This window comes from Bacillus ectoiniformans (assembly GCF_016908875.1).
GTDB classification, from domain to species: Bacteria; Bacillota; Bacilli; order Bacillales; family Domibacillaceae; genus Bacillus_BX; species Bacillus_BX ectoiniformans.
Genome location: NZ_JAFBES010000006.1, coordinates 115,343 through 173,013, shown reverse-complemented (window position 1 = coordinate 173,013; position 57,671 = coordinate 115,343). Strand labels below are relative to the sequence as shown.

The window sequence follows — 57,671 nt, the reverse complement described above, 5'->3', positions numbered from 1 at the left end:
CTAAAACTGTTAGTTGAAGAACAGTATCGCTTATCTCAGCTTACATCAGTTGTCCTTCCTGAAGGGGTTGACGATGGAAAAGTGCGCAGCCAATTATTGAAAAAGTATAACTTAGAGATTGGCGGAGGTTTAGGAGATCTGAAAGGGAAAATTTGGCGTATCGGTTTGATGGGCTATAACGCTCGCCAGGAAAATGTGACGTATATGCTGGCAGCTCTAGAAGATGTTCTTAGAGAAGAAGGGTTTGCATTTGAAGAAGGCGCTGCCATGAAAGCAGCAAGTCAACTGATCAATGTATAATTAGAATTTACAAGTCCCTTACATTATCGAGTGGTTTAACCGAAAGTATCGACCGATAATGGAGGGGCTTTGTATTTTAATCATCTTTTTGTTTACAAAATCGATTGAAGCTGATACCTTAGTAAAAGTCAAAGTTCTATCATAAAAAAAGGGGTCTTAAGCATGGCGATCGTAACGGATAACGAATCATTTGAATTGGATTGTACAGTGACAGATCAAGAGTATCTGTGGAAGAAGAACTGCATTAAGGCCGAGAATAATTATTTAGTCAGTAAAGGCCTAATCACGAATGTACGCATACCAATCAAACATATTGATACAGTTGTTTATTCTATGAATCCTAAAAAACCTGCTATAGTGCCAGTGTTAAAGATTATTGGCCAAGGCACGGTGCTCGCTGAGATGGATATTCCAGCTATATATATAGAATCTGTTCAAGACTGGCTCTTGCAAGTCATTGAACAAAAGTAATTTAAACCCGCTGATTAGCGGGTTTTCATATATTACTTCTGGAACGATTTTCTACATAATTACAGAGAAATGGGTTAGTAAGAGGTGAAGTTAATTTGAATGCAAAATCTCCATATGTACTGTTAATATTGGCAACAATTATTTGGGGCGGGAATTTTGTTGTTGGACGAGCGGTGGCCTCTGATATTCCTCCAGTCACTTTATCCTTATTAAGGTGGTGCACAGCCTTTGTGTTTTTTTACCCCTTTGTCCGAAAAAGGCTGAAAGCGGATTGGCCGCTAGTAAAAAAACATTGGAAGATTGTATTTGTGATGGCCGCAACGGGTGTTGCAGGCTTTAACACACTTGTATACATTGCCTTGCATTATACGACTTCTATCAATGCGTCGCTTGTCAATTCATCTACCCCAATCATTATTTTTATGCTCTCATTTCTATTTTTAAAAGAAGAGCTTCATCAAAATCAGCTGATCGGCGCGATTATTTCTATTTGTGGAGTATTCTTCATTTTAACGCAAGGATCATGGACGATATTAACTTCACTTGCCTTTAATGCAGGCGATTTAATGGTCGTGGCCGCTGTGGTTTTATGGAGTGTTTATTCAATTCTAGTAAAGAATTATTCTAAGCAGCTGCCAGGCTATAGTGTATTATGGGCAGCCATGCTGATTGGAATTTGCTTTTTGCTTCCTTTGTCTTTAGGGGAATTGTTTGTTTATGGCGAAGACATTCACTGGTCTATTTCATCTATTGGCGCAATCGGCTATGTCGGCATTTTTGCCTCTGTCGTTGCTTTTACTTCTTGGAATAAAGCGGTAGCCGAAATTGGCCCGAATAAGGCAGGAATTTTCCTTAATTTTATTCCTTTGTTTGCTTCTATTTTTGCCATGATTTTTGTCGGAGAGCATTTGGCTTGGTACCAGGCAGCGGGTGGTATATTTGTTGTTTTAGGAGTTTATCTATCGACCAAATCTCCCCAAGCAGCAAGCGCTTCTTTAGAAATTTCTGAAAAATCTTAAAAGAGCATTTCTTTGTCTCCATTCTATGTCTTGTTAGCTGGACTATGGGGGAGACGAGGTAAATGCTCTTTTTTTGTGTGTAATAAGAACGCTTGTTTGTTATAATGGTAAAAGTTGATAAGAAAGGAAGGATGACAATGAAGGGATCGTCCCATTTAACGATCGGAGCAGCTGCAGGGCTTGGGGCTGCTGTTTATTTACATACCGATCCATTTTCAACTGTATCGTTAGTGGGGCTCGGAGCGCTTTCTGGCTTAGCGCCAGACTTAGATGTTAACGGTAAGCTCTCCAATCGAATTACAGTATCTAAAAAGTGGCTGATTACCTTTTTTTCAGCAGCAGGCATTTTATTAAGTATTTACAGCTATTTAGAAAAGAGCGGATTTATGCAGTCTGCTGGAATTGCCATTGGACTTTGTTTACTATTGCTGCCGCGTTTATTTATCAAACAAAGAACGATGCTTTTCTTAACAGGTGTGTTTCTCTTTTATATCGGCTGGCAGACGAATGTGGTATGGGTCATGCTTCTGAGTGTATTTATAGCGGTTTCATCCTTTTTATCACACAGAACGTTAACCCATTCGATCATCGGAGTGGCCTGTTTTGGTTTCATTGGATGGCACTTTGAACAATCCGTTCACTTAGAAGGAAGCTTTATTACGGCGGTTGCTGGATATGCCAGTCACTTAGTTGCCGACATGAAAGTGTGGCCTGTCAATAAAAGAGGGGTTAAATGGTTCTTGCCTTTCTTTCAAAAAGAATTTTAAAATCGCTGTTTCATAAGAACACTTATGAAACAGCTTATTTTTTAAATACAATATGTGCAAAATTCAAGATATAATTTTTTTAATTGCAGTTAAAATAGGGTCAAAAAGAAAGATTAATTAGTAAAAATGAAGGGAATGGAAAACATAACATTAGATTGCGACTGGAAGGATGACTTATATGTGGAAGGATTTTTTATCAAGTATCGGAATTGGCAGTGTGAAAGTAGACACGATTATACCTAAGTCTGAAGTGAAACCGGGAGAATTAATTGAAGGGGAGGTAGTGATCAACGGAGGCCAGGCTGAAGAGCCGATCAGCAAGGTGACACTGCAGCTTTTGCTTCGATATGAAGAAGTGCGGGAAGACAGCGACTTCTCTTATCATGACAAAGAAATTAAAGAGGTTGTACTTGATGTTCATCGAAATATCGAGGTGGACGAAGAAAAGAGACTTCCTTTTCAAATGGAGCTACCGAAAGACCACCCTCTTACAGATGAGGAGAACCAAACGTTTCTGCGGACGATCGTCGATATAAAGCAATCCGTAGACCCTACAGATGAAGATGAAATTGTTGTGAGATAAATAAGGGCAGCTGAATAAGGCTGCTCTATTTGTTTGTCAGCGATCTTTACGAAAAGACAAATTATTTGTTGTTATACGAAAATAATAGTAAATTAATAAGTGGAAAATAGAGGAGGTTTTTTTGATGGCAGCGCATTTACAAGATCAAACGAAATTATCTAACGGAGTTGGCATGCCTTGGCTTGGACTTGGAGTTTGGCAAGCAAAAGATGGAGAAGAGGTCGTCAACTCTGTCAAATGGGCGCTTCAATCAGGCTATCGCAGCATTGACACAGCGGCGGTTTACGACAATGAAGAAGGTGTCGGACAAGGAATAAAAGAATCTGGAGTATCTCGTGAAGAGATCTTTTTAACTTCAAAAGTGTGGAATAGCGATCAAGGATATGAATCGACATTGCAGGCATTTGAAACAAGCCTGAAAAAATTAGATACTGATTACCTGGATTTATATTTAATCCATTGGGCGGTCAAAGATAAATATAAAGAAACGTGGAGAGCGCTAGAAACGCTTTATAAAGAAGGCAAAGTGCGGGCAATTGGCGTATGCAATTTCCAAACTCATCATTTAGATGATCTGATGGCAGACTGTGAAATCAAGCCAATGGTCAACCAAGTGGAATTACATCCGAAATTATCACAAAAAGAGCTGAGAGAGTATTGCAGAGAGAACAATATCCAAATAGAAGCATGGTCTCCGCTTGGCCAAGGGAAGCTGCTGCAGCTGCCTTTATTAAATGAAATGGCTGATAAATATGGCAAAACAGCAGCACAAGTGATCTTACGCTGGGATCTGCAAAATGGAATTGTGACGATACCGAAGTCTGTTCATCAAGACAGAATTGTACAAAATGCAGATGTGTTTGATTTTTCTTTGACTGATGAAGAAATGGCTGCAATTGAAGGATTGAATGAAGACGATCGCATCGGTCCAGATCCTGATCATTTTGATTTCTAAAATAAAGTCTGGCTTGATAGAAAAGAAGGATTGCATTCGTAGATTTCTTTTACTATAATGAGTGAGACACAATATTTAGTGTGTTATGACAATTAAACATCTATATTTAGTAAACCGGTTAAAAGGTGCTATGGAAGCTTAAAAGGGAATTTGGTGAAAATCCAAAACTGTTCCCGCAACTGTAAATGCTGACAACCTGGGCATATCCACTGTCTTAATGACGGGAAGGGTCCAAGGGAGGGTGAAGCATAAGTCAGGAGACCTGCCTTTTTTCATGCGTTTAATCTTCTTCGGGAGTTGGGAAGATAGCGTGAGGGAAACAATTGATTAATAATAACCTTGATTATGCAGAAATATAGATTCTGTAAAGTAGGTTATTTTAAATGATAATTGATCTTCTTCGCCATCTTTCCGCTTTCATACGGATCGATGGCTTTTTTTGTGTTCAAACCGAAATGAATCATGAATGAGCAGATCTAGTAAACTGTTATTTTAAAAAAAGAAAGTAATAAGGGGGATTCAAATTGTTGAACACTATCCATCAACTGGCTGAAACAGCTATTCAGCAATTAAAACGAGAGGATTTAAACATAAGCACACAAATGTGGAAAGAGAAAGTAGAGCGCATTCTAGCCTCAAAACAAGATTGGACCGAAGAAGAGCTCCATCAGCTGTTCCTTCAATCAGCTGTAGAACAAATATCGGCTGAAGAACCGGACTGGACGTATGTAGCCGCTCAATTGTATTTAAATTCTTTATATGACAAGGCTTCAGCTGTAAGAAATCAAGCAAATGGATATGGCCATTTCTTTAACTTGATTCAGCTCTTGACAGAAGCAGGAATCTATAGCAGCAAATTATTGGAATCATACTCACCTGAAGAAATTTCATTGCTTGAATCAGAGATGTGTCCTGAAAGGGATCAGTTGTTTACCTATATCGGAATCATTACGTTAAACGAACGGTATTTAGCTAAAACTTATGAGAAGCAGACAGTTGAATTGCCACAGGAACGCTGGATGATTATTGCGATGACATTAATGATGGACGAGCCGTCTTCTAAACGCATGGAATATGTGAAAGAGGCATATTGGGCATTGTCTAATCTGTATATGACGGTGGCGACTCCGACACTTGCGAATGCAGGAAAATCCTATGGCCAGTTATCCAGCTGCTTCATTGATACAGTAGAAGACAGCTTGCGAGGGATATTTGACGCGAATACAGACGCCGCGAATTTGAGCAAAAATGGCGGGGGAATCGGCATGTATCTTGGGAAAATCCGCAGCCAGGGAAGCAGTATTAAAGGGTTTAAAGGCAAAAGTTCGGGTGTCATTCCGTGGATGAAACAATTGAATAATACAGCTGTTTCTGTCGATCAGCTCGGTCAGCGGCAAGGTGCCATTGCGGTATATCTGGACGTGTGGCATAAAGATATCTTTTCGTTTTTAGAAACAAGACTGAACAATGGGGATGAAAGAAGGCGCACGCATGATTTATTTACAGGCGTATCAGTGCCCGATTTATTCATGGAAGCCGTTGAAGCTAGGGAAGACTGGCATTTGTTTGATCCTCATGAAGTAAGAGAGACAATGGGCTTTTCCTTAGAGGATTTCTTTGATGAAAAAAGGGGAGAAGGGACGTTTAGAGAAAACTATCAAGCCTGCGTCAATCACCCTTCTTTAAGCAGAAGAAGGGTGCCGGCGATCGATATTATGAAAGCCATAATGATCTCACAGCTTGAAACGGGAACCCCTTATATGTTTTACAGAGATACAGTGAATCGGCAAAATCCCAACCATCATAAAGGAATTATTTATGCAAGCAATCTATGTACGGAAATTGCCCAGAATATGAGTGCAACTTCTGTGCAGGAAGAAATTATTAATGACGGACAAATCATCACAACGAAAATTCCTGGTGATTATGTCGTGTGCAACTTGTCATCTATTTCATTGGCTAGAGCGGTAAGTGACGGGGTTTTGGAAAGGCTGATCCCCATTCAAGTCCGGATGCTTGATAATGTCATAGAAAAAAATGACATTCCAGTGAAACAAGCAGAGGTGACAAATAAGAAATACCGCGGGATTGGTTTAGGCACGTTCGGGTGGCAGCACTTGCTGGCGTTAAAGAAAATCGGCTGGGAGACGGAAGAAGCGGTGCAATACTGTGATGAATTATACGAACAAATCGCCTATTTAACGATCCAGTCCAGCATGGAACTTGCGAAAGAAAAAGGTGCCTACCCTGTATTTACAGGCTCAGCATGGGAAACAGGAGAATATTTTAACGAAAGGCAATATGATTCGGATCAATGGCAGCAGCTAAAGGCTGAGGTGAAAAGAAACGGGATGAGAAATGGCTACCTAATGGCAGTTGCGCCAAACTCGTCGACCTCACTGATCGCAGGGTCTACCGCGAGCATTGATCCGATCTTCCGCAAAGAGTACATGGAGGAAAAACGAGATTACAAGATTCCTGTGACAGCTCCGGATTTAAATTCAGCTACTCATTGGTACTATAAGCAGGTATTTTTGATTGACCAGCATTGGAGCATTCAGCAAAACAGCAAGCGTCAGCGCCATATTGATCAGTCGATTTCTTTTAACTTGTATGTGAAAAATGATATAAAAGCCAAGGATTTATTAGCTTTGCATATGGATGCTTGGATCTCAGGGCTTAAAACCACGTATTACGTCAGATCCACTTCAGGATCAGAAATTGATGATTGTGAAAGCTGTCATTCATAAGAAGGAGTGAAAAAGATGGAATTAATGAAAAGAAAGCTAGTGGATATTACAGCACCGAACCGGTCGACGGGAATTGTGAATGGGGAAAGTTCAAACATTTTAAACTGGGATGATGTCAGGTTTAAATGGGCGTATCCCACTTATAAGAGGATGCTCGGAAATTTTTGGACCCCATTTGAAATCAATATGTCAAAGGACCGCCAGCAATTTACGGAATTGAATTCTTTAGAGAAGGAATCCTTTTTAAAGATTATTGGACTGCTGGCGCTTTTAGACAGCATTCAAACGGATTATGCTTCGAGAGCGGCCGACTACTTAACTGACTCTAGCCTGCAGGCGCTGATGATTATTCTTGCTCAGCAGGAGGTGATTCATAATCATTCCTATAGTTATGTGCTGTCTAGTGTCACCGATAAAGCTGTTCAAGATGAGGTGTTCAATTACTGGAGGCATGATCCCATTTTACAGAAGAGAAATGCCTTTGTGACAGAAGGGTATACTTCTTTTGCAAAAGAATCAACTGTTCAAAACTTCCTGCAATCGATCATTTACGACGTGATTTTAGAAGGATTGTTCTTCTATTCGGGCTTTGCTTTCTTCTATCATCTCGCAAGAAACCAAAAGATGGTGGCGACAAGTACGATGATTAATTACATCAATCGAGATGAACAAATTCATGTAGGGATTTTTGAAAAAATATTTAAAGAAGTTTTAGCCGAAAATCCCGAGTATGATACAGAAGAATTAAAGTCGTTTGGGACAGAGGCATTTCGAGAAGCGGCTGAACTTGAAATGGAGTGGGGAGAGTCTATTATTGGGAATAAAATTGAAGGGTTGCATATGAATGAGTTGAGTGACTATATTCGATTTATGGCGAATAAACGCGCGGAGCAGATGGGATTTAAAGCACCATATGAAGGCTTTCGCACAAACCCGATGCGCTGGATTATTGCTTATCAAGAAGTGGACCTTGGCAAGACAGACTTCTTTGAACAAAAGTCTCGGGCGTATACAAAAACGAGCGAAGCCAATGGGTTTGATGATTTGTGAAGCACAAATTGACTCTTTTTAGAAAAAATTGAATAATAAAGTATCCTCTTGACAGGCAGAGTGAACCGTATATGATAAATAGGTATAAACTTAAACGGCAAACTGCCGCTAGTTGCAGCAAGAGGATTGCACTATAGAGGAGTGTGGAAGATGTCGAGTGAGAGAAAATATAAAGAGAAATTAGTAAGCGCAGAAGTTGCGGCTGCCAAAATTGAAGCAGGGGATGATATTATTGTCCCTTTGATTCCAGGAGAACCGCCGGCATTATTGGAAGCGCTTGAAAATAGAAATGACTTGCAGGATAACCGCTTATATCAAATGCTGACAGCAAGGCCGTTTATTAAAAAAGATCCATCTCAGCTTAAAGTGGTTTCCATGTTTTTAGCGAAAGGCGATCGTCAAGCATTTCATGATGGGGAAGTAGATCTGCTTCCGAACCACTTTTCAGACTTGGCTACACTGCTTCCTGAAATAACGAAGCAGCGGGTGATTATGGCTACCGTTTCACCGATGGATGAGAATGGATTCTTCTCTTTAGGAACGAATTGCGATTATACGTCTGGATTGATCAAATCAGCTAAAACCGTACTGCTCGAAGTCAATCAGCATATGCCGAGGACATTCGGAATGAATCAAATTCATATTTCAGAAGTGGATGCGCTAATTGAAAATCACCAGCCCTTACTAGAGGCGCCTACACCGGTTATAACAGAAAAAGATCAAAAAATCGGCCAGTATATCGCGGATCTGATTAAAGACGGAGACAGTCTCCAAATTGGATTCGGCTCCATCCCGAACGCAGTAATGAACTCGTTAGGAAATCACAGAGACTTAAACATTTTTACAGAAATGATTCCGGATAAATTAGTTGATCTTTATAAAAGCGGAGCGGTTTCTAATCTTGGACGCTCAGATTACCCTGGCAAAACGACAGCCACTTTCGCATTCGGCACACAAAGGTTGTATGATTTTCTCCACCAGAATGAAGATGTGTTTATGCTGCCAGTGAGCCAGACGAATGATATATGCCGAATTTCTCAAATTAAGCAAATGGTAACGATTAATGCCACAGTGGAAGTGGATTTCCTCGGTCAGTGCAACTCTGAAAAAGTAGGTCCTCTCTATTGGTCTTCTTCAGGCGGACAAGCGGAATTTGGCATTTCTGCAAGAATGTCAGAAGGAGGACGGGGGATCATCTGTCTTCACTCGACAGCTAAACAAGATCAAATCTCTAAGATTGTTCCGGTTTTAGCGCAAGGTGCGCCGGTCACTACGTCTAAAAATGATGTGGACTATGTGGTCACGGAAAATGGGGTGGCTAAACTTCGCGGAAAAACAATCCGTGAGCGTACAAAAGCTTTAATTGAAATTGCCCATCCAAAGTTTCGTGAAGAACTTGCGCATGAAGCGAAGAAAATAGGCTATATGTAAAGAATGAAAATAATCGGATCGTACTGCAAAACTTCATCTTAACTAACAAACCCAGGAATGTTTCGTAAATTATTTGGAACATTTCTGGGTTTTTATTTAACTTAAGGGAAGTATAAGATGAATCCCGTTGATAGGAAAGGTGCGAGACTCCTGGGGTATTACCGCACGTATCGCAGAAAGCGAAGCATCCTGCTGTGAAAATCAGCTGTAAGTTTTTAAAATGTACAGAGCCGTCAGACTTCATCTATCTATCGCCAAAAAAATCTGAAAATTCCCATGAATCTTGGGCAGAAGTATTGACAGAATATTTCTTCTGTTATATATTATTAACAAGAAACAATAATTGTTATATAACAGGGAGGGAAACAAAATGGGAATGTATCGAGAAGCTTATGAATATTATACGGAAACTTGTGAAAGTCTTGGCATCGAATCAATCAACTTTTATCACTTTATTAATCATTTAACAGAAGAACAGCTAGAAGAATACTATAAAAAAGCCAATTAAATAAAAGGACGTGATCATTACGGATTTACAAGCAGAAGTCAATCAGTAACCCCGCCAAGTCAGCATACAGCAGATGGCGGGGTATTTATATGATTATTCTTCTTCTGGTAAAGCAGCGTACACACTTTTGCAATATTCTTCTACTGCAGTAATTTCATCTTCTTCAAGTTCAAAATCCAACACTTCATCTGTGGCTCGATCGTGTAGAAAATAGTTAATAATTTTCTCTTCTCCATTTTCCACTAAATAGAGCACACGGATATAAAATCCAGATTCCGTATATAACTCGTCCTCTTCATCCACTTCCGCGTAAAGGCGCAGCTCAAAGCGATCCCCAGTCAAAAGCTCAAATGGATCTTCAATTACTTCAATCGTATGGCGGTTAATATTCATTTTTTTTAATCCATCCTTTAAAATAATAGTGTGTTTCAATGCTCTATGCTTTAATGAACGTTCCTATTTTAACATACCCATCTTCAAAGTGATAAGAACTGATTTCAATGTCTGAAAAACGCATGTAGCGATACCAAAAACAAAAAAATGAAACCTTTTACTGATACTTATCGTATATAAACAATAGGCAAATGTCCTGCCTATGAAAAAAATCTATTTTTTTTGGAGGAACGAAATTTAATGGTAAAAAAATTTTTAGCCGCATTTTTAACACTTGCATTGGTGCTTACGCCTGCTGGAGGATTGCTTCTTCAAGATCAGCATGAAACGGCAAGTGCCAAGAAGTATAAGTCAGGAACGAAAAGTTTCAACAGCAACAACTCGTCAACTAATCAAAACAACAACTCACAAATCAATTCCGGTGACAAAAAATCGACTTCGAAAGACACCGTTAAAAATAATTCAGCTGCCAGCAAAAAAGGCGGTCTAATGAAAGGGATTTTATTTGGGGGACTAGCTGGACTGCTCCTAGGCAGTTTATTAGGAAACTTGGGAGCCCTTGGAGCGATTCTTGGTTTTATGATTAATGCTCTGGCCGTTATTGCTCTGATCGTTGTGATTCGAAAGGTGTTTACATTGCTGAAAAAACGCAAAGAAGATGAGGAAGCCAATCCATGGAGAAGCTAACAGCATCTGAACAGGATTTAGTCAATGCCATTTGTCTCTATACAGCTGATCAAAAGAAAATATCACCGGAAGAAGTAGAGGTTGAACTCATATATGATGATGAGGAAAGAGATCCTTTTTCGGCTGAAGTGATGATCCATGGACGAAAGATAGAATATAATACGAGAAATATCATTGAAGCCGTGCGTTTTTGGCTGCAGTCAGAAATGAATCGAGATCCTTATTCCGGAATCGAACTCATTCTTGATGACGAAGAAGGCATCATCGCTTCTATTAATTAATGAGAGCATTCCCTTTAACGAGGGAATGTTTTTATTTATATGAGGTATTTTTATCGCCAAAAGAGTTAAAAATGTGGATAAATAGCTGGTAAATTAAGGTGCGAATAATTTACCTAAAGTGATTTAGTAGCAAAGGAGAAGGAAATGAAAATCTTAAAAATATTCATCTTTTTACTGATCTCTGCTGCTGTCGGAGTCTCTGGCTGGCTGTATTATCCCACATATCAAATTGAGAAAATGAAAAATAAGTCTCTCCCTGTCTCGACCGAGCAGTCATTTTCGTATATTGATTATTTTACTAGCTTAAACAAAAGTCAGCTGAATCATTTGGCGATCGGTGATTCCATTATTTCAGGAATGGGTTCAGAAGATAATGAAAGTTTTGTCTACCAATTCTCAAACGAACTGGAGCGGCAGACAGATAAGCAGGTTTTTGTTTACAACGAAGGAATCCTCGGGGTGACAAGCACTGAATTAAACCGGCTGGTGCAAAGAGGGGAATTCGATACGCAAATTGAACAAGCGGATTTAATTACAATCAATGTCGGGGGAAATGACGTGCTTGAGGCGGTTAAAGACACAGAGCCTAAAGAAGTGATTAATATCTATGAAAACATGCAAACGACATTTGTGGAGAATTTAACAAATACCACATCGAGAATTCGAGAATTGAATCCAAATGCAACCATCGTGTTATTGGAACTATATAATCCATTGAAACAAAAAAATGAGCTATATACACTTGCTAACCAGCTGCTGCCTAAGTGGAATGTGAACATTTATGAAGTCGCTGAAAAACTGGATATGGCCATTGTGGTAGAGACGACCAAAGTGATTAACAGTGAGCATTTGCAGTATCTATCGTCAGATGGCGTACATCCCAACGCGATGGGATATGAAGCTATTTCGAAACAAATTTTAAATCAGCTGAAGAAAAAACCATATGCAAGATCAGCTTAACGCAGGATTAGCTGAACAGCCGGCCATTAATTGACCGGCTGTTTTTTTATATATGAACTGCTAAATAATGAGGATTTAAAGGGTGAGGCACATTTAATCAGTAAAAAATATTATTTTATAAATATTCTAACTTTTTATTTGGTAATATAGAAAGAAAGGGGGAATCGGTTTGCATTGGAAAAAATATTTCTTGCTTTTGCCGCTGGCGTTCTTTGCTATTATTGCTATTATGATCTATGTTCCGCAAGTTCCATTTTTATGGCTGGTGCCCATTGTGATTTTCTGGGTAGGGTACTATGGATGGGTGTTTGCTGATGAGAAGAAGAAAGGAAAGGCTGAAAAAATAGAGAAATAAACCGTTAGGTGAAAGTCGAAGCACTGATTTTTAATAATGAAGAAAACAGAGAATAAAAATAACAAAAAAACAGACTCTGCAATAGAGTCTGTTTTATATATGTCGGTTAATATTATGCTTTTTGAACGTTAGTAGCTTGAAGTCCGCGTTGACCTTGCTCAACTTCGAAAGTTACTTCTTGGCCTTCGTCAAGAGACTTGAAGCCTTCGCTTTGGATAGCTGAGAAATGTACGAATACATCGTCTCCACCTTCGCGCTCGATGAATCCAAAACCTTTTTCTGCATTAAACCATTTTACTTTACCTTGTTCCATTTGTGTTTCCTCCTCGTGTGCTTTGCACACATTGTATTACTATCCTTGCTCAATTCTTGCCGAACAAAAATAATCTTTCTTTAATATATCAGACATGGTGACGGATTGCAAGGAAAGAACAAAATTAATTATTCATCTCAGTTCCATTCAGTAATGACTCGTTGGCATCTACTGTAACTTCAGCGGCCGATTCATTCAGAAAATCACCATCATGTACGAGACGCAGTCCGTGATCCTCCCATATATGTTCCGGCACTTTCTCGATGGCATCATTCCAGCTAAATGTTTCATAAGTGCCTTTTTCATCTGCTAAATACTTTTGAATGGCGTTTCTTAATGCTGATTCATGGTCAGATGCCACTGATACAAAGAAGTTTGTCCAAGAAGTGTCAGCTTCTGAATCTTTTTGAATAAGTACGATTACTTCTCCCATAATAATTCCTCCTCCATTTGCTTCATGTGTATCTTATTACCCTTATTTCAAAGGAAAAGTCCTGTATAGTCACATGAGAAATTTAGCGTTAAACATTGCATTTTCTTGTTTAATTTCCCTGAAAAAAGTGAATTAACGTACTAAGCTAGAAAAGGTGGAGTATTTATCTTCAGTATATTAATTATGCTTCGAAAGTATAAAAACCGCCCCTTTTTTTCAAAATAATGTGGAGGTGAGTCATTTGAATAGTGGATTAATTATTTCATTATCAAGTATCGGAATCGCTCAGGCTTTAAAGATTCCTTTACACTATAGAAATGCAGGAGAATGGAAGCCAGATTTATTGTTGGCAACGGGAGGAATGCCGAGCTCCCACTCGGCAGGGGTATCCTCTTTAGCTACGTATGTAGCTATGAAGAGGGGCGTCTCGACCATTGACTTTGCTCTTTCAGTGGTCTTTGGCTTGATTGTCATGTATGATGCCCAAGGAATTCGCAGGCAAACGGGAGAACTCACATTAAAAGTAAACGATTTAGATGAATTAATTGATAAGATTCATGAAGATGATCCCATTCAATTTGAAGAAAAATCTCCTGATCCTCTCAAAGAAGTTCTCGGCCATAAACCGGCTGAAGTACTCGGAGGCGCTATACTTGGAACATTATTAGGAGCAGCAGGGTATTATTTATCCAAGCGGTAGCCTTTTATTGCAGCTATCTTCATGGTTTATTTTCGTCTCATGCCGGGCATTCTGCGGTGAAAACGCTGGTCATACTTTAGCGTAAACTAAAAACCCAAGGATCACTGCGCGTTTGTGCAATGATCCTTGGGTTTTTATATAAAGTTCTTTTATTTCATCACTCATATCTCTTATTGCTAATCTTCTCTATTAAAGCATGCAGATCATCCGGCTTATGAAATTCCACAGGTGAAGCGCCTTTTTCAAACAGAATAGATTCAGCTTCGACCACCGCTACATATCGTCCATTCACTTTTGCTAAGTGAATGTTTTCCCCGAAATCAGCAAGCAGCCCTTTAATCTGTGTTTCTCCAAGCTTCATTTTAAAATCCGCATCTGGTGTATGCTCCACAATATGAGCAGCGGCTTCCATGACTTGATGAGTTTCAAGCCGTTCCTGAAGTTCTCGTTTATCACTGGCTGCCCACTGTTCAATCTCTGTCTCAAATTCTTCGATCTCTAAACTTTCTGCTTCATACGCCTCGCTGACATGTTCTCTTACCATATCCATGACTTGTGTTTTCACAACTTCCGGCATTGACGGCTCGTACCCGACATACTTTAAGAAATCTTCGAAATAGCGGGCGTGGGAAGCCTGGTGAATTTTTAATTCAGAGTCTTCGACCATTCCTTCTTCAGGCATATGAGGGTATTGAATCGATTTCATGTTTTTCGTTGTAATGGCCATTTCTACATGGCGAATGAGCGAGTTGTCATCTGAAAGAGAAGCAACTTTCGGTTCGAAATCACACTTCAGCAAAAAGACAAATGAATCATCAAAGTATTTTCTTGGCTGAGCTTTCGCCACAATAAACACGCCGCCCCGAACAGCACTCGTTTCGGAATAAAGGGAGGCGAATTGTTCACTTGCCTCCTGAAACTCCAGCACAGTATACGCCTGCCGAGCTTTCGCGAACAAGTTATAGTTTGGGTTAGATGTTAAATCGTGCCCGGGTTCAGCTGTGAAATAGCCGATCTTTGTTGGGACTTGCTCGGCCCGTGGATGGCGGTCTGCTTTCCTTTTCGCGATCTTGGCAAACTCTCCATCCAGGAAATCTTTTAGCGGACTTTCTTCGTATTCTTCCTCTTTCATGGTTTGATAATGTTTGGCGCGCTTATAGGCTTCTTCGCCTTTGCCATCCACATGAATCACAAAAAATGAAAGATAATGTATTTTAAAATCCATTCCATCACCTTCTATATAAGAGCAGCTTTAAAGACTGTCTAAAATAATCTGTTTTAATTTCTTGATGCCTGTTTCAAAGTCCTCCATCGAAGCATAGCCGTATGATAATCGAATCGCTTGCACCGCTTCATTCGTATAGATGCTTCCGGGATTAAGGAGAATTCCTGCATGATAAGCTTTGGCGTGAATATCTTTTACTCTTCGATTCGCTTTTAATCTGAGCCATATTAAAAAACCTCCTGAAGGAATATCCCATTCTGCGAGATCCCCTAAATGAGTTTGAAGCATGCTAATTGCCGCCGTTCGTCTCTTTTTAAGCTGCTGCCTAACAAAAGATAAATGTTCCTCGTAAAGTCCGCTTGCCATCCATTCTGCAGCCACCCGCTGCGATAACGAGCTTGATCCGTAATCTGTTTGCCTCTTTATTTCTGCTAGCCGCTCGATGACTGGTTCTGCTCCTGCAATCCATCCAATTCTAAGTCCGGGACTCAATGTTTTAGATAAGCTTCCAACATATAAGACATCTCCATTTTCGTCTAAAGAGGCAAGAGGCGGAGGAGGGGGAGCATCTATCCACAATTCCCTGTAAATATCGTCTTCAATGATAGGGAGTCTCATACTCGCACACAAATCAAGCAATTCTTTTCGCCGTTTTTCAGTCATCAGCACGCCAGTTGGGTTATGAAAACTAGGGATTGTATAAACAATAGCAGGAACAGAAGGATCAATATGTTTAGGGATGCTTGACGGGATCAGCCCATCTTCATCCATCGGCAAGCCTTTGAGCGTCATCCCAGCAGATTGAAATACGTGCATGGAAAATAGGTAAGAGGGCTTTTCCAAGAGAAGAGAAGAGCCTCTGGTCAATAAGCCTGCCGAAATAAGCTGGATGCCTTGCAAAGCGCCAGAAACAATCAGAATTGATTCAGCGGACACTTCTTTTCCTTGCCGTTTCATATACGCGCTAATCGCTTCTCTTAGAGGCAAGTACCCTTTAGGTTCTTCATAGCCGAAGGCGCCTAAGCTGCCAGCGAGCCTCATCATAACTTGCTGCATATTATCAACAGGAAAGATATCTTCAGCGAGTTCGCCCTTGCTTAATTGAATGAAGTCTTCCGCTGTGTCCGGTTCGAATGCTTCTGCTTCGTCTGATTGGTTCAGTTTAAGCAAGGAAGGTTTGGGCTTTTCGTTTGTTTCCGGCTGCGGCATGGCAGCAAGCAACGTCCATGTATTATTAATAACAATCGTTCCTTTACCCATGACTCCTTTTAAAAGCCCATCCTCCTTCAGCTGCTCAAGGGCTGCGACGACTGTGCTCCGATTCACGCCTAATTCTTCGGCAAGCTTCCTTTGGCTCGCAATCTTATGTCCAATCGGCCATTCTCCCTCTGAAATTTTATTTTTTATGTAATGGATCACTTTTTCGCTTTTCGATTGATGATGTTCTTTTGGCATTTAATAATCACCCTGCACTTCATGCTTAGTAGTAATTTCTATTCCGGTCGGCGTTTGCCTAAATGGTCTTTCTATTATAAACGATAACGAAGATGAGATCATTTAAAATACGAAATCTTTCATTTAAAGAAGGCAGCGGATGATAGTTGCTAAATAAAGGAAGGTTTTTAACGTTGAAGGAGAGGATGCGGAAGCAGTAAAAATAATATCAAGTAATCTGCATAAATAAAAGGAAATAAATAGTATCTATTGTTATTTTTATAGTAAAATAGAATGAACTGAAAAAGATTATAAGGAGAGAGGAGACCATGATAGAAAAAAACTCCATACGTTCAGGCAATATATTTATGGTAAAGATCTTATGGGTGCTATTATTTACGGTCTCTATCATCAATGGGTATATATGGGGAGGACCTGACACCCTATTCATATTTTTTCTTTCCTTTCCGCTCATTTTGATTATTACCATGCTGATCATTTTGAAGAAGTCAGAATCGTTTACCATGTATGCGATTACGCTTTTCTCCTTGATGGCTATTTCCTTGATTAATTTCTTTTCGCCTGAATTTGTGAATTTATTCGCTCTTCCAATGCCGGTCGTTTTTAGTTTAGTCTATCGCGAGTGGAAAAATACATTATTGGCGCTGTCAGGCAGTGCGATGATCTTTTCGTTCTTCTTTATCAAACAGGGAGAGCTTTATTTTACTGCCTATGAATCAGCTGATCTGCTATTTTTCATGATTTACAGCTTAATCTTTGCAGTGATCGTGCTAACTGAAATGAAGACTAATAATAGAATAAGCCGCAGCTTAAGGCGAGAATTAAAAAAGAGCCAGCAATTGCAAAAGGATTTAAAAAACAGCGAATTAAAATACCGTTCCATGGTCAAGCAGTCTACGGAAGGGATCTGTGCCTTTCATCCCGAAACAAAACAATTCCTTGAAGCGAGCGAAAGGTTCTGCCAGATCTTCGGATACAGTGAAGAAGAAATGAGAAGGATTTCTTTGTATGATTTAGCCACAGATGCTGATTCAATTATTGATCAAAAAGTCTTAGAAATCATGGACAGCTCTGAATACTACATTAGAAACAGCCAGTATATTCACAAAAGCGGAGCTGTCATTGATGTCAAAGTCAGAGCGACTAAGATTATATTGAATAAGGAAACAGCGATCCTTGCTGCGTTTACCGATGTCACTGATTCAAATAGGAGAAAAAGAGAATTAAGGCGTGCAAAAAGTGTCGTGGATCATATGCGCGATGGTGTGCTTGTCACGGATCTTAATGGAAATATTGAATATGTTAACCCGATGTTTGAACAGATTACAGGATACCGCGAGCAAGAGGTGTTGGGACGCTCAGTTGAATTGTTAAGGTCGGATCAGCATGAACCTGAGTTTCATAAAAGGTTATGGGATCATATCCAAAGCAATCAGGTATGGGAAGGCGAAATATGCAACCGTCGCAAAGACGGAAGGCTGTTTATTCAAAAAACACAAATCTGCACCGTTTATAATGAAGAAAATCAGCCAGTGCAATATACCTCTGTATTTCGAGATATCACAGAACAAAAACAGCTCGAAGAAAAACTTGAAGAGAATGAAATGAAATACAGAACTCTTTTTAACCATAATCAAGGGATCAGTTTTTCATTTGATAAACAAGGTTTAATTACGGATGTCAATGAACGAACAGGAATAATAGTGGGGTATAGACCAGATCAGCTCATTGGTTTACAGTATACTACGTTTATTCAAAAAAGTGATTTAGTGAAAATGAAAGAGCTATCTAGCGAATTGAAAAAAGGAGAGGCGGTTTCATTTGAAGTTGGCTTTATCCATCAGTCGGGAGCCATCGTTGAATTAAGCGTGATGACTGCTCCTATTATGGCTAATGGAAGTTTCGCAGGAGCGGTTGGAGTGGCTCAAGATATTACTGAACAAAAACAGGCTGAAAAAGAATTGATGGCGAGCGAAGAGAGATATCGTAAATTAATTGAGCTTTATCCAGAAGTCGTTTTCGTGCATAACCGGAAGCATATTGTTTTTGTTAATGAACGTGCAGCAGAATTTATTGGAGTGATGAATACAGAAGAAATTCTCGGGAAATCTGCTTTTGATTATATTCATGAAAAAGATAAAATCAAAGCGGCTCATCAGCTTTTAAGAAATTTCGAAGGATCTCAAGGAACCATTAGCACGAACCAATACCGATTTATAAAGAATGATGGCAGCGTCATTTTAACAGAAGTGAACACGTCGATTATTGACTATAACGGGGAGGTAGCTGTCCTTGGTGTAATCAGGGATATCACCCTGCAAAAAAAGGCGGAGGAACAGCTGAAACAAGCGAATAAAATGCTGCACAACATATCCATGTCTGATGGTTTAACGGGTATTAATAACCGGCGCTCATATGATCTTAAGCTCGCAGAATCATGGAATCAAGCACTAGTTAATCAGACACCAATCAGTTTAATCTTATTTGATATTGATCACTTTAAACAGTTCAATGACAGTTACGGGCATCATCAGGGAGATCAATGCTTAAAAAAGATTGCGCAAGTCTTATCCGCATTAGTCAAGTCACCGGCACACACAGCCGCTAGGTATGGAGGAGAAGAATTCGCCTGGATCCTGCCTGGGGCAACTGAGGCAGAGGCCTATCAGGCTGCGGAAGAATTAAGAATGAACATTCAGCATTTAAACATTCCGCATAAAGGTTCTTCAGTTAATCAGTTCGTGACGGTAAGTATCGGGGTGGCTACATGCGTTCCTGACTCAAATGATACAGGCGAAGATCTATTTGAACGGGCAGACAGAGCGCTGTATGCATCGAAAACGTCGGGTAAAAACCAAGTGAATTGCTGTTCGAAAATCCGTTCATAAGAAAAAATACCCTGGAGCTTGGATCGTCCGGGGTATTTTTTCTTATGACTGCCAGTGTTTGGCAATAAACTGGTCACGGCCTGATTGATTGCGGTCTGCCATATAGGCATCAGGATTCTTTTTGTAGAAATCTTGATGTTTTTCTTCTGCTGGGTAAAAGGCTGAAGCTGGCAATATTTTCGTCACAATCGGCTTGTTGAATTTCCCGCTCTCTGCCAGCCGCTGTTTAGATTCTTCTGCGAGCTTTTTTTGTTCTGGGCTGTGATAGAAGATGGCTGTTTTATAAGAACTGCCACGATCCTGAAACTGGCCTTCATCATCAGTAGGATCAATTTGCTGCCAATATATTTCTAATAATTCTTTATAGGAAAAAAGCTCGGGCACATAAGTTATTTCAACAGCTTCTAAATGGCCGGAATGACCTGATTTAACCATTTCATAGGTGGGATTTTCCACATGGCCGCCCGTATATCCTGACATTACTTTTTCAATGCCTTCCCATTGATCGAAGGGTTTGACCATACACCAGAAACATCCGCCAGCAAATGTTGCTTTTTCTGTATTTTGTTTCATTATATACACACCTCTTTCGTTTGATATTTACCAAGTATGTACAGCAATTGCTTTTCTTCAAAAAGTTTTTATCTAATCTTACCATCCTTTTGGATAATTAGAAAAGGAATATTATTTTCTGAAAAAAACTTTCTTATATGATCATAAAAATTTGTCTATTATGAAAAATTTAGTTTATTATTATAAATAAGAACAGATAGTAATTTACGAGGAGCATGGGAAAATAATGATTAAGAAATGGATTCTTGTGGCCGCGGTTTTAATCGCAGCTATCTATACGATCCCATATACCTTGCCAATTGTTTTTGCCTTGCTCACAGCTATTATGCTAGAAAATGCTGTGAAATGGTTTATGGTAAGGTTTAAATGGGTTCGGTTTAGAGCAGTATTAGTTACATTTTTGCTCTATTTATTATTTATTGCCTTATTGATCTGGTTTTTTGTCAATTTAGTCATCAATCAGATTGTCACATTAGCTGAGAAAGGACCTTCATTTGCCAACGACTTTTATGAATCTTTTCTGAAGCATTTCGTGAAAACATTCGAACAGTATTTTAAAACTTTGCCGCCAGATGTTGTCAAATCTTTTGAGCAAACCTTAGAAAACACATTGCAATCTGTAACGAATATGTTTCAGTCCCTTTTAGAAGGACTGTTCGGCTTAGCAACATCTATTCCTGTGTTCCTGATTGAGTTTCTCGTATACTCTATTGCTGTATTTTTATTCAGTCTCGAACTTTCAAGGCTGAAATATAAGGCGGAACGGCACTTAAAAGAGTCAACGAAAGAAAAGCTGTATTTAATAACCGGTCAATTAAACAAAGCTGGAGTTGGATTTATCAAGGCGCAAATTTTCTTAAGCATCGTCACTTTCTTAATGGCTTTTGTCGGGTTATTAATTCTTAATGTGCCTTATGCCGTCCTATTATCTATTGTTATCGTATTTGTTGATATTCTGCCGATCTTAGGAACAGGCTCCATTTTAGTTCCTTGGGCGGTTGTGAGTTTCTTTCAAGGGAATCAATTTCTCGGATTTGGACTGATCGTCTTATTCATTATTATTACCGTCGTGCGCCGAATCTTGGAGCCTAAAGTATTCTCAACGAATATGGGAATCTCGCCGCTTGCGGCATTGGTCAGCTTATTTATAGGGTTTAAGCTATTAGGCTTTATCGGTTTTTTCCTAGGACCAGCAGTGGTTATTGTGTACGATACGTTAAGAGAAGCCGGTATTATAAAAAGCAAATGGAAGATCTAATCTTTCAATTAAAGAAAACAACGCCTCTAAAATTTAGACACAGTTTAAATTTTAGAGGCGTTTTTCTTATTTCTTTTTAAATACTTGACACAAGTGGCGGTCTGCTTTATTTTTTGTGTAAGGGAAACTTTTATAGCAAGCAGAAAGTTTTCAACTATTCTAACTCATTGCATATATTAACATTACAATCAGTCTTAAAAATTTTTAGACTAAAAGTTGGTCTTAGGAAACTTATTGGCTGCAGGTTAAAAAGGAGGATGTTTCGATGAAAAGAATGATTACAATTTTTTTAGCAGTTATTTTAGCAACTGGATTGGCAGGATGTACATCATCAGAAGATAACAAGAAAAAGGAGGAACAGCTTGTTGTTGCCACGACGATCGCTCAAATCGCCGATATTGTGAAAAATGTGGGGGGAGAGCATGTAAAGGTGGAAGCCTTAATGGGGCCGGGCACCGATCCGCATCTTTACCAGGCAGCTCAAGGAGATATTAAAAAATTAACGGAAGCAGATGTGATTTTTTATAACGGGCTGCACCTTGAAGGTAAAATGAATGAAATTTTTAAAAAGGTCAATGAACAAAAACCAACGTATGCAGTCGCTGAAAGTATTCCAAAAGAGAAATTGAAGAAAAGCGGTGACAAGCTTCATGACCCACACGTCTGGTTTGATATTAGTTTATGGATTTATGCGGTTGAAAAGGTCGAAGAGGGCTTGGCAACAGCTGACCCTGCTCATAAAGAAGAATTTAAAGCAAACAGCCAGCAATATATTGAAAGACTCAAGAAGCTAGATGAATACGGTAAAAAGCAAATGGCTCAGATTCCAAAAGAGAGTCGGGTACTTGTGACGGCACATGATGCGTTTGGCTATTTCGGAGACGCTTATGGATTAGAAGTAATGGGTCTGCAAGGGTTAAGCACCGATTCAGAATATGGAGTGAAAGATGTTCAGTCATTAGTGAAAACTCTCGCCGATCGTAATATTAAAGCGATCTTTATTGAAAGCAGCATTTCTGACCGTTCCATCAACGCTGTCGTTCAGGGGTCAGAGAATCGAGGACATGAAGTGAAAGTGGGCGGAGAACTGTATTCAGATGCAATGGGTGAAGAAGGCACAGAGACTGGCACATATGAAGGAATGTTTAAACACAATATTGATACCATCGTGAACGCTTTAAAATAAACAATGGGAGGGCGCTTTATGAAACCGTTAGAAGTAAATAATTTAACTGTTGCCTATCAGAAGAAGCCTGTTTTGCAAGATATAAGCTTTACTGTTCCAGAAGGAAAGCTAATGGGAATTATCGGACCGAATGGAGCAGGCAAGTCAACGCTGATTAAAGCCATTCTAGGCTTGATTCCAACTGCTTCTGGTGACGTGAGTATTTATGGAAAGTCCTATAAAGCACAAAGGAAGCTCATCGGTTATGTTCCGCAGCGAGGTTCGGTTGACTGGGATTTCCCTACGAATGCGCTTGATGTTGTGTTAATGGGAAGGTATGGACATATCGGGTGGTTAAAGCGTCCGAAAAAAGAAGATATTCAGTACGCGATGGATTGTTTGGAGAAGGTCGGCATGAAAGATTATGCCGACCGGCAAATCAGCCAGCTTTCAGGCGGTCAGCAGCAGCGGGTATTCTTAGCGCGGGCACTTGCTCAGGATGCCACAGTGTACTTTATGGATGAACCATTCGTTGGAGTGGATGCGGCAACAGAAAAAGCGATTATTTCTTTGCTGAATGAATTGAAAAGGCAGGGGAAGACGGTGCTAGTCGTCCATCATGACCTTCAGACTGTAAAAGAATATTTCGACTGGGTGCTGCTGCTAAACTTAAGAATTGTAGCTTCGGGCCCGGCGGAAGACGTGTTCAACATAGAAAATCTGCAAAAAACCTACGGCGGCCGTCTTGCCTTTCTAGAGAATAAAGCGACAGCTGCCGACATCGGGAGGTGAGTGCAATGGATGCGACGATACAGTGGGTATTAACAGGTTCTCTCTTGCTCGGACTTGCGAGCGGTGTGCTTGGAAGCTTTGCACTTCTTAGAAAACAAAGTTTGATAGGGGATGCGATGGCTCATGCCACCTTGCCGGGGATCTGTCTAGCCTTTTTAGTAACGGGTGAAAAATCGCTGCCGCTATTTTTAATTAGCGCCGCTGTTTCAGGATTGTTGGCTACCTATTGTATTCAAGCCATTACGAAACACTCTCGAATTAAAGAAGACACATCCATAGGGTTAGTGCTTTCTGTCTTCTTTGGGTTTGGTATTGTGCTGCTGACAAAGGTGTCGCAAAGTTCATCCGGAAACAAAAGCGGGCTGAATGATTTTATTTTCGGGCAAGCAGCTTCCATGGTCGGTGAGGACGTCAAACTGATTATGATCGCGGCCATCGTTTTATTGACGATTACTTTCTTGCTGTTTAAAGAATTGAAGCTATTGACCTTTGATCCAGCATTCGCTCAAGGTCTTGGCTTGCCATCTAAAACACTGAATCTATTACTTATGACCATGATTACATTCGCAGTAGTCATTGGCATTCAAATGGTTGGTGTCGTATTAATGGCAGCCATGCTGATTACGCCGGCCATTTCTGCTAGGTATTGGACGGAGCGACTCGATCACATGGTGGTTATTTCTGGAATGATAGGTGCCATTTCAGGTGCCGCCGGTTCCATGGCCAGCACGTATGCGAACGGCTTGCCAACCGGGCCGCTGATTGTCTTGGCAGCAACGGGAATGTTTATTATTTCCCTTTTGTTTGCACCTAAACGGGGCTTGCTTATGAAGGCATGGCGTCATTACCAGCTGCGCGATGTGACAGCACGTGAGCAGCTATTTGTTACACTATATAATCTTTCAGAAGATCACTATAAAGATGATTCAGGTAAGTTTTTTTCCATTCAAGAAATTTCCGCTAGACGTTCCATCTCACCGAAGCACTTAGCAGCTGTTTTGGGAAAGATGAAGCAAGAAGGGATGGTGCATTCATCCGGAAATAACGAGTGGAAATTGACAAATAAAGGGCTTAAGGAAGCTCACAGAATCGTTTATAATCATCGGCTCATGGAAGTATTTTTAATGAATGAAACAAAATTCAGCGGCCACGGCATCAGTTATAATCAGCGTGCTGACATAGAAGATTGGCCTGAAAGTGTCAAACAGGAACTCAAAAGTCTGCTTGAAGAACAAGGGAGAACGCCATTTCTTTTATCTCGTCCGGAACTTGCCTGGACGAAGCAGACTGAAACAGCTGGGGGGACGAATCGATGAGTTATGAGGCATGGATTATTCTAACGGGTTCCTTAGTGGGTCTAACCTGCGGAATCACCGGCTGTTTTTTAATCTTAAGAAAAATGACGATGCTCGCTGATGCGATCAGTCATACAGTTTTGTTAGGCATTGTCGGCGCTTTTTTAATCAGCCATAGCCTAGATGGAATCTTTATGCTGGTTGGAGCGGCAGCTGTCGGTCTTTTAACCGCTTTTCTCGTTCAGCTGCTTGATACAGGCGGGGTGCAGTCTGATGCTTCTATAGGGGTCGTGTTTACCTCGTTGTTTGCCATTGGTGTATTGCTCATTTCATTATTTGCTGGAAATATCCATTTGGATGTCGATCATGCGTTAATGGGTGAAATCACGTTTGTACCATGGGATACTGTGCCGCTGTTTGGTGTAGAAGGCGTGCCAAAAGCGGTTTGGATGCTTGGATTCGTTCTATGTATGAACCTATTAATTATCATCTTGTTTTATAAAGAGCTGAAAATTAGTTCTTTCGATCCTGCAATGGCAGCTGCGATCGGCTTGCCTGTGCTGTTTATCCATTATCTGTTAATGGGGATGGTTTCTCTGTCAACTGTCGCTTCGTTTGACAGTGTGGGGGCGATATTAGTTGTAGCGATGTTAATTGTACCGGGAGCGACCGCTTATTTATTAACAGAAAAATTAAGTGTCATGTTAGTTTTAAGTGGAGTGGTTGGAGTGATGTCTGCCATTATTGGCTATTACGCAGCAGTTTGGTTTAATGTATCGATTGCGGGCTCGATGTCAACAGCAGCGGGTGTCATCTTTACACTCGTCTTCTTCTTATCGCCGACACATGGCCTTATTGCTAAAAAAATGGTGAGAAGAAAATATTCAGCAGAAAATTAGAAAACAAGCCGGCAAATATGCTGGCTTGTTTTCTTAAGCAAAAGCTTTCTGTTTCATAAAGTCAGTGTTTGGATAATAAGCGTTCTTAACTAAAATATTTGGTCCTAAGCATTGCACATTCGAACAGTGGCAGTTTAGCTCAGAAGCGAGTTTGGATTGATTCCACGTTTCATAGGCATTCTGCAGCGTGTTTGTTTGAATATTGCCGAGGCCTGGTGCGTCTCCAAAGTCTGTAACGATGATATCTCCGCTGAAAATATTGACGTTCAGACGGGAGCGTCCGTCAGGATCATTCCGAACGGTTACATTTTTCTCGGCAGACAGCTTTTTTAATAAGCCGATATCTTCCTGAGAAGGGCTGCAAGAATAAAAAGGCAGCGTGCCAAACAGCATCCAGGTATCTTGGTCTCTTTTATCAAGCAACTGATGTATGCTTTCTCTCATTTCGGAGAGAGTCAATGATTCTAGTGCATTAGCGAAATCGCTTGGGTACATAGGGTGAATTTCATGTCGAAAACACTTCATTTCTTCTACCACTTGCCGGTGGATAGATTCTAAATAAGGAAGCGTGCGTTTATTCAGCATCGTTTCAGCGGACACAAGTACGCCCATTTCTGATAATGCCTTACTGTTGGCAATCATCTTATCAAAATAAGCTTCACGCTGAGAAAGTGACGGTTTTCGTTCCATATTGGCAAATCCAACCTCGGTAAACTCTTCTAATGTGCCCCAGTTATGAGAAATATGGAGAACATCCAGATAAGGAGCAATCTCTTCATATCGCGCGAGGTCGAGCGTTAAATTAGAATTGATTTGCGTATAGATTCCTCTTTCATGTGCATATTTCAAGAGAGGAAGTACATAATTTTTCACAGATCGTTTAGACAGCATCGGCTCTCCGCCCGTGATGCTTAAAGCACGCAGATGCGGAATTTCTTCCAAACGCTGCTGGATTAAAGAAAAAGGCAAAGCCTCTGGGTCTCTAGTCTGTAACGTGTAGCCGACTGCACAGTGCTCGCATCGCATATTGCAAAGAGTTGTCGTAGTAAATTCAACATTAGATAAAAGCATGCGGCCATGCTCATTAACATCCATATACGCTTCCCATGGATCGAACGCAGGATGAATCATTTTTTTCAAATAAAGCACCTCATTTCATCTGACAATTTATTATTATATCGTTTCTATAGGCTGAAATATATAAAAAATGCAGAAAGCTGCAATCTTCATTTTCAACCGCCGTTTGATTCGTTTATAATAAGGCTATTGAGCATAAAAAAAGGAGCAGCAAATGAAAATTATAATTACAGGATCGACAGGTTTTGTCGGAAAAAAATTAATGTTAGCCTTGCTTGAAAATGGCCATGAAATATATCCGCTTGTACGAAGCGAAGAGAAAATCAGCCATTTTATTAATGAATTGTCCGAAAAAGAACAGCGGAATGTACATCCGTTAATAGGTAATATAGAGAAGCCCCAATTAGGCATATCAAAAGAAATGAGAAGCGCTCTTTTCGGTCAAATAGATATTATCTATCATGCAGCCGCGTATTTATCTTTTAAAGAGGAAGACCGCGAGCAAACCTTTGAGGCGAATGTAGAAGGAACCAAGCGTGTGCTGGAGTTTGCTAAAGAACTGAATGTGAAAAAGTTCTTTCATGTAAGTACAGCTTATACATTAGGACTCGAGACGTTTGCTTATGAAGAACTGCATTCCTGCAGCCGTTCATTCGTTAACTATTATGAAGAAAGTAAATGCCACGCCGAACATATCGTCTTTGCAGAAAGGGAGAATCTTGATATCAGCATCTTCCGCCCGGCAATTATTGTTGGCGATTCTGAAACGGGAGAAGCAGAAACGGTATTTGCTTTATATGGCTTATTAAAAGCCGTCGGACTAATTAAAAAAATGGCCGACAGAGGCAGACTAAACGGAATCAGCCAAGTGAAGCTGCTTGGAGGGATGGAAAGCCATACAAATTTCGTTCCTGTCAATTACGTGGTCGATGTGCTGGCAGCGGCGCCTCGCTATGCAGAAAAAGACAGAATCTATCATATTACTAACAGCAACCCGCCTAATAATGGAGAGATATTTAAATTGATTAAAGAGACAAGCGGCCTGAATGAACTTGCGCTCGTGCCGATTGATTACAGCGGTGAATTAACGAAAATAGAACAAACATTAAACGAACCAATGAAAGTATTCCATTCTTACTTGTCCCGCTCGATAGATTTTGATGACCGTCATACTCAAGCGTTTCTTGAAAAAGCCGGTATTCCACCTTTAAAGCTAGGAGAAAATGAGTTTAAACGGATGATGGAAGTATTTTTTGAAGGTAAATAAATCTCAAGATGACGCTGACTTAGCGTCATCTTTTTAAATGTCAGAAGAAGGAGTTTTTAGGCAATTAGACCTTTCCCGCATCCGTCATAAAACCCAAATTTAATGCAGTTTGTGCTTATTAATAGAAAATAATTCCGATTATGTTACAATGTAGGCAGAAATATCAGAAACAGGAGGGAAATGATTATGAAGAAAATGACAATGATGATGGGTGCTGCCTTGCTTGCAGGAGGAGTGCTTGCAGGCTGTTCAGACACTGAGCCAGAAACGAAAGAAGAAAAGCCAGCAGAAGAAACGGTAAACGAAAATGAAACAACTGAAGAAGCACAGACGGAAGAGACCATGAATGAAGCGGAAGCTGATTTAGAACAAGCGACTGAAGAAGTGAAAGAAGAGTCAAAACAGGCAGCTGAGGAGACAAAAGAAAATGCTGAAGCCTTAGGCACAGAAGTGAAAGAAGAAATCAATCAGGAACAGGGTGAAGAAGCAACGGGTATTTTCAATGGTGTTGCCGATCCGCATACTGTTGAAATTGAAGTTGACGGTCAGCCTGCAGCTTTTCAAGTAGATCCTGAAAGTGAGATCATGAAGAAGTTTAATGAAATGCAGGGCGGAGAAGAGATAACGTTCGTGTATCAAACGGAAGGCGAGTCTAAGACAATTGTAGAATTGAAAGAATAAAAAGCTGCTTAGGCGGCTTTTTTTCTTTTCACTTTTTAGTAGCCCTCTCTCTTCAGAGAATAATAGAAAATTTCTTAGTAATAATTATTTAGTAGATTAGCCTTCTTAAAATGGGGAATATAGTAATTAATTAATGACAAGGAATAGCCGTTTAAAGACTTATGTTCTATGGGCGGTGCTATTATTATTGGAGGGACGAATAATGAACACTTCAGGCATGTTAAGAGGATATTTATCAAAAGTGATGGATCCTGAGAGTTATTTTTACCATGTGGTCACCTGTATGGAAAAGCAGCTTACCGATTGGGAATATGATCCGATTTTATTGTTTGATTGGCAAGAAGATTCGCGAATGATCCATATGAGTTTTATCATAAACGGAGAACTTTACTGGCTGGAACTTGAAAAAGAGCTTTCTAAACAGCTGCAATTAAAAAGTCCCTATTCCATTGATCGATATTTATGGGAGATATTAAAAAAACAAGGGTTAAAGCTGAAAGAAAGCAATTATATTTTGAATGCTTTCTTATAATGGGCAGCATGACAAAAACTTATAAACCAGAGATCCGATATTACGTGAATAGGGTCTCTGGTTTATTTTGTTTATTCCGATGTTAACTGCGGATTTGACCAGTACCTCTAACAAGGGATTTAACAGTGGTAATGGCCTTTAATCCCATTGGGCCTCTCGCATGAAGTTTTTGTGTGCTGATGCCAATTTCCGCACCATAGCCGAACTGTTCGCCATCCGTAAAGCGCGTTGATGCATTATGGTATAAGACGGCCGCATCAATGCTCCGGAAAAATAAATCTACATGTTCGTCCGTTTCGGACACAATCGCTTCAGAATGTTTTGTACCGTAACGATTGATATGACGGATCGCTTCCTTTTCGTCTTGCACTAATTTAACCGCTAAAATTGGAGCTAAGAATTCAGATGCCCAATCTTCTTCTGTTGCTAGGTTTATATGGTCATATTGAGAGGACAAATGGTCATCGCCTCGTAATTCAACTCCTGCAGCTGTTAATTTCGCCATCAATTCTTCCTTATGCGGCCAGTTAGAATGGATTAATACCGTTTCTGCTGCATTGCAGACCGATGGACGCTGAGTTTTAGCATTCAGTACAATATTGATCGCCATGTCTTTATCAGCTGATTCGTCTATAAAAATGTGGCAATTGCCTACGCCTGTTTCGAGAACAGGAACCGTTGACTGTTCAATTACTGTCTGAATTAAACCCGCACCTCCGCGGGGAATCAGCACGTCTAAATAATCATTTAATTTAAACATTTGAGCAGCAGTTTCCCGGCTGGTATCTTCTAAAAGCTGCAGGGAATCAGTTGGAACCGGGGAAGAATCAAGCGCTGCTTTCATAATCTTTACTAATGCCAGGTTAGAGTGAGCAGCAGATGAACTGCCTCTTAAAAGGACGGCATTTCCCGCTTTCAGACAGAGGGATGCCGCATCTACTGTCACATTCGGACGAGCTTCATACACCATGCCGATGACACCGAGAGGAACACGGATCGTTTCAGCTTTAAGCCCATTATACAATTCCCATTCTTCCGTTACTTCACCAACAGGGTCTTTCAGTTCAATCAGCTGGCGCACACCTTCTGCCATTTGTTTAATTCTATCCTTTGTTAACTGCAGGCGGTCAAGCAATGATGGGCTGAAGCCAGCGTCTGTTCCGGCTTTCATATCTTTTGAGTTTTCCTCAATAAGATAATCCGTATTTACTTCTAATGCATCGGCAATCATCGCTAATGCTTCGTTTTTCTCCGTTTCTGATAATAGTGCCATTTCAAATGAAGCCTGCTTTAATAAAGCTGCTTTCGTTAATAACTCACTCATGCTCCCACTCCTAATTATTTCATTTTATATTTGATTCCATTTAGACCTTGTTCAGCTCTTTAGTGTCACCCAATGATCGCGGTGAATCACTTCGCTCCGCTCGTTAAACGAATACGCCTTGGCTTCAGCACTCGGAAGCCCCTTCACTTTAGTCAGATCAAGAGATGAATAATAGACTTGCCCTTTGCCTAGAATTTCTCCATCTAAGTTGGTCACTTCGACAACTTCCATCGCATTGAACAAGCCATCGATCTCGGTTACCCCCGCAGGAAGCAGACTTTTTCCGCCTGACAGAAGGGCTTGTTCTGCCCCTCGGTCAACGACAATTTTGCCAGCGGACTTGGCGTGGTGGGCCAGCCATTGCTTTTTCATTTGCATTCTTGATTGGAAGGGAGCACCGATATACGTTCCGCTTCCTTTACCTTCTAAGATGTCTAGCAGTTTATTTTCCCCGCTGCCCATGCCGACAAAGACAGGGACGCCAAGAGATAACGCTTTTTCTGCAGCTAAGAGTTTGGATTTCATTCCGCCCGTACCAATAGATGTGCCGCTGTCGCCGGCATAAGAAATCATTTTTTCGGTCACTTCTGGTATGAAATTAAAGCGTTTAGCTGATGGATTCGTTTTAGGATTGCTGTCATATAAGCCATCTATATCTGTAAGGATCATTAAAGCATCCGCTTGTAAAAATCCGCTGACTAATGCGGACAGCATATCATTATCTCCATATGTCAGTTCTTCAATGGAGATAGAGTCATTTTCATTAATAATCGGGATCGCTCCAGCGCGCAGCAGTTCACACATAGCTGTATGGAAATTATGAAAGCGGCTGCGGCTGAAAAAATCTTCTTTCGTCAAGAGCATTTGAGCGGCGACATGGCCGAATGGGGCAAAAAGGGATAAATATTTTTGGATAAGCAGACTTTGTCCTACGGCGGCTGCGGCTTGTTTCGCTGCCATTATTTTCGGTCTCGACGGGTAGCCAAGTGACCTGAACCCTGCAGACACGGCGCCAGAAGATACAACAATGACTTCATGGCCGGCGGCTTTCGCTTTAGCGATGGCTTGAACATGATCTAGAACTTTTTCTTCAACAATATTTCCTTGTTCATCCGTCAGCGAACTGCTGCCGATTTTTACTACGATACGATTTTTTTTCACGAAAGATCATCCCTTTAATTAAAATCAAAAAAAAGCATAACTCTGCGCCCTGTAAAAGGACGGAGAGTCATGCTTTCCGCGGTACCACCTTTTTTGGCGTCTATTCTCTAAAATAGCGCCCGCTTTACACCCGTAACGAGGGGGACGGCCTATGTTGGCATAGGCTATATGTACAGGGCAGGTTCAATGGTTTTCCGTGAGGAATCTTCCAGCCGATGAATTCCCTCTCTGACACGTTTCACGAATTTACTAATCCCTGAATAATTAAATTATTTATAATTATTCACAATTATCTATGAAAATGGAAGTTTGTCAAGTAGGAAAAAGTAACTTCTGCTCATGAAGCAAATATTCCATCGTCCATTTATTTTTCCGATTGATGTTCTTTCAGCAATTCGAGGAAATGTTTTAAAATTTTGGCCGTCAGCCCCCAAATGATTTTATCTTCGTAAAAATAAAAATACTCATCCATTTTTCGCGTTTGCCAATTATAGTCTTGTCCGCCAATGATCAAATCAAATGGAAAACCTTCATCTGGTTCCACTTTAAAATTGATTTGGTGTATTTCGGGTTTGGCTGCCAGCAAATAATCCAAAGGAACGGTGAAAATTTCTGCTACCTCATCGGGATTCAGCTGTAATTCTTTCTTGGAGGATATGATTCCGGTAAAAGGGTAAATAATCGTGCCAAAAGGAGAAAGCATAAAATCTAAAGGAATAATATTTTTCACATCGTTCGGCTGAATACCCAATTCCTCAGCCGTTTCCCTGATCGCTGTATGCAGCTCGTCCTTATCATCCGGATCAAACTTGCCGCCAGGAAAACAAATTTCACCTGGCTGTCTTCTCATATGAAAGGATCTAACTTCAAATAATACATGAAGTTCCCCGTTGATTTCTATTAAGGGCAGAAGAACGGAAAACTTGGCGAAATTTTCACTGCCTAATATTCTGGGCGTCCGCCCGCTGAATTTGTTCAAAAATTGCCCGATTTTCATATAAGCCCTCCTGAAAGTATATTCTTTATATTTAATTATAGTGCAGGGCACAATAAAGAAGAAAGTGAGAGGACTGTTTGTTTATTATTTTGAGATTAACAAGGAGAATTAGTGGTAAATGAGTAAGAAGTCGGAAGGAGGACTTTTCAGCTAAGTCTATTGGTTTGCACAAGATTGATAATTACAAATAGAGGAGATGATGTAAATTGACAATGGATCAAGTGGTCGATGTAGTGATCGTCGGGGGAGGGCCAGGCGGATCAAGTGCCGCTCTTGTTCTAGGAAGGTCGCGCAGAAATGTAGTCATGATTGATGATGAGAATCCAAGAAATAAACTCACAAAAAAATCCCACGGGTTTTTAACAATGGATGGAAAGAAACCAGAGGAGTTTCGTAAAGCTGCGAGAGAAGAGCTTACTCAATATAAAAATATTCAAATATATAACGATTTAGTTATTCATTCAAAGAAAGATGAGGGATTATTTGTCACAACCACTAAACAAGGCTTAGTCGTTACCAGCAGAAAGCTGATCTTTGCAACAGGAATGATAGACAGCTTGCCTGATATACCGGGCTTACATGAAGCCTATGGCGCATCTGTTTTTCATTGCCCTTATTGCGACGGGTGGGAAAGGCAAAATCAGCCTTTAGCCATATTAGGGAACGGGGAGAATCTATTTGATTATGTCCAGGAAATATACCATTGGAGCAAGGCCCTCGTTGTACTTACCAACGGCCCCTCGCTGCTTTCCTCAGAAGAACATATTGAATTGCTGGAGCGAGGAATTGAAGTAGTTGAAACGGAGATTGCGCGACTAGAGTGTACAGATGGACTTCTGAAGAAAATCTGGTTGAAAAACGGTGAATCAATTGAAAGAAAAGGCTTGTTTATCATGGATACTGGCGCTCATCAATCTTCAAGAATCCCTGAGAAATTGGGAGTTGCGCTGAAAGATACTGGAGCTTATGAGACATCGGGACATGGTGAGACTGCGATCGAAGGGCTGTCAATTATTGGCGATGCGAAGAATAAATTTACAGGCTTAGTTGGAGCGGCAAGCCAAGGGTATGAAATTGCAGTGGTCATCAACAATGAACTGATTAAAGAAGATTGGGCCAGTGAAAAAAAGCGAGAGTAAATGTCAGTTTTCAAATAGTGAAAGTTTGCCGCTAACTCGCACAAGTGGCTGAAAGGCTACTATTATAGGCTGGCAGATTTAATACATAGAAAAAGAATGGATAGAGGAATCCGTCGTTTTTTGTTTAATTATTAGGGTAGTTAGTCAGAATAGATTGTTTATGTATACTTGTATTTTTCAACCAAAAGGAGAGCTGGCCGTGGCAGATAGAATACAAATCAACATTAACGGGAATTATGTCAGTGCCAATGAGTCCCAAACTGTTTTACAAGCGCTTTCGAACCATTCCATTGAAGTTCCGCAAGTCTGTTATCATCCGAGTTTAGGTCCTATTGAAACTTGTGATACATGTATTGTCATGGTAAATGGTGAGTTTGTCCGATCTTGTTCAACGAAATTGAAAGAAGGCGACGTGGTTGATACCGTTCATAAAGATGTGAAGGAAGCTCAAATTATCGGGATGGACCGGATCTTAAAAAATCACGAGCTGTACTGTACGGTTTGTGATTACAATAATGGGACGTGTGAAGTACATAATACAGTGAAAGAAATGAAAATTAACCATCAAAGCATGCCATTTGAAGAAAAACCCTATGAAGTGGATGATTCAAACCCGTTTTATCGCTATGATCCTGATCAATGCATTCTTTGTGGACGCTGTGTCGAAGCTTGTCAGGATGTTCAAGTGACGGAAACACTGAGCATAGACTGGTCGTTAAAAAAGCCTCGCGTTATTTGGGATAAAAACTCTAAAATCAATGAATCCTCTTGTGTCTCCTGTGGACACTGTTCTACAGTGTGTCCCTGCAATGCCATGATGGAAAAGGGAATGGAAGGCGAAGCGGGCTTCTTGACAGGCATCAATAAAAAGACGCTTCGGCCTATGATTGAAATTACGAAGGGTGTCGAAACAGGCTATGGTTCCATTCTCGCCATCTCTGACATGGAATCAGCGATGCGAGATGAGAGAATTAAGAAAACGAAGACGGTTTGTACGTATTGCGGCGTTGGGTGCAGCTTTGACGTGTGGACGAAAGACCGCAAAATCCTGAAAGTGGAACCGCAGATCGAAGCGCCTGCTAATGGAATTTCTACATGTGTGAAAGGAAAATTCGGCTGGGATTTCGTCAATAGTGAAGAGCGTATCACTAAACCGCTGATTCGTGATGGAGATGCTTTTCGTGAAGCGGAATGGGAAGAAGCACTTCAGCTAATCGCGTCAAAATTTACTGAAGCTAAAAACCAATATGGTCCGGATTCTATGGCGTTTATCAGTTCTTCCAAGTGTACTAATGAGGAATCATATGTCATGCAGAAGCTGGCGCGTTCTGTCATTGGAACCAATAACATTGATAATTGCTCCCGCTATTGTCAAACTCCTGCAACCATGGGACTGTTTCGGACAGTGGGACATGGTGGAGATTCAGGTTCAATTACAGATATTGAAAAAGCAGAGCTTGTCCTTATCGTTGGCTCAAATACAGCTGAATCTCATCCAGTCCTCGCGACACGTGTGAAGCGGTCGCACAAGCTAAAAGGGCAAAAGCTGATAGTTGCCGATCTTAGAAAACATGAAATGGCGGAACGTGCAGATCTTTTCATTCAGCCAAAATCGGGCACAGACCTGGTATGGCTATCTGCTATAACGAAATACATTGTCGATCAAGGCTGGGCAGATCAATCATTTCTAAAAAACCGCGTAAATGGGCTGCAGGAGTATGTCGTTAGCCTTGAAAAGTACACGATGGATTTTGCTGCCGATGTGACTGGTATTGAGAAGGAAACGCTAATTTACATGGCTGAACAAATCGCAAAAGTTAATACAGTTTCGGTCCTTTGGGCAATGGGAGTAACCCAGCATTTAGGGGGGAGCGACACGAGTACGGCTATTTCAAATTTGTTATTGATTACAGGAAATTACGGAAAGCCAGGTGCAGGGAGCTATCCGCTTCGAGGGCATAATAATGTTCAAGGAGCGAGTGATTTCGGCAGCATGCCAGACCGTTTTCCTGGTTATGAAAAAGTGGCAGATCCTGATGTGCGAGCGAAGTATGAAAAAAAATGGGGCACCACGATTCCAGCTGAACCAGGATTAAATAATCATGAAATGATCGCGGCTATTCATGACGGCAATCTAAGGATGATGTATTTAAAAGGTGAAGACATGGGGATGATTGACTCCAATCTTAATTATGTTCATGAAGCATTTGAAAAGCTTGAATTTTTTGTGGTTCAAGACCTCTTTCTATCTAAAACAGCAGAGTTTGCCGATGTCGTGCTTCCAGCCTGTCCAAGTCTTGAAAAAGAGGGGACGTTTACGAATACCGAGCGCCGAATTCAAAGGCTTTATCAAGTCCTTAATCCTCTCGGGGACTCTAAACCAGACTGGTGGATCATTCAGGAAATCGCCAATCGATTAGGCGCTGGCTGGAACTTCAATCATCCAAGGGAAATCATGGAAGAAGCCGCTTCTTTATCACCTTTATATGCGGGTGTGACATATGAACGCCTAGAAGGATATAAGAGTCTCCAATGGCCGGTGGCACCAGACGGAACAGATTCACCTTTATTATTCTTAGAAGCTTTTCCATTCCCTGATGGTAAAGCACGCCTTTTCCCAGTCGAATGGACAAAGCCGCTCGAATATGATGAGGAATATGATATTCATGTGAATAACGGCCGCTTGCTGGAGCATTTTCACGAAGGCAATATGACGTATAAATCGAAAGGGATTACCTCTAAAACACCAAATACCTTTTTAGAGGTATCACCGGCACTTGCTAAGGAAAGAGGATTAGAAGACGGCACGCTCGTACGGTTAATTTCTCCTTATGGACAAATTAAAGTAGAGTGTCTGATCACCGACCGGGTTCGTGGAAAAGAAGTCTACCTTCCGATGAATGATTCAGGTGAAAGCGCCATTAATTACTTAACAAGCAGTTATGCAGATAAAGATACGGACACCCCTGCGTATAAAGAAACGAAAGCCAAACTTGAGATTCTTCGTCCAAAGGGTAAGAGTCCATTGCCAAGAATCAATCACCGGAACGGAAATCCACAGCCGCAGATTGGCGTGCAGGTTCATGAAAAGTGGAAGCGTCCAGATTATATCTTCCCTGGTGATTTGGTGAAGATCAAGAAGGAGTCGAGAAACCGTGGCTAAAGCAACGAAAGTCATTCATCGGATTCAGCCAAGCGAAGAAGAGCTCAGAAAAAGTGAACTTGAATCGATTGAAACGATGCTGCTCTCAAATAAAGAGGCGATACAGGAAGCCTTTAAAATTCTGCACCATTTACAAGACCGCGGCATCCTGCAAATGGGAACTGCCCTGTTATCACAGGGAGATAAGGTGTTAGATATTCTTGTGAAAACAGCTGATACCCCTGAAACAGCAAACACGCTGAAAAATTTGTTGTTAATGTTAGGAACGCTTGGTACATTGAATGTCCAGCAGCTAGAGCCGATTATATTAAAAGTGAATACCGGGATTGCCAGAGTAGCTGAACTATCTGAAAAAGACGAGAAGAGCGGTTACTTGCATCTTCTCAAATCCTTGAATGATCCTGATGTGAAACGAGCCATGGCTGTTGGAATCGCCTTCTTAAAAGGTGTAGGGGAGAACCAAGAACCATTGGAGCGGACAACGAAAACCCCTGAAGAGCATGAACATGAGAAAAACGAGCAGCTTGAAGACGGTTCCGCTGAAAGGACGGTTGGCCACGAGTCGACAAGTATTCCTACTAAAGAAAATAACGAAAATCAGAAAGAAAACAAGAAGACTGGTAAGGGCTGGTTTGTTGCGGCAGCTGGCTTATCTCTGCTGTCGATTGCTTTAAAGAAAAAAATTACTTAATGATTGATGATGACTCAAGCTTTTACATACTGAAGCTTGAGTTCTTCTTTTGATGTTCAGTAAAGGAGAATGACGATGGAACGCCCAATCATACATAGCCGAAAAATCCTTCGAATAAAGAACGGAAAGCCAGAATGGTGCACAGATAAAGTCGCTACAGAGCAAGCGATTACGATTAAGTTAAATGGTGAAGAATTCGTGACGATGGTATGCACGCCCCAATACATAGAGGATATGGCTGTAGGATATCTTGCCTCTGAAGGGATCATTCGAACATATAGGGATATTCAGCACATGCGTGTAGATGGGAAGCAGGGGTTTGTACATATTGAATCTTCTCACATTAACCCTTTATATAAGGGTCTGCAAAACAAACGCTACCTTACTTCTTGCTGCGGCGGCAGCAGGCAGGGCTTCGTTTTTGCAAGTGACGCGATGTCAGCTAAACGAATGACAGAGCGTAATGTAAGGTTGTCTCCTGAAGACTGCACCCGCTTGATGAATGAAATGCAGAATGGGGCAGATACATTTAAACAAACAGGCGGTGTACATAATGCGGCTTTATGTGATGTAAATGGAATCGTACTTAGCCGAATGGACATTGGACGGCATAACGCACTAGATAAAATATATGGGTACTGCTTAATGCATAATATTTCTGTCCGTGACAAAGTAATTGTTTTCAGCGGTCGATTATCTTCAGAAATCCTGCTTAAAGTGGCAAAGATCGGCTGTGAGATCGTTCTTTCAAAATCCGCTCCGACAGAAAGAGCACTGACACTGGCAGAGGAACTTGAAATCACGACCGTTGGTTTTATTCGCAAGGGAAATATGAATGTTTATACGTTTCCGGAGCGTATCGTTATCGATTGAGAAGTGGAAAAGTGAAAAAAGCGTTTCTTAGGCTGAAACTGTGAAAAAACCGGTTAAAGAAAAGATTATAGAACTTATGACCAAAACCTAAAAATATAAAGGGGTTTTATGTCAGATAATAATGGATTGATGCCTGCTAATTCTAGCATTGCTTTATAAAAATCATTTTCAAAAAGTGGGGATGTCTATGAATATTAATCAAAACACTCATTTTTATGTCTTGTCTTTAGGCACCATAGTATTTTTATTTACTCTAATTTCTGAGTTTTCTTATAATTTAGGGATAATTTCTAATTATTCTATTACAATGCTTTTTTTCTTTTTGACTATATTTTTAGCTGTATTAATAGTTTTCTCAGTAAGTTATGTAAAACGTTTTAATGATAAAAAAGGTAAAGCGTTATTGTTTATACTAATACTTTCAGGAATAATATTTCTTTTTTTTCTTATCGTTAACTTGCTTGTTATGGTATAGAAATCAAATAAAAGGCTGGAACATTTATTTATGTTCCAGTCTTTTATTGTATTTTCAAAGCACCACTGTCTTTTTGCTTAATCATGGGAAATTAGTATGGATTAATCATAAGAATTTTCAGTCTTTCCAATAAATTTCACGGGACGTTTTTCATGATTTTGGAAAGATAGTTGACTTTGATAATCATTTTCATTTAACGTAGAACTTGTAAATAGTAATGAAAATCATTATCAATTAAAATATAGGAGTGATAGACATGCAAGCAACTATTCAATCCAAGAATGAATCACTATTAAATACTCAAATGAAAAGAGAATCAAATGCCAGATCGTATCCAAGAAGGCTGCCGCTTGCTATTCAAAGAGCAGAAGGAATTTACATAACGGATATGGACGGCAAAGAATACATAGATTGCTTAGCTGGAGCAGGCACGCTTGCTTTAGGTCACAATCACCCAGTTGTCCGCCAAGCGATTACAGAGGTGCTGGATTCTTATATTCCCCTGCATACACTTGATATCACGACACCAGTGAAAGAAGCTTTCGTAGATGAATTATTTTCTTCGCTGCCGAAAGCTTTTGCTGAAAAAGCGAAAGTCCAATTTTGCGGGCCAACGGGCGGAGATGCAATTGAAGCCGCATTAAAGCTAGTAAAAACGGCGACAGGCAACCGCGCTGTTTTGTCTTTCCAAGGAGGCTATCACGGATCGACCCATGGCACATTAAGCATCAGCGGAACAAAGGCTCCGAAAAAGAATATTCATGCGCTAGTGCCTGATGCTCATTTCATGCCGTATCCATATGAATATCGCTGCCCATTTGGTGTTGGAAAAGACGGCCATCGCATCAGCAGCACCTATATTGAAAATCTGTTAGATGATCCGGAAAGCGGAATTGTCGATCCAGCCGCTGTCATCGTGGAAGTCGTACAAGGCGAAGGTGGTTCGGTTCCAGCCCCAACCCAGTGGCTGAAAGAGATTCGCCGGATTACAAGAGAAAGAGACATTCCTTTGATCATTGATGAAGTTCAGACGGGTATCGGGCGTACAGGGAAAATGTTTGCGTTTGAACACGCAGAAATTGAACCGGATGTGTTAGTTCTTTCAAAAGCTGTTGGAGGAAGCCTGCCGCTGTCAGTTGTTCTTTACAACGAAAAACTGGATCAATGGGAACCGGGCGCACATATCGGCACCTTTAGAGGCAATCAAATGGCGATGGCCGCAGGAACAGCGACATTAAAATATGTGAAAGAACACAACTTGGCAGATCATGCAGCTGAACTTGGACAATATTTCATGGAGAAGCTGACGGAATTAAAGGGTCACTGTTCTTCAATTGGAGATGTCAGAGGCCGGGGTTTAATGATCGGAGTAGAAGTGATTAATCCTGCTAAACAGCCGAATTCATTAGGCAGCTACCCAGCTTATGCAGAACTAGCGTCAGAAATTCAAGCGCAATGTTTCTCACGGGGATTAATCCTGGAAGTAGGTGGCCGTTTTGGCTCAGTTATTCGTCTCTTGCCGCCGTTAATTATGACGCAGGAACAAGTGGATGAAGTCTTGGACCGGTTGAACGAAGCTATAATAGAGGCAGAAGTGAAATTTGGTGTAAGAGGAGAAAAATAGATGACAAAAGAATTTTCTGAATGGTTTCTCCATTCGAATAATAATGAAAGCAAGTTTCAAGAGCTAATGACAAAGTCCATCCAGTTAATAAATGAGGAAGCAAAAGCATTGCAAAAGCCATATTCAGGATGGACGAGAGAGCAGTTAGAAAAAGGGATTAATGAAATCATCCAAATACCAAAGGAAGCAACTGATGCCAACACGGTATTTGAAGAAGTGCAAGAGCGGATCGTGAGAAATTCTTTATGGGTTTCTCACCCTGCTGCCATGGCTCATCTGCATTGCCCGCCGCTTATCCCTTCAATGGCTGCAGAAGTCATGATCAATGCATTGAATCAATCCATGGATTCCTGGGATCAAAGCCCCGCGGCAACCTATGTAGAAAAGCGAATGATTGAGCTTTTTTCTGACTTAATAGGCTATACAGACACAGGGGAGGGGGTGTTTACGAGTGGAGGCACCCAGTCGAATTATATGGGCATGCTTTTAGCCCGTAATAAAGTCTGTCAAACCCGTTTTCAAGTCAATGTACAGACGGAAGGACTGCCTAGTGAAGCTAAAAAACTTCGGATTCTCTGTTCGGAAGCGGCTCATTTTACGGTTCAGCAGTCAGCGGCTCAGCTCGGATTAGGCATGAATACAGTCGTTCAAGTTGAAATGAATGATCGGCATGAACTTTGCGTAAAGGATGCCAAGAAGAAAATATGCGCGCTGAAAAGTGAAGGTCTGATTCCTTTTATGGTGGTCGCGACAGCCGGCACGACGGACTTCGGAAGCATCGACAGCTTAAAAGAGATCGGAGAACTGTCAGAAGCGGAAGAATTATGGTTCCACGTAGACGCTGCCTATGGAGGGGCGCTGCTCTTGTCTCATCAATACCGTTCATTGATTGACTCGATTGATCAAGCAGATTCGATTACGATCGATTTTCATAAACTCTATTACCAAACGGTCAGCTGCGGAGCATTCTTCGTAAAAGACAGAGAGAACTTTAAGCAGATCGCTTACTATGCCGATTACTTGAACCCTGAAGAAGAAGAGCCGGACGTGATCAATTTAGTAGAAAAATCGGTTCAGACGACGAAACGGTTTGATGCATTGAAATTATTCATGACTTTAAAGCTGATGGGAACAGACACATTTGGGCGCATGGTGGATTCTACGATTCAATTAGCTCAAGATACGGCTCAAATGATTCAGGACGACCCGGACTTTGAACTGTTAAATCACCCGCAGTTAAACGCGATTGTCTTTCGCTATCTGCCTAGAAGCCTAGAATGTGAGGCCGATATCAGCCGAATCAACCAGCAGATTCAGCAAAGGCTTTATCAGGAAGGAACGTTAATCGCAGCGAAGACGAAATATAAGGGGCGCGCCTATATGAAATTCACGATGTTAAACCCTTTAAATCATCTGGAAGCGATGAAGGTTCATTTAAATCAAATCAAAGAAAAAGGAAAAGAGATAGAGAGGGAAGGACAATGAATATTTCTGCGATCGCCAATCATTTGACGCTGCAAAACTTAATGAATTGTTATGTGAAAGAAACGGGAAAAGGCGAGTGGAAGTCTGTTGATGAAGTATCTGTATCCATACCTGATAAATGCATTAAACAAGTATTGATACTTTCTTTTCCAAAGCAATCCACTACGGTATATGTACCGGTTCGTTATCAATCTGTTACTGACCGCCATTTATTTACAGAAGACATGCTTTATCAAATTGCAGGCGGGGAGTGGCTGCCGCTTGATTTTATGACAATGGTTACCCTGATTCAGAAAGATTTATCTGAAGATCCAAGGCAAATCATTGGCATGGATGAATTATTGTTAAGAACGGTTTTAAGCTTTCAAAATATGAAATCGATCATCGCCAATCGAAGCAACAGTTTAGAAGAGTGCTATCAAACAGAAAAAACGTTTCTTCAATCCGAACAGTCGCTGTTAATTGGACATCAAGTTCATCCAACACCTAAAAGCCGTCAGGGAATTGATGAAGATGAAGAGTATATGTTTGCTCCTGAACAAAAAGGCTCCTTCAGTCTGCATTATTTTCAAGCAAGTAATGAATTAGTCGATGAAGATTCCGCCCTTAATGTGTCGGCGTCTAAATTGGTTAAAAATGAATTACTGAACGATCCTTCTGTCTCTAATTCATTTAAAGAATCGTATTGTCAAGATGACAGCCGTTCGTTAATCCCGGTGCACCCGCTTCAAGCACGGAAGCTTTTAGGCAGAGAAGATGTGTGCCAGCTGATCCAGTTAGGGAAATTAGCTTATTTAGGTCCAGTGGGCCGGGTCTACTATCCAACTTCATCTGTACGGACGGTGTACCACCCAGAGAGTCCATTTATGTTTAAATTCTCGATTCCAGTCAAGATTACGAACTCTCTCCGCATTAATAAACGGAAAGAGCTGGACCGCGGGGTGGAAGTGACACGGCTTTTGCAAAGCGGTATAGCTGAACAGATGTCGGCTGACTGTCCGGAATTTAAGATTATCGAGGATCCTGCCTATATAAATTTGAAGCTTGAAGGAGAAGAGTCTGGGTTTGAAGTCGTCATACGCGAAAATCCTTTCCAAGGAAAAAAAGCGGAAAGAACAACGCTGCTTGCCGCTTTATGCCAGGATCATATCACAGGGGAAGCTTCTCACTTAGCGAATATTATCGGGTTCATTGCACAGAAAGAGAGCATATCTATCTCAGAGGCCAGTGAAAAGTGGTTTAAAAAGTACTTAACTATTTCTTTGCGTCCTTTATATCACTTATATAATGTGTACGGTATTGCCTTAGAAGCTCACCAGCAAAATTCTGTTGTTCAGTTAAATGAACAAGGCTATCCAGAAACGTTTTATTACAGGGATAACCAAGGTTATTATTTCATGGCCTCTAAAGCGGAAACGCTAAAACAGATGGTGCCTGATTTAAATGACAAAAGTGATACGGTCTGTTCCGATGAGATCGCAGAAGAGCGTTTCCGTTATTATGTGATATTCAATCATTTATTCGGTCTCGTCAATACCTTTGGGGTCAACTTCCTTGCTGATGAAGAGCCATTATTACAGATGATGAGAGAAGAGCTCTTACAGCTGCAAACTCAATTAGGCGACCATACGAACCTTTTGGATTCGCTGCTTTACGACAGTCAGCTGCCTTGCAAAGCAAACCTGCTGACAAGGGTGAAAGATATGGATGAACTCGTTGGGAGTCTAGCTGAGCAATCAGTGTATGTGAAGGTGAAAAATCCTCTCCTAGTGAATGTGGGTGAAAGCGTTGAAGTGTAAAACAGAGGTTAATCGATATGAATATGCAGATCCAATTATAAACAAGACCATTTCTTTTCGGCCTGTTTCCTTCGAAAAAGACGTGAACACGCTCCACTCTTGGATGCATAAAGAACATGTCATTCCATTTTGGCAGTTGAATATTTCAATCGAGATGTACAGGCTGCATCTTCAGAAATTTTTGAAAGATAATCACCAGACCCTTTGGATCGGCGAGATTGACGGTGTGCCGATGAGCTATTGGGAATCGTATTGGGTGAAGGATGATATCATCGGTCGTTACTATGACTACGGGGAACATGATCAAGGCATTCATTTATTGATTGGTCCCGACAATTATTTAGGAAAAGGCTACATCTATCCTTTATTGCTGACGATGCTTTTTAAACAATTTCAGGTGAAAGAAACAGACAGAATCGTCGCTGAGCCTGATTGCGGAAATGAAAAAATGATCCACGTGTTTAAAAAGTGCGGATTTAAAGCTGTAAAAGAAGTGACATTGCCGGATAAAACAGGCTTGTTAATGATATGTGAACGAAAGACGTTTGAAAGCAGGTGGACAGATTGGCAAAACAACCAATTTTAGATGTAATAGGCGTGGGTATTGGACCGTTTAATTTGGGAATGGCAGCACTCCTTGAGAAAACGGACTGCCGTTCGCTATTTTTCGAGAAAAAACCGACATTTGAATGGCATCCAGGCATGCTTTTAGAAGGCACGACACTGCAGGTTCCGTTTATGGCGGATGTGGTCACCATGGCCGATCCGACCAGCCCATATAGTTTCCTGAATTATTTACATGAACAACAGCGGCTGTATCAATTTTACTTTTTTGAAAAATTTCAGATTCCGCGATCCGAATACAATCATTATTGTCAGTGGACAGCAAGTAAGCTTGAAGAACTCAGGTTTGGCTGTGAAGTGGAGAATATTGAATTAGGTGAGGACGGAGTTTATCAGGTCACTGTATTCAATCACGAAGAAAATGAACGAAAGATGCATCAAGCTCGCCATGTAGTGATGGGAACAGGCACAAGACCTTCTGTACCTAAGAGCTTGCGAGCATCACTAGAAGAAAAAGTATTTCACTCCTCGCAGTACAAGCAAAAAAGTGAATCGGTCCTTAATGAAAAATCGATCACAGTAGTGGGCTCTGGCCAAAGCGCGGCTGAAATTTTCTATGACTTATTGCAAAAGCAACCGGATTATGAGTATCAGCTAGCGTGGTACACACGCTCAAAAGGCTTTTACCCAATGGAATATTCGAAGCTAGGCCTTGAACATTTTTCTCCGGACTACACGAAGTATTTTTACGGGTTAGATGCTCATAAGAAGCAGCAAGTGTTAAAGAATCAAGCCTTGTTATATAAAGGAATCAGTGCCGGAACAATCGCAGATATCTATGATTTATTATATGAACGAACCGCTTGCGGAAGGTCTGCAAATGTTCAATTACAAGCGCTGACAGAAGTAACAAGCATCGAAAAACAAACAGACGGCTACTCTTTATCTCTATACCAGGTGGAAGAGGAAAAAGCAGTTCAAACTGAGACCGGCGCAGTCATTCTTGCCACTGGGTATGAATCCTTTGAGCCAGACTGTATTGAGGGTCTTAATACTTTACTGGAACGCGATGACAATGGTCAGCTCGTCATAGAAGAAGATTACCGAGTCAGGCTAACGACAGCGAGCGAGAATCATGTATTCATACAGAATGGGGAACTTCATACGCATGGCGTAGGTGCGCCTGACTTAGGGCTTGGCGCCTTCAGAAATGCAACCATTATTAATCAAATAGCCGGCAAAGAAGTGTATAAAACATACGACAATCAAGTATTCCAAACATTTGGCATAAACAACGACACGAGAAAGGATGAAGCGGATCATGGAAAGTTTATCTCTAAAGAGCTTGCAAGAATCTAATTGGAACAAAGCGGATCAAAGTCTAACGGTGAAAATGCTTCAGGAATTTATGTATGAGGACATTATCCAGCCTGTATTAATAGAAGAACAAGAGGGCGTAAGCTTCTATGAGTGGAAAAACAACAGCGGCACCATTTATCGTTTCCAAGCGAAAGCACGGATGTTTGATAGTTATTATGTGATCCCTGAGAGCTTAGAAGTTTTAAATGACGAAGCAAATTTGCCTCATTCTATTTCTATGCTGTTAAGCATTCAAATGGAAGGGAAGATGACAGGTACAACGGCCGGCCATTTAATTAAAGAATATTTACATACGATGGTGGCAGATACACACATCGACGAGGCATCCAAGCGTTCGGAAGATTTGATTAAACTGGACTATGCAGAGTTAGAAGGAGAAATGACGGGCCATCCGTGGATTACCTATAATAAAGGAAGAATTGGATTCAGTTATGATGATTACCTGCAGTATGCTCCTGAGCAGCAGCAAGAGATTCAATTATCCTGGATTGCGGTTCATAAAGAGGTTGCCACTTTCCATTCTATCGAAGGATTGAATTATGAAGCGGTACTGGGTCAAGAACTGGAAGCGGAAACGAAAGAACTATTTATCAATAAGCTGAGAGAATCAGGTGTCGATCCTGAACAGTATTATTTCATGCCGATTCATGAATGGCAGTGGAAAGAAATGATTGTCACATTATTTGCGACAGAAATAGCTAAACAAAAGCTGATTCCGCTAGGCAAAGGGAAGGATCACTATTTGCCGCAGCAATCCGTCCGAACTTTTGTGAACCGCTCGAATAAAGAAAAATTTCATGTGAAATTGCCTATGAGCATCTTAAATACGCTGGTGTACCGCGGGCTTCCAAGTGAAAGAACAGTGATTGCTCCGGACATTACACGATTTATTAAAAATATTGCGGCCAATGATTCATTTCTTAAAGATGAATGCCGAATTGGGCTCTTAGGCGAAAATGCTACCATGAATGTCGATCATCCGGCCTTTCAGAAATTAAAAGGTGCTCCTTATCAATATTTAGAAACGCTTGGCGTTGTGTGGCGAGAAAGTATTTATAAGGAATTAAACACGGATGAACGGGCGATTACATTAGCTGCGCTGCTTCATGTGGATCATGAAGAAACGCCTTTCGTATCGGAATTGATTAAAAAGTCAGGCGTAACGGCAGAACAGTGGATGGAGAAACTCACAAAGGCAATATTGCCGCCGTTGCTTCATTTTCTTTATCAATACGGTACCGTCTTCTCGCCGCATGGCCAAAACGCTGTGCTGGTATTAAAAGACGATCAGCCGGAACGGTTAATCATGAAAGACTTTGTCGATGATGTGAATATCAGTGATCAGCCGCTGCCTGAACTGACTGCTTTATCTGACGAATTAAAAGCAGTGCTGAGAAGTGAAGCGCCGGAAGGTTTGACGCAATTTATATTAACGGGATTATTTATTTGCCACTTCCGTTATTTAAGCAATATTTTAGAAGAGAAGGAACAGCTGCCAGAAGACCGGTTCTGGGAGATTGTGCGTGAAGAGATTCTAGCCTACCAAAAAAGGTTCCCGCAATTAGAAGAGCGGTTTAACACATTTGATTTATTAAAACCGTCGATTACAAAATTAACGCTCAACCGAAACCGGATGTTTGATTACGGGTATGGGGATGACGATGACCGCCCGCATGCCAGTGAATTCGGCACAGTGACGAATGCCCTTTATAAGCCTATTCATGTTCCTAATTTATGAATAAAGGCACCGATTAACAGAATGTCCTAAAATTCTGCTGATATTTTGTTTTCTTATACTAAATAGGAGGCCAGGATTATTCCGAATATATGGAATGATCCTGGCTTTTTTTAGTGGTATATTAGCATAATCAAAATGTGGAAGTTTGAGGTTTCTTACGTAGTAGCAACATGCAGATGCTTTAAGAAGCGAGAGAGAAAAAGGGCTTATTAAACTGACATTTTTTACAGTTTTAGAGCGCGGGATTATACCAGCAAGTGGGATCGCCTGAATGTGGAGCATTAAAGATATTTTATGCCTAAGACTAGGAAATGCACAAAATACTATTGAAGATCACAGCTGTATGGGGGTTCTGCGATAGTTTATTCTATAAAATTTCACTTCTATCTCTTTTTTCTCATTTTAAAACTGCTAAAATTAAAGTAATTCACTTTAAGAACAATTCAGCTTAATGCTGCCGTTTAAAAAAATAGAAAAGGCAATGGTTCTTAAACCATTGCCTCATATAAATATTAAATTATTTTACATCAATAAAGTATTCTTTCTTTCTATACACCATGGCTTCCATGGTAGCGATCAGTTCATTGTCGCTGTAAACATTAATTTTATACCAAGCAAGACGGTGATTTTTCTTTTCTTCAGCCGCGGTAGCTTTTAATGTTTGACCAAGTTTTCCAGAGGACATAAAACTAACATTTGTAGTAATGCCGACTGCTATTTTCCCGTATGAATTGCTGGCTGCTTCAAAAGCATAGTCTGCTAGAGAAAAAATGACGGCCCCATGAACTGTTCCATGAGAGTTAAGCATATGCTTGGCAGGGGTTAGAACAGCTGATGCTGTACCTGGTCCAAGTTCAGTCAGGCTCATACCAAGATGTTTAGCATAAGGCGATTGTTCTAAAGATTCTTTAATGTCGCTGTGATACATTTCATGCACCGCTTCATCGTTTAAATGAGTAAGCATTAGAGCCTCCTAGTATTAGTGATCTTTTGCTGAACTTATTCCGAATCCAGTATTCGATTTAAATAAAACTTCGGCATAGCTTTTTTCGTCGGCTTTTTGTTTTGATAAAACAGTACCTAAGTAAGCACCTAAGAAGCCAAGAGGTACCGTGAATATCGTAGGGTTCATCATTCCGAACAGTGCTTCGCCTGTAAAGATCCCCATGCCTGGAGTCGGATTCCAAACGTTTGGACTTAATAATACTAAGACTACTGAACTGATCAAGCCGAACAGCATGCCAGTTATTGCTCCAGCCGCAGTAAAGCGCTTCCAATAGATTGTGCAAAGGATTACCGGTAAATTTGCGCTTGCAGCGATGCCTAGAGCAAGTACAGATAGGAATGCGACATTTAATGATTGGGCAAAAATCGCTAGGATGATAGAAATTATGGCAACGCTTACAGAAGCGATACGTGCGACAAGTACCTGCTGCTTTTCTGTCACATTGCCGTTTTTGATAATTTCTCCATAAATGTCATGTGCAAATGCAGAAGCGGATGTTAACACAAGTCCAGATACCACGGCTAAAATTGTAGCAAATGCAATAGCTGAAACGAATGCAAATAAGAATTCGCCTCCGACAGTTAATGCAAGCAATGGAGCAGCCATGTTACCCGCTGAGTTAGCTTCAATGATTCGATCAAATCCTACGAAAGAAGCAGCACCAAATCCTAAAAAGATTGTCATGATGAAAAAGGCGCCAATAAACCAGGTAGAATAAACGACAGATTTTCTTGCCGTAGCAGCGTCTTTAACTGTAAAAAATCTGACAAGCAAGTGAGGTAACCCTGCCGCGCCTAAAACTAGTGACATATTGAAAGAAATCATATCCAATCCGTCAGTGTATTTATTACCCGGATTTAAAAATTTGTCCCCAAGAGGCGTGGCTGATTGTACCTGCTGGAACATTTGAGAAATATTGAAATTGAACTTAGAGAAGACGATAAAGGTAAGTACCGCAGATCCGCCAAGCAGTAAAACGGCTTTGGTAATTTGCACCCAGCTTGTCGCTGTCATTCCGCCGAATATTACATAAATAGTCATCAGTATACCCACAATAACAACAGAAAGGGCATAATCGATGCCTAAAAGAAGTTTAATTAATCCGCCAGCTCCTACAAGCTGCGCAATCATGTAAAATATTGAGATTACTAACGTGTTGGCAGCAGCAACTCCGCGAACCTTTTTAGATTTAAAGCGGGCAGTGATCATATCTGCCAGTGTATATTTTCCAAGATTTCGAAGAGGTTCGGAAACTAAGTAAAGCAGAACTAAAAAAGCTACTAAATTTCCAATACTCATATAGAAACCATCAAACCCAATTAAAGCAATGGCACCTGTAATTCCTAAAAAAGATGCTGCCGACATAAAGTCACCTGCAACAGCTAAACCATTTTGCCAGGCAGTTAAACCTCCGCCTGCCGTATAAAAGTCACTGGCATTTTTCGTTCTCTTCGATGATAAATAAGTGATGATTAGCGTCATAGCAATAATGGTTAAAAACAGAGTAAGAGAAAGTACGCTCATTGACCAAGCTCCTTTCTATAGGTTTCTAACACTTTACTTGCTAAAATGTCATACTTTTCTGACTTTTTGATGTAGACAATTCCTCCGACCCATACGACCACAAACTGCATTAACGCATAGACCCAAGCCCAAGTAAGACCGAAAAATGCTTCTCCTTTTAGCAGATCCGTGTACGCTGCCAGAATGGGCAACAAAAAGTAAAAGGACAAGAAAAAAATTGTGACTGGCAATATAAACGCCCTTTTCTGCTTCACTACTGTTTGAAACTCTTTTGTCTGAACTAATTGTTGGTAAGGTACTTCTGCTGGTTTTAGTTCGACCTTCGACAGTGCCTGTTGTTCCATACATATCCCCCTTTAATTAAAATGTAAAACGAAATTTCTACGGAAGTATTTTTTTTGATATACTCCACTTTAAATAAATTATCATAATATCCAAGTAGTGTAAACGCTTTATTTTAAAGTAAAAAGGATTAAAAAATGACATAAGATAGAAAGAAAACGGTTACAAATAGAAAAAAGTACTTAAAATAATAACACTATTTATAAAATTTTCAGAATTTTATATTGACAAGGAAAATAGATCGTATTAATCTAAAATCATATTACGATATTAATTTTAATCGTTTGATAATTGTTATATTAAATTTAGGATGCTTGTTTAATTTAAAGAGGGGGCTTTATCCATGTACAATCCGGAAATTGAAACAGCTACACGAGCAGAAGTAGAAAGCTTACAACTATCTCGACTAAAGCAAACTGTAAAAAATGTCTACGAAAATGTTTCTTTTTATAAAGAGAAATTTGATGAACTGGGGGTAAAACCTGAAGATGTCCAGAATTTAGAGGACATTACTAAGTTGCCGTTTACAAAGAAACAAAATTTAAGAGAACAATACCCTTTTGGATTGTTTGCTGTTCCAATGGAGGAAGTGGCTCGAATTCATGGATCATCAGGAACGAGCGGAAAGCCTACAATTGTTGGATATACAAAGAATGATCTAAAAAACTGGTCAACGATAGTTGCACGAGCTATTGTCGCAGCTGGAGGCAAAAAATCAGACATTTTTCATAACGCTTATGGATATGGTTTATTTACTGGAGGACTTGGCCTGCATTCCGGGGCGGAAGAGCTTGGAGTGGCGACTGTTCCAATTTCAGGAGGAAATACTGAGAGACAAATTACCATAATCAATGATTTTAAGCCTCGGGGTATATGCGGAACACCCTCATATATTTTGAATATTGCTGAAAAAATGGAAGAGATGGGCATAGACCCGGCTAGTAATGGCCTGGAATATGGAATATTCGGAGCTGAACCCTGGTCAGAAGAAATGCGTGCGACTCTTGAGAAGAAATTAAAATTAAAAGCGGTGGATATTTACGGATTAAGTGAAATCATGGGGCCTGGCGTTTCTATTGAATGCTATGAAGCACAGGATGGTCTGCATATTGCAGAGGATCATTTTTTAGTTGAAGTTATTGATCCAGAAACACTCCAACCTGTGGAAGACGGACAAGATGGTGAATTGGTGTTTACGAGTCTAACTAAGGAAGCGCTTCCAATCATTAGATATCGCACAGGTGATATTGCTTCTATCACCCGGGATAAATGTAAATGCGGACGAACAAGTATAAGGATGTCTAGAGTGAAAGGGCGTACAGATGATATGATCATCGTTCGAGGTGTCAATGTTTTCCCTTCTGAAATTGAAAGGGTGTTGCTTCAAGTAGAGGGACTTGTTCCACACTATCAAATTCACCTGATAAAAAAAGGCACCATGGATAGCGTAGAGCTTCACGTTGAAATTGAACCTAGTGTATATGAAGAAATTGATCATGATTTAAATCATCCCAACCTGCAAAAATTAAATAAACTCATCCAGCATCATATGAAATGTACTTGCTTGGTTACGATGGATATTGTGTTTAATGTTCCAAAATCTATTCCTCGTTCAGAAGGAAAAGCGATTAGAATTGTGGACAAAAGAAATGTTGCAACAGTGATTGCCTAGAAATTGACAGGAGTGAGAACATGAACGGCCAAACAGAAGAGAAAATGTTTGATGTAACGGTTATTGGGGGAGGCCCAGTCGGGTTGTTTACCGCTTTTTATGGCGGCATGCGGCAGATGTCAGTAAAAATTATTGAAAGTCTGCCACAACTGGGCGGACAATTATCTGCGCTTTATCCAGAGAAATATATTTATGATGTGGCGGGATTTCCAAAGGTTAGAGCCCAGGAATTGGTAGACAATTTAAAACGTCAAATGGAAGCGTTTCCTATTGACGTTTGTTTAGAACAGTCAGTTCAAACTATTGAAAAACAGTCAGATGGAATTTTTAAACTGACAACTGATACAGAACAGCATCTTTCTCGAACTATTATAATTACGGCTGGGAATGGTGCATTCCAGCCGAGGAATTTACAGCTGGATTCAGAAGATAAGTTCCAAGGCTCAAACCTTCATTACTTTATTGATGACTTAAACTCTTTTAAAGACAAACAAGTTGTCGTATTTGGTGGAGGAGATTCAGCTGTAGATTGGGCTTTAATGATGGAGCCAATCGCTAAAAAGGTAACGATTGTTCACAGACGGGATAAATTCCGTGCGCACGAGCATAGTGTAGAGAAGATGATCCATTCATCTATTGAAATTTTAACTCCTTTTGTGCCAACGGAATTGTTGGGAGACAGCCAGATTGAGCATGTATCGCTTGAACATGTAAAGAGTGGAGAAAAGATAGTGCTTCCTGTTGATGCTGTAGTTGTTAATTATGGATTTGTTTCATCTCTTGGCCCTGTTAAAAACTGGGGACTAGATATTGAGAAAAATTCAATTGTCGTAAACTCTAGAATGGAAACTAATATTGAAGGTATATACGCTGCGGGAGATATCTGCACGTACGATGGAAAAGTAAAATTAATCGCCAGTGGATTTGGGGAAGCTCCAACAGCGATCAGTAATGCCAAAGTATATATTGATCCATCATCAAAAGTACAGCCGCTTCATAGCACCACTGTTATGGCTGATAAGAAAGAAAAAGAGCCTGCGCTAAAATAGAAATTAAATAAAAAGAAGGAGGATATAAGTATGGCTAAGTATACGATTGTTGATCAAGAAACCTGCATTGCTTGCGGGGCATGCGGAGCATCGGCTCCAGAAATATTTGATTATAACGATGAAGGTATTGCGTATGTCCTTTTGGATGATAATCAAGGAACAGCGGAGGTTCCTGAAGAATTGCAGGACGATTTAGAAGATGCTCAGGACGGCTGTCCGACTGAATCGATTAAAGTTATGACGGAGCCGTCCAATCTGACTGCTGTTTAATCAAACTCTAATCTCATAATATAAAATAACAATTCTGTTTTTTTATTGCTTTATATATAACAATAAAATATAATAACGTTAATATAACGTTATAAAATAAAAATGTAATTTAGGAGGTTCGTAATGACTAATCTTGCATACGAAGCAACTGAACAAGAGTTGATGGATCAATTTATTCAGCGGATAGAGGCAGGAGATAAAATTGAAGCGGATGACTGGATGCCTGAAGAATACCGCACAGCGCTAATTAAACTCATTTCCATGCATGGCATAAGCGAAATAATGGGAGCTTTTCCAGAGAAAGAATGGGTCCCGAAAGCGCCTTCTCTTCATCGTAAATTAGGCATCATGGCAAAAGTACAAGATGAAATGGGCCACGGTCAATTGCTTCTGCGAGTAGCAGAAGATCTTTTAAAACCTTATGGAAAAAATCGCGGCGATCTAATGACAGATCTTTTTAATGGAGATTTAAAGTTTCATAACGTTTTCCACATGGAAACAAAAACGTGGGCAGATGCAGGGCTTATTGGATGGCTTGTGGATGGAGCAGCAATCATTACACAAACAAATATGTTAGCAGCATCCTACGGACCGTATGCCAGAGCACTGCAGAGAATCTGTGCAGAAGAGGTATTTCATGCACAGCATGGTGAAGCAATTATTATGGCGCTTGCAGAAGGAACAGATGAACAAAAACAAATGGTTCAGGACGCTTTAAATCGCTGGTGGCCGGCACTGCTTATGTTCTTCGGCCCTCCAAGCAGCGCTACAACCGGATCAAGCAAGCAGGATGTCACTATCAAATATAAGATTCGTTTAAGTACGAATGAAGAGTTGAGACAGCATTACTTTACAAAATACATTCCCCGAATCTTATCGTTAGGGTTAACGATTCCAGATCCGACCATCCACTTTGATGAAAGTCAAAAGTTATGGATCTACCGTCAGCCAAACTGGGATGACTTTAAGCAAATCATAAAGAATAAGGGTCCTCGTTCACAGGAACGGTTGAATCTGCGCAGAACATCCTATCAAAACAATGCATGGGTGCGTGAGGCGCTCAGCACGAAAGCTGAATAGAGAAAGGGAGGAAGAATCATGGATCAGGAAAAAACATTTTACCAGGAGTTTGAAGTTTTTAGTAAACGTACGCCAACTTCCGCTTTTCAGCATCAATTTAGTCTTTTGGCGCCAAATGAGGATATGGCGCTGGTTATGGCACAGGAAAACTTTATGCGCAGAGAACCCGTTGCGGATATTTGGGTCGTAAATCGGCTGCATGTTCGCGGCTTGGATCAAGAAGAGAAAAAGATTTTAAGTCGTCTTGATAACAAAGATTACCGTACTACTAAAGGCTACGGATATTTAAAGAAAAAGTGGCGCCACTACGAGCAGCAAATGTTAGATGAAAAAGAAATACTGTCATGGGCAGGAGGAGGCAAAGAAAAATGAGTGAAAACTTAACGAACTATACACCTCAATACATGGAGGCTGTTACTAATCTTTTATTCCAACTCGCAGATGACGATTTCTTATACTCGTATCGCGGTTCTGAATGGCTTGGTCTTGCGCCGCATATTGAAGAAGACGTTGCCTCATCCTCAATATGCCAAGACAGCATGGGTCATGCGACTATGTTTTATGAACTGTTAGAAGAGATCGGCGCGGGAAAAGCGGATGACCTTGCTCATTTGCGGCCGTCAAATGAAAGAAAAAACACTATATTAGTAGAACGTACGAACGGAGAGGGCTATTACCTGGATACTCCTCAATATGATTGGGCTTATGCGGTTGTTAGAAACTATTTCTATACCCAAGCAAAAAAAATAAAAATAGATTCATTAAAAAATAGTTCCTATCAACCTTTAGCGGACGCGTCCATTAAAGTGAGCATGGAATTACATTATCACCTGCTGCACTGGAAGACTTGGTTTGTACAGCTATTAAGCTCAACTGAAGAAGCCAAAGTAAAAATGCTCGCAGCTATCGAACAGACAATGAATGACTTTGGCGATGTTTTCTCTTACGGTACAGAGAAAGAAAAATTCGCAGAGTTTGCATTAATCGAAGAAGAACGTGTTCTTGCCGATAGATGGACTGAACAAATAGGTGCCGTGCTTGAATCTGTACAGCTTTCAAAGTTGACAGTGCCAACAGATCCGGAATTAAACGGCCGGAATGGAACTCATACGAAAGCACTATCAGAAGCGATTTCTACCCTTTCTGAAGTCTATCGGACAGATCTTGCTGCAAGCTGGTAAATCCCCTTACAGAGAGGAGTGATCGATATGCAAACAGTATCTTCACTTAAGAAACAAGTGCTTCATGCGCTTGAGCAGGTTAAGGATCCAGAAATTGATACAGTCAGTATTATTGATCTTGGAATGGTAGAAAAAGTATCTGCAAATGACGGTGAAGTAGACATCAATATATTACCGACATTTCTAGGATGCCCGGCACTGGGAATTATAAAAAATAACATTGAAAAAACCATTCAAGCCATTCCCGAAGTGAAGCATGTATCTGTTCAATTTATTCATCATCCACCTTGGACGTCTGAACGTATAACAGAAAAGGGTCGTTCCGGATTGAAGGCGTTCGGTATAGCTCCTCCTCCTAGGTTTTTAGAGGCTGACGGATCTTGGCATGTGGACTGTCCATACTGCACTTCAACGTATGTCACAATGGAAAATATTTTTGGGCCAACAGCCTGCCGAAGTATTTTGTACTGCAAGAGCTGTAAAAACCCTTTTGAAGCAATGAAACCAATCTCAACTTTACTATGAAATGAGGAGAAATAAACATGGCGAAATTAATTGCTCTTTATAAGCATCCTGAAGACAAGGCAGCTTTTGACGACCACTACTTTAATACACATGCACCGATTACTGCAAAGATTCCGGGTCTTCGTGAAATGAAAGTAACTAAATTCACGGCTTCCCCAATGGGCGGCGAGACGCCTTACTACTTGATGTGTGAAATGATTTATGACAGCGCGGAAGATTTAAAGAAAGGTCTTCGCTCTGACGAAGGGAAAGCGTCTGGAAAAGACTTAATGAGCTTTGCAGGAAATCTTGTTACATTATTGATCGGCGAAGATGCATAATGGAGACGTTTGAGTTCATTGACACTTCTTTGAGTGAAGGAGTAGCACTCATTGAGCTTAGCAGGCCAAATCAGTATAATTCGCTAAATCGAAAAATGGTTCGTGAAATTGTTGAAGCCATGGAGTCGTTTGATCGAAACGAACAAGTTCGTGTGATCTTGCTGACGGGCAAAGGGCGCGCATTTTCATCCGGAGCGGACATTGATGAAATGGCTTCGGATGATGCAGTCCGCTTGGAACTTTTAAACCAGTTTGCGGACTGGGATCGTCTTGCTTTTATAAAAAAACCAATCATCGGAGCGGTAAAAGGATTTGTTTTCGGCGGGGGGTTTGAGCTCGCTCTGTGCTGCGACATGCTTATTGCTTCAGAAGGTACAGAATTTTCTTTTCCTGAAGTTAATCTAGGGGTCATGCCTGGCGCCGGAGGAACACAGCGCCTGACAAAAATTGTAGGACGAACGAAAGCGCTTGAATGGCTTTGGACAGGAAAACGCATTCCAGCTGAATTAGCACTCGACAGCGGTTTAATTAATCGGATTGTTTCATCTGAGCTGTTAATGGAAGAATCAATGAAAATGGCTGTTCAAATTGCAAGCCAGCCTCCGCTCTCCGTACGTTTGATTAAAGATTCAGTTCATAAAGCAGTTGATTACTCGTTATATGAAGGAATGCAGTATGAACGTAAGAATTTCTACTTATTATTTGCTTCAGAAGATCAAAAAGAAGGCATGAGCGCGTTTGTTGAAAAGCGCAAGCCTCAATTTAAAGGGAGATAAGCAATGTTTGAGACTATTCAATATTCCGTCGACAATGGTATCGCCCGCATCACGCTTGAGCGTCCAGATTCATTAAATGCGTTTATTGCCAGGATGAACAAGGACATTCAAAATGCTGTGAAAAAAGCAGAGGCTTCACCTGATGTTCGTTGTATCGTAATTACTGGAGCTGGCCGGGCATTCTGCTCAGGACAGGATCTATCAGAAGTAAACGAAGAGATGGATCACGGTCAGGTGCTTAGGGATCATTACGGACCGATGGTAAAGCAAATTCAACAATGTGAGAAGCCTGTAATTGCTGCGGTAAACGGTGTGGCAGCAGGCGCTGGCTTCAGTCTTGCACTAGCGTGTGATTTCAGAATCATGTCAGAGCGAGCCAGCTTTATGAACGCATTTATCCATGTAGGGTTAATACCGGATTCAGGGAATCTGTACTTTTTAAAAAGAATT

At 40.6% G+C, this 57,671-nt stretch carries 57 protein-coding genes and 1 riboswitch (2 of these 58 running past the window's edge); of the genes, 44 read left to right on the top strand and 13 right to left on the bottom strand.

Translation table 11 applies throughout. The annotated features are described in order from the left end of the window. The 10 genes from JOC78_RS10520 to JOC78_RS10475 form a co-directional block, all read left to right on the top strand. Positions 1–300: the 3' portion of a pyridoxal-phosphate-dependent aminotransferase family protein gene (locus JOC78_RS10520; protein ID WP_204555305.1), read on the top strand. It extends 879 nt beyond the left edge of the window; the window shows 300 of its 1,179 coding nt (coding positions 880–1,179); the start codon falls outside the window, past its left edge; its stop codon occupies positions 298–300. Positions 301–462: 162 nt separating this feature from the next. Then, complete coding sequence (locus JOC78_RS10515; protein ID WP_204555302.1) at positions 463–771, top strand: hypothetical protein; 309 nt, start codon at positions 463–465, stop codon at positions 769–771. Between the two features lie 95 nt (positions 772–866). Then, the gene (locus JOC78_RS10510; protein WP_204555297.1) at positions 867–1,790 is read left to right on the top strand and encodes a DMT family transporter; all 924 of its coding nucleotides are present in this window, start codon (positions 867–869) and stop codon (positions 1,788–1,790) included. 137 nt (positions 1,791–1,927) lie between these two features. After that, complete coding sequence (locus tag JOC78_RS10505; RefSeq protein ID WP_204555294.1) at positions 1,928–2,557, top strand: metal-dependent hydrolase; 630 nt, start codon at positions 1,928–1,930, stop codon at positions 2,555–2,557. Between the two features lie 178 nt (positions 2,558–2,735). Then, positions 2,736–3,140 (top strand): sporulation protein, encoded by a 405-nt coding sequence (locus tag JOC78_RS10500; RefSeq protein WP_204555292.1) that lies wholly within the window; start codon positions 2,736–2,738, stop codon positions 3,138–3,140. A 124-nt stretch (positions 3,141–3,264) separates the two neighbouring features. Further along, entirely contained in the window at positions 3,265–4,095 is an 831-nt protein-coding gene (locus JOC78_RS10495; protein WP_204555289.1) for an aldo/keto reductase, read from the top strand. Between the two features lie 106 nt (positions 4,096–4,201). Then, positions 4,202–4,379, top strand: a riboswitch (cobalamin riboswitch). A gap of 240 nt (positions 4,380–4,619) precedes the next feature. Further along, positions 4,620–6,845 carry a ribonucleoside-diphosphate reductase subunit alpha gene (locus JOC78_RS10490; protein ID WP_204555275.1) on the top strand — a complete coding sequence of 742 codons (2,226 nt, stop codon included), beginning with the start codon at positions 4,620–4,622 and terminating at the stop codon, positions 6,843–6,845. 15 nt (positions 6,846–6,860) lie between these two features. Next, entirely contained in the window at positions 6,861–7,895 is a 1,035-nt protein-coding gene (locus JOC78_RS10485; protein WP_204555272.1) for a ribonucleotide-diphosphate reductase subunit beta, read from the top strand. A 150-nt stretch (positions 7,896–8,045) separates the two neighbouring features. Beyond that, the gene (locus JOC78_RS10480; RefSeq protein WP_204555269.1) at positions 8,046–9,326 is read left to right on the top strand and encodes an acetyl-CoA hydrolase/transferase family protein; all 1,281 of its coding nucleotides are present in this window, start codon (positions 8,046–8,048) and stop codon (positions 9,324–9,326) included. Between the two features lie 370 nt (positions 9,327–9,696). Beyond that, entirely contained in the window at positions 9,697–9,834 is a 138-nt protein-coding gene (locus tag JOC78_RS10475; protein WP_204555266.1) for a hypothetical protein, read from the top strand. A 93-nt stretch (positions 9,835–9,927) separates the two neighbouring features. On the opposite strand, the gene JOC78_RS10470 is transcribed toward JOC78_RS10475, so the two are convergent. After that, positions 9,928–10,227: a DUF6509 family protein gene (locus JOC78_RS10470; protein WP_204555263.1), complete on the bottom strand. Its 300-nt coding sequence runs from the start codon at positions 10,225–10,227 to the stop codon at positions 9,928–9,930. 240 nt (positions 10,228–10,467) lie between these two features. Here JOC78_RS10470 and JOC78_RS10465 point away from each other — a divergent pair, with 240 nt between their 5' ends. The 4 genes from JOC78_RS10465 (at position 10,468) to JOC78_RS10450 (ending at position 12,510) form a co-directional block, all read left to right on the top strand. Beyond that, positions 10,468–10,914 (top strand): hypothetical protein, encoded by a 447-nt coding sequence (locus JOC78_RS10465; protein ID WP_204555259.1) that lies wholly within the window; start codon positions 10,468–10,470, stop codon positions 10,912–10,914. Further along, positions 10,902–11,195, top strand: coding sequence for a DUF2653 family protein (locus tag JOC78_RS10460; RefSeq protein WP_204555254.1), 294 nt, complete (start codon positions 10,902–10,904; stop codon positions 11,193–11,195). Before JOC78_RS10465 ends, JOC78_RS10460 begins: the two co-directional genes overlap by 13 nt. A gap of 144 nt (positions 11,196–11,339) precedes the next feature. Further along, a complete protein-coding gene (locus JOC78_RS10455) occupies positions 11,340–12,155 on the top strand; it encodes a GDSL-type esterase/lipase family protein (protein WP_204555252.1) in 816 nt (271 codons plus the stop codon). 169 nt (positions 12,156–12,324) lie between these two features. Beyond that, entirely contained in the window at positions 12,325–12,510 is a 186-nt protein-coding gene (locus tag JOC78_RS10450) for a hypothetical protein (RefSeq protein ID WP_204555250.1), read from the top strand. Between the two features lie 112 nt (positions 12,511–12,622). On the opposite strand, the gene JOC78_RS10445 is transcribed toward JOC78_RS10450, so the two are convergent. Together JOC78_RS10445 and JOC78_RS10440 are read right to left on the bottom strand one after the other, a co-directional pair. Next, complete coding sequence (locus JOC78_RS10445; RefSeq protein ID WP_204555248.1) at positions 12,623–12,823, bottom strand: cold-shock protein; 201 nt, start codon at positions 12,821–12,823, stop codon at positions 12,623–12,625. Between the two features lie 124 nt (positions 12,824–12,947). Then, positions 12,948–13,256, bottom strand: coding sequence for a hypothetical protein (locus tag JOC78_RS10440; RefSeq protein ID WP_204555246.1), 309 nt, complete (start codon positions 13,254–13,256; stop codon positions 12,948–12,950). Between the two features lie 241 nt (positions 13,257–13,497). On the opposite strand from JOC78_RS10440, the gene JOC78_RS10435 reads away from it, so the two are divergent. Beyond that, entirely contained in the window at positions 13,498–13,956 is a 459-nt protein-coding gene (locus JOC78_RS10435) for a divergent PAP2 family protein (RefSeq protein ID WP_204555244.1), read from the top strand. A 157-nt stretch (positions 13,957–14,113) separates the two neighbouring features. Here JOC78_RS10435 and JOC78_RS10430 read toward each other — a convergent pair whose 3' ends face one another. Together JOC78_RS10430 and JOC78_RS10425 are read right to left on the bottom strand one after the other, a co-directional pair. Then, on the bottom strand, positions 14,114–15,181 hold the full coding sequence (locus JOC78_RS10430) for a DUF3900 domain-containing protein (protein WP_204555242.1): 1,068 nt from the start codon (positions 15,179–15,181) through the stop codon (positions 14,114–14,116). A gap of 27 nt (positions 15,182–15,208) precedes the next feature. Beyond that, entirely contained in the window at positions 15,209–16,636 is a 1,428-nt protein-coding gene (locus JOC78_RS10425) for an aminotransferase-like domain-containing protein (protein ID WP_204555239.1), read from the bottom strand. 308 nt (positions 16,637–16,944) lie between these two features. Between JOC78_RS10425 and JOC78_RS10420 the strand changes: the two genes are divergently transcribed. Continuing rightward, on the top strand, positions 16,945–19,524 hold the full coding sequence (locus tag JOC78_RS10420) for a PAS domain S-box protein (RefSeq protein ID WP_204555237.1): 2,580 nt from the start codon (positions 16,945–16,947) through the stop codon (positions 19,522–19,524). Between the two features lie 42 nt (positions 19,525–19,566). On the opposite strand, the gene msrA is transcribed toward JOC78_RS10420, so the two are convergent. Beyond that, positions 19,567–20,097, bottom strand: coding sequence for a peptide-methionine (S)-S-oxide reductase MsrA (msrA, locus tag JOC78_RS10415; protein WP_204555234.1), 531 nt, complete (start codon positions 20,095–20,097; stop codon positions 19,567–19,569). Between the two features lie 226 nt (positions 20,098–20,323). On the opposite strand from msrA, the gene ytvI reads away from it, so the two are divergent. From ytvI to JOC78_RS10390, 5 genes are all read left to right on the top strand, one after another. Then, positions 20,324–21,355, top strand: coding sequence for a sporulation integral membrane protein YtvI (gene ytvI, locus JOC78_RS10410; RefSeq protein ID WP_204555230.1), 1,032 nt, complete (start codon positions 20,324–20,326; stop codon positions 21,353–21,355). Between the two features lie 265 nt (positions 21,356–21,620). Next, the gene (locus JOC78_RS10405; RefSeq protein WP_204555227.1) at positions 21,621–22,541 is read left to right on the top strand and encodes a metal ABC transporter solute-binding protein, Zn/Mn family; all 921 of its coding nucleotides are present in this window, start codon (positions 21,621–21,623) and stop codon (positions 22,539–22,541) included. A gap of 18 nt (positions 22,542–22,559) precedes the next feature. Further along, entirely contained in the window at positions 22,560–23,312 is a 753-nt protein-coding gene (locus tag JOC78_RS10400) for a metal ABC transporter ATP-binding protein (protein ID WP_204555203.1), read from the top strand. A gap of 5 nt (positions 23,313–23,317) precedes the next feature. Next, complete coding sequence (locus JOC78_RS10395) at positions 23,318–24,628, top strand: metal ABC transporter permease (RefSeq protein WP_204555200.1); 1,311 nt, start codon at positions 23,318–23,320, stop codon at positions 24,626–24,628. Beyond that, complete coding sequence (locus JOC78_RS10390) at positions 24,625–25,506, top strand: metal ABC transporter permease (protein ID WP_204555197.1); 882 nt, start codon at positions 24,625–24,627, stop codon at positions 25,504–25,506. The genes JOC78_RS10395 and JOC78_RS10390 overlap by 4 nt, the downstream gene beginning before the upstream one ends. Before the next feature lie 33 nt (positions 25,507–25,539). Here the strand turns inward: JOC78_RS10390 and yfkAB are convergent, their stop codons facing one another. Next, entirely contained in the window at positions 25,540–26,637 is a 1,098-nt protein-coding gene (gene yfkAB, locus JOC78_RS10385; protein ID WP_204555489.1) for a radical SAM/CxCxxxxC motif protein YfkAB, read from the bottom strand. A 160-nt stretch (positions 26,638–26,797) separates the two neighbouring features. Here yfkAB and JOC78_RS10380 point away from each other — a divergent pair, with 160 nt between their 5' ends. The 3 genes from JOC78_RS10380 (at position 26,798) to JOC78_RS10370 (ending at position 29,063) form a co-directional block, all read left to right on the top strand. Continuing rightward, positions 26,798–27,850, top strand: a complete 1,053-nt coding sequence (locus JOC78_RS10380) for an SDR family oxidoreductase (protein ID WP_204555194.1) — start codon at positions 26,798–26,800, stop codon at positions 27,848–27,850. 186 nt (positions 27,851–28,036) lie between these two features. Further along, positions 28,037–28,531 (top strand): hypothetical protein, encoded by a 495-nt coding sequence (locus JOC78_RS10375; protein WP_204555184.1) that lies wholly within the window; start codon positions 28,037–28,039, stop codon positions 28,529–28,531. A gap of 202 nt (positions 28,532–28,733) precedes the next feature. Next, the gene (locus JOC78_RS10370) at positions 28,734–29,063 is read left to right on the top strand and encodes a hypothetical protein (RefSeq protein ID WP_204555178.1); all 330 of its coding nucleotides are present in this window, start codon (positions 28,734–28,736) and stop codon (positions 29,061–29,063) included. 82 nt (positions 29,064–29,145) lie between these two features. Here the strand turns inward: JOC78_RS10370 and JOC78_RS10365 are convergent, their stop codons facing one another. From JOC78_RS10365 to JOC78_RS10355, 3 genes are all read right to left on the bottom strand, one after another. After that, positions 29,146–30,387, bottom strand: coding sequence for a glutamate-5-semialdehyde dehydrogenase (locus JOC78_RS10365; RefSeq protein WP_204555176.1), 1,242 nt, complete (start codon positions 30,385–30,387; stop codon positions 29,146–29,148). Between the two features lie 51 nt (positions 30,388–30,438). Next, entirely contained in the window at positions 30,439–31,548 is a 1,110-nt protein-coding gene (gene proB / locus JOC78_RS10360) for a glutamate 5-kinase (RefSeq protein WP_204555174.1), read from the bottom strand. Positions 31,549–31,912: 364 nt separating this feature from the next. Further along, positions 31,913–32,545 carry an NUDIX hydrolase gene (locus JOC78_RS10355; RefSeq protein WP_204555172.1) on the bottom strand — a complete coding sequence of 211 codons (633 nt, stop codon included), beginning with the start codon at positions 32,543–32,545 and terminating at the stop codon, positions 31,913–31,915. A gap of 212 nt (positions 32,546–32,757) precedes the next feature. On the opposite strand from JOC78_RS10355, the gene JOC78_RS10350 reads away from it, so the two are divergent. From JOC78_RS10350 to JOC78_RS10305, 10 genes are all read left to right on the top strand, one after another. After that, positions 32,758–33,684 (top strand): NAD(P)/FAD-dependent oxidoreductase, encoded by a 927-nt coding sequence (locus JOC78_RS10350; protein ID WP_204555485.1) that lies wholly within the window; start codon positions 32,758–32,760, stop codon positions 33,682–33,684. A gap of 160 nt (positions 33,685–33,844) precedes the next feature. After that, a complete protein-coding gene (gene fdhF / locus JOC78_RS10345) occupies positions 33,845–36,847 on the top strand; it encodes a formate dehydrogenase subunit alpha (RefSeq protein ID WP_239587111.1) in 3,003 nt (1,000 codons plus the stop codon). Then, positions 36,840–37,538, top strand: a complete 699-nt coding sequence (locus tag JOC78_RS10340) for a helical membrane plugin domain-containing protein (RefSeq protein ID WP_204555167.1) — start codon at positions 36,840–36,842, stop codon at positions 37,536–37,538. Before fdhF ends, JOC78_RS10340 begins: the two co-directional genes overlap by 8 nt. 75 nt (positions 37,539–37,613) lie before the next feature. Further along, positions 37,614–38,411 (top strand): formate dehydrogenase accessory sulfurtransferase FdhD, encoded by a 798-nt coding sequence (gene fdhD / locus JOC78_RS10335; RefSeq protein WP_275582026.1) that lies wholly within the window; start codon positions 37,614–37,616, stop codon positions 38,409–38,411. A 731-nt stretch (positions 38,412–39,142) separates the two neighbouring features. Continuing rightward, on the top strand, positions 39,143–40,510 hold the full coding sequence (locus JOC78_RS10330) for an aspartate aminotransferase family protein (protein ID WP_204555163.1): 1,368 nt from the start codon (positions 39,143–39,145) through the stop codon (positions 40,508–40,510). After that, positions 40,511–41,995 carry a pyridoxal phosphate-dependent decarboxylase family protein gene (locus JOC78_RS10325; protein ID WP_204555161.1) on the top strand — a complete coding sequence of 495 codons (1,485 nt, stop codon included), beginning with the start codon at positions 40,511–40,513 and terminating at the stop codon, positions 41,993–41,995. Next, positions 41,992–43,794 (top strand): IucA/IucC family protein, encoded by a 1,803-nt coding sequence (locus JOC78_RS10320; protein WP_204555159.1) that lies wholly within the window; start codon positions 41,992–41,994, stop codon positions 43,792–43,794. The genes JOC78_RS10325 and JOC78_RS10320 overlap by 4 nt, the downstream gene beginning before the upstream one ends. A 37-nt stretch (positions 43,795–43,831) precedes the next feature. Continuing rightward, entirely contained in the window at positions 43,832–44,380 is a 549-nt protein-coding gene (locus JOC78_RS10315; RefSeq protein ID WP_338023197.1) for a GNAT family N-acetyltransferase, read from the top strand. Next, positions 44,350–45,717 (top strand): SidA/IucD/PvdA family monooxygenase, encoded by a 1,368-nt coding sequence (locus tag JOC78_RS10310; RefSeq protein WP_204555153.1) that lies wholly within the window; start codon positions 44,350–44,352, stop codon positions 45,715–45,717. Before JOC78_RS10315 ends, JOC78_RS10310 begins: the two co-directional genes overlap by 31 nt. Continuing rightward, positions 45,680–47,476 carry an IucA/IucC family protein gene (locus JOC78_RS10305; protein ID WP_239587108.1) on the top strand — a complete coding sequence of 599 codons (1,797 nt, stop codon included), beginning with the start codon at positions 45,680–45,682 and terminating at the stop codon, positions 47,474–47,476. Before JOC78_RS10310 ends, JOC78_RS10305 begins: the two co-directional genes overlap by 38 nt. A 517-nt stretch (positions 47,477–47,993) precedes the next feature. Here JOC78_RS10305 and JOC78_RS10300 read toward each other — a convergent pair. From JOC78_RS10300 to JOC78_RS10290, 3 genes are read right to left on the bottom strand one after another with little or no spacing between them, the layout of a single operon-like run. Next, positions 47,994–48,440: a PaaI family thioesterase gene (locus JOC78_RS10300; RefSeq protein ID WP_204555147.1), complete on the bottom strand. Its 447-nt coding sequence runs from the start codon at positions 48,438–48,440 to the stop codon at positions 47,994–47,996. 15 nt (positions 48,441–48,455) lie between these two features. Beyond that, positions 48,456–50,006: a solute symporter family protein gene (locus JOC78_RS10295; RefSeq protein WP_204555144.1), complete on the bottom strand. Its 1,551-nt coding sequence runs from the start codon at positions 50,004–50,006 to the stop codon at positions 48,456–48,458. Then, on the bottom strand, positions 50,003–50,350 hold the full coding sequence (locus JOC78_RS10290; protein ID WP_204555141.1) for a DUF485 domain-containing protein: 348 nt from the start codon (positions 50,348–50,350) through the stop codon (positions 50,003–50,005). The genes JOC78_RS10295 and JOC78_RS10290 overlap by 4 nt, the downstream gene beginning before the upstream one ends. A 341-nt stretch (positions 50,351–50,691) precedes the next feature. Here JOC78_RS10290 and JOC78_RS10285 point away from each other — a divergent pair, with 341 nt between their 5' ends. The 10 genes from JOC78_RS10285 to JOC78_RS10240 all read left to right on the top strand — a co-directional run. Next, positions 50,692–52,020: a phenylacetate--CoA ligase family protein gene (locus JOC78_RS10285; RefSeq protein WP_204555138.1), complete on the top strand. Its 1,329-nt coding sequence runs from the start codon at positions 50,692–50,694 to the stop codon at positions 52,018–52,020. Between the two features lie 20 nt (positions 52,021–52,040). Next, the gene (locus JOC78_RS10280; protein WP_204555136.1) at positions 52,041–53,069 is read left to right on the top strand and encodes an NAD(P)/FAD-dependent oxidoreductase; all 1,029 of its coding nucleotides are present in this window, start codon (positions 52,041–52,043) and stop codon (positions 53,067–53,069) included. Positions 53,070–53,099: 30 nt separating this feature from the next. Continuing rightward, positions 53,100–53,339, top strand: coding sequence for a ferredoxin (locus tag JOC78_RS10275; RefSeq protein WP_204555133.1), 240 nt, complete (start codon positions 53,100–53,102; stop codon positions 53,337–53,339). 123 nt (positions 53,340–53,462) lie between these two features. Continuing rightward, complete coding sequence (gene paaA / locus JOC78_RS10270) at positions 53,463–54,419, top strand: 1,2-phenylacetyl-CoA epoxidase subunit PaaA (protein WP_204555130.1); 957 nt, start codon at positions 53,463–53,465, stop codon at positions 54,417–54,419. A gap of 18 nt (positions 54,420–54,437) precedes the next feature. After that, positions 54,438–54,791: a 1,2-phenylacetyl-CoA epoxidase subunit PaaB gene (gene paaB / locus JOC78_RS10265; protein ID WP_204555113.1), complete on the top strand. Its 354-nt coding sequence runs from the start codon at positions 54,438–54,440 to the stop codon at positions 54,789–54,791. Next, positions 54,788–55,600, top strand: coding sequence for a 1,2-phenylacetyl-CoA epoxidase subunit PaaC (gene paaC, locus JOC78_RS10260; RefSeq protein WP_204555099.1), 813 nt, complete (start codon positions 54,788–54,790; stop codon positions 55,598–55,600). Before paaB ends, paaC begins: the two co-directional genes overlap by 4 nt. Positions 55,601–55,627: 27 nt before the next feature. Further along, positions 55,628–56,125, top strand: coding sequence for a 1,2-phenylacetyl-CoA epoxidase subunit PaaD (gene paaD, locus JOC78_RS10255; protein ID WP_204555090.1), 498 nt, complete (start codon positions 55,628–55,630; stop codon positions 56,123–56,125). 17 nt (positions 56,126–56,142) lie between these two features. Continuing rightward, on the top strand, positions 56,143–56,445 hold the full coding sequence (locus JOC78_RS10250; protein WP_204555075.1) for an EthD family reductase: 303 nt from the start codon (positions 56,143–56,145) through the stop codon (positions 56,443–56,445). Further along, positions 56,445–57,221 (top strand): enoyl-CoA hydratase/isomerase family protein, encoded by a 777-nt coding sequence (locus tag JOC78_RS10245; protein WP_204555071.1) that lies wholly within the window; start codon positions 56,445–56,447, stop codon positions 57,219–57,221. The genes JOC78_RS10250 and JOC78_RS10245 overlap by 1 nt, the downstream gene beginning before the upstream one ends. A 3-nt stretch (positions 57,222–57,224) precedes the next feature. Then, positions 57,225–57,671, top strand: the 5' portion of a protein-coding gene (locus JOC78_RS10240; RefSeq protein WP_204555068.1) for an enoyl-CoA hydratase-related protein. 327 nt of this gene lie beyond the right edge of the window; the window shows 447 of its 774 coding nt (coding positions 1–447); the start codon lies at positions 57,225–57,227; the stop codon falls past the right edge of the window.

What these genes read in the sequence shown, in the direction of transcription:
- JOC78_RS10420 (WP_204555237.1), top strand. Translation starts at nt 16,945, where the DNA reads ATGATAGAAAAAAACTCCATACGTTCAGGCAATATATTTATGGTAAAG.
- JOC78_RS10370 (WP_204555178.1), top strand. Translation starts at nt 28,734, where the DNA reads ATGAACACTTCAGGCATGTTAAGAGGATATTTATCAAAAGTGATGGAT.
- JOC78_RS10395 (WP_204555200.1), top strand. Translation starts at nt 23,318, where the DNA reads ATGGATGCGACGATACAGTGGGTATTAACAGGTTCTCTCTTGCTCGGA.
- JOC78_RS10300 (WP_204555147.1), bottom strand. Translation starts at nt 48,440, where the DNA reads ATGCTTACTCATTTAAACGATGAAGCGGTGCATGAAATGTATCACAGC.
- JOC78_RS10350 (WP_204555485.1), top strand. Translation starts at nt 32,758, where the DNA reads ATGGATCAAGTGGTCGATGTAGTGATCGTCGGGGGAGGGCCAGGCGGA.
- JOC78_RS10445 (WP_204555248.1), bottom strand. Translation starts at nt 12,823, where the DNA reads ATGGAACAAGGTAAAGTAAAATGGTTTAATGCAGAAAAAGGTTTTGGA.
- fdhD (WP_275582026.1), top strand. Translation starts at nt 37,614, where the DNA reads ATGGAACGCCCAATCATACATAGCCGAAAAATCCTTCGAATAAAGAAC.
- paaA (WP_204555130.1), top strand. Translation starts at nt 53,463, where the DNA reads ATGACTAATCTTGCATACGAAGCAACTGAACAAGAGTTGATGGATCAA.
- JOC78_RS10440 (WP_204555246.1), bottom strand. Translation starts at nt 13,256, where the DNA reads ATGGGAGAAGTAATCGTACTTATTCAAAAAGATTCAGAAGCTGACACT.
- JOC78_RS10325 (WP_204555161.1), top strand. Translation starts at nt 40,511, where the DNA reads ATGACAAAAGAATTTTCTGAATGGTTTCTCCATTCGAATAATAATGAA.
- JOC78_RS10505 (WP_204555294.1), top strand. Translation starts at nt 1,928, where the DNA reads ATGAAGGGATCGTCCCATTTAACGATCGGAGCAGCTGCAGGGCTTGGG.
- JOC78_RS10330 (WP_204555163.1), top strand. Translation starts at nt 39,143, where the DNA reads ATGCAAGCAACTATTCAATCCAAGAATGAATCACTATTAAATACTCAA.
- JOC78_RS10400 (WP_204555203.1), top strand. Translation starts at nt 22,560, where the DNA reads ATGAAACCGTTAGAAGTAAATAATTTAACTGTTGCCTATCAGAAGAAG.
- JOC78_RS10460 (WP_204555254.1), top strand. Translation starts at nt 10,902, where the DNA reads ATGGAGAAGCTAACAGCATCTGAACAGGATTTAGTCAATGCCATTTGT.
- JOC78_RS10455 (WP_204555252.1), top strand. Translation starts at nt 11,340, where the DNA reads ATGAAAATCTTAAAAATATTCATCTTTTTACTGATCTCTGCTGCTGTC.
- JOC78_RS10470 (WP_204555263.1), bottom strand. Translation starts at nt 10,227, where the DNA reads ATGAATATTAACCGCCATACGATTGAAGTAATTGAAGATCCATTTGAG.
- yfkAB (WP_204555489.1), bottom strand. Translation starts at nt 26,637, where the DNA reads ATGATTCATCCTGCGTTCGATCCATGGGAAGCGTATATGGATGTTAAT.
- JOC78_RS10465 (WP_204555259.1), top strand. Translation starts at nt 10,468, where the DNA reads ATGGTAAAAAAATTTTTAGCCGCATTTTTAACACTTGCATTGGTGCTT.
- JOC78_RS10290 (WP_204555141.1), bottom strand. Translation starts at nt 50,350, where the DNA reads ATGGAACAACAGGCACTGTCGAAGGTCGAACTAAAACCAGCAGAAGTA.
- fdhF (WP_239587111.1), top strand. Translation starts at nt 33,845, where the DNA reads ATGTATACTTGTATTTTTCAACCAAAAGGAGAGCTGGCCGTGGCAGAT.
- JOC78_RS10375 (WP_204555184.1), top strand. Translation starts at nt 28,037, where the DNA reads ATGAAGAAAATGACAATGATGATGGGTGCTGCCTTGCTTGCAGGAGGA.
- JOC78_RS10430 (WP_204555242.1), bottom strand. Translation starts at nt 15,181, where the DNA reads ATGGATTTTAAAATACATTATCTTTCATTTTTTGTGATTCATGTGGAT.
- JOC78_RS10500 (WP_204555292.1), top strand. Translation starts at nt 2,736, where the DNA reads ATGTGGAAGGATTTTTTATCAAGTATCGGAATTGGCAGTGTGAAAGTA.
- JOC78_RS10480 (WP_204555269.1), top strand. Translation starts at nt 8,046, where the DNA reads ATGTCGAGTGAGAGAAAATATAAAGAGAAATTAGTAAGCGCAGAAGTT.
- JOC78_RS10485 (WP_204555272.1), top strand. Translation starts at nt 6,861, where the DNA reads ATGGAATTAATGAAAAGAAAGCTAGTGGATATTACAGCACCGAACCGG.
- JOC78_RS10355 (WP_204555172.1), bottom strand. Translation starts at nt 32,545, where the DNA reads ATGAAAATCGGGCAATTTTTGAACAAATTCAGCGGGCGGACGCCCAGA.
- JOC78_RS10515 (WP_204555302.1), top strand. Translation starts at nt 463, where the DNA reads ATGGCGATCGTAACGGATAACGAATCATTTGAATTGGATTGTACAGTG.
- JOC78_RS10425 (WP_204555239.1), bottom strand. Translation starts at nt 16,636, where the DNA reads ATGCCAAAAGAACATCATCAATCGAAAAGCGAAAAAGTGATCCATTAC.
- JOC78_RS10245 (WP_204555071.1), top strand. Translation starts at nt 56,445, where the DNA reads ATGGAGACGTTTGAGTTCATTGACACTTCTTTGAGTGAAGGAGTAGCA.
- JOC78_RS10285 (WP_204555138.1), top strand. Translation starts at nt 50,692, where the DNA reads ATGTACAATCCGGAAATTGAAACAGCTACACGAGCAGAAGTAGAAAGC.
- JOC78_RS10405 (WP_204555227.1), top strand. Translation starts at nt 21,621, where the DNA reads ATGAAAAGAATGATTACAATTTTTTTAGCAGTTATTTTAGCAACTGGA.
- JOC78_RS10380 (WP_204555194.1), top strand. Translation starts at nt 26,798, where the DNA reads ATGAAAATTATAATTACAGGATCGACAGGTTTTGTCGGAAAAAAATTA.
- JOC78_RS10295 (WP_204555144.1), bottom strand. Translation starts at nt 50,006, where the DNA reads ATGAGCGTACTTTCTCTTACTCTGTTTTTAACCATTATTGCTATGACG.
- paaB (WP_204555113.1), top strand. Translation starts at nt 54,438, where the DNA reads ATGGATCAGGAAAAAACATTTTACCAGGAGTTTGAAGTTTTTAGTAAA.
- ytvI (WP_204555230.1), top strand. Translation starts at nt 20,324, where the DNA reads ATGATTAAGAAATGGATTCTTGTGGCCGCGGTTTTAATCGCAGCTATC.
- paaD (WP_204555090.1), top strand. Translation starts at nt 55,628, where the DNA reads ATGCAAACAGTATCTTCACTTAAGAAACAAGTGCTTCATGCGCTTGAG.
- msrA (WP_204555234.1), bottom strand. Translation starts at nt 20,097, where the DNA reads ATGAAACAAAATACAGAAAAAGCAACATTTGCTGGCGGATGTTTCTGG.
- JOC78_RS10305 (WP_239587108.1), top strand. Translation starts at nt 45,680, where the DNA reads ATGGAAAGTTTATCTCTAAAGAGCTTGCAAGAATCTAATTGGAACAAA.
- JOC78_RS10250 (WP_204555075.1), top strand. Translation starts at nt 56,143, where the DNA reads ATGGCGAAATTAATTGCTCTTTATAAGCATCCTGAAGACAAGGCAGCT.
- JOC78_RS10365 (WP_204555176.1), bottom strand. Translation starts at nt 30,387, where the DNA reads ATGAGTGAGTTATTAACGAAAGCAGCTTTATTAAAGCAGGCTTCATTT.
- JOC78_RS10275 (WP_204555133.1), top strand. Translation starts at nt 53,100, where the DNA reads ATGGCTAAGTATACGATTGTTGATCAAGAAACCTGCATTGCTTGCGGG.
- paaC (WP_204555099.1), top strand. Translation starts at nt 54,788, where the DNA reads ATGAGTGAAAACTTAACGAACTATACACCTCAATACATGGAGGCTGTT.
- JOC78_RS10475 (WP_204555266.1), top strand. Translation starts at nt 9,697, where the DNA reads ATGGGAATGTATCGAGAAGCTTATGAATATTATACGGAAACTTGTGAA.
- JOC78_RS10280 (WP_204555136.1), top strand. Translation starts at nt 52,041, where the DNA reads ATGAACGGCCAAACAGAAGAGAAAATGTTTGATGTAACGGTTATTGGG.
- JOC78_RS10320 (WP_204555159.1), top strand. Translation starts at nt 41,992, where the DNA reads ATGAATATTTCTGCGATCGCCAATCATTTGACGCTGCAAAACTTAATG.
- JOC78_RS10495 (WP_204555289.1), top strand. Translation starts at nt 3,265, where the DNA reads ATGGCAGCGCATTTACAAGATCAAACGAAATTATCTAACGGAGTTGGC.
- JOC78_RS10390 (WP_204555197.1), top strand. Translation starts at nt 24,625, where the DNA reads ATGAGTTATGAGGCATGGATTATTCTAACGGGTTCCTTAGTGGGTCTA.